This is a genomic window from Halovenus amylolytica (assembly GCA_004015825.1).
GTDB classification, from domain to species: domain Archaea; phylum Halobacteriota; class Halobacteria; order Halobacteriales; family Haloarculaceae; genus Halovenus; species Halovenus amylolytica.
Map to the genome: position 1 here is coordinate 1 of SAYS01000024.1, position 49,415 is coordinate 49,415.

Consider the following 49,415-nt stretch of genomic DNA (forward strand, 5'->3'; position numbering starts at 1 on the left):
GCTGGCGACGTGGAGCCAGCAGGGACGCAATCCCTACGACGAACTCAAGCGAGTTGTCCGAGACAACGAGATGGTTTCACGAGAGTTTGCTGTCCCGACCCTAGAATCCTCGGGGTAAACACGTACAAAATAAATTTGACGAGGAAGTTATTGGAGTGATACCCAACAGTATCGGCCATGACACTTTTTATTATGATCCGGATCACTCGACAACTCCAAATACTCAAACCGTTTTACTCCCGTTTCGAAACGCGACATGGAAAGGAAAAAATGAAGTAAAATATATAATTGAATATATATATAGAAAATATAATGTAAATATCCATCTGTATGGTCCTTCAGACGCCTGTCTTCCGGGGTATGTGAAATATTATGAAAGACCGACGGACAACGAATTACGGAGACTGTATTCGAATGCAGATATCTTTGTTTATCCAAGTTGGGTAGAGGGATTCGGTCTACCGCCTCTGGAAGCGATGGCAACAAAATGCGCAGTGGTAGCGACAAATACTGGTAGAATCAGAGATTTTCCTACAGACACAATTGCCTCTATAGTACCGCCTCGTGATACGTCAGCGTTAATTGACTCAACTTGTGAACTGATTGATAACCGTAAAAAGAAAAAAGAACTGCAACGCTCAGGATATGAGTATGTCCGAAAATATTCTTACAAAGAGGCGACACGTAAATTAGAAAAGATACTAATGGAAGTTTAGAATAAATATAATATAGCGGTCATAGAATCCATCTCATAGCTTCTCACAGCCCGGTTCCTTTCCTCGCTCGTAGTTAGTGAATCCAACGACGAGCCGGAACCCAGTGCAACGAACACTTCTGTTGGTGCGTGGACGCGGCCTCGAGCACGTCCGCGCCCGAGGCCGCAGTCCTTGGTTCGTTCGACTCCTGTCCGGTTGTTATACGTCTCGTCCAGGATGGACTGTTTCAGCTGAATGTCCTCGCTGTTTTCCTCGATTCAGTCTTCGACCCTGTACCCGATGTCTTTTGGGTCATCAGTATTTTGCGGATTGTATGGAGCGATTGGCACGACCCCTGCTTCCAGTAAGTGGTCGTCCCAATCAAGGATGTCGTAGGGGCTGTCTCCAAGCATCCAGATTGGTGTATCGACGGCGAGCGCGTCACACGTGACGCGCATCGCCGTCTTCTGCTTGTTTGGCCTGTGTGAACTCTGCTGCTATCGGGATCTTTGCGCCCGCTGAGACGACCGTGCAGCCAAAGCCGTAGTAGTGTTCTTCAGTTGTTGGATCGTAGTTCCACAACGCTGCGTCGTTGTACTGAATCGCTTCCATGTGCGTCGAATCGATAGAATATGTGGAGTCGACAGGCCGCGAGTGGCGGCTTGCTCGAAGAGTCTCTCAAAGATATCGTCGACGAAGTGTTCGAGGTCGGTGAGAAACCAGTCAGTCATGTCTGTGGATGGCGGTTTGTCGAGTCCGCAGTAGTACCAGACGAGGTTGTGTGGAGTTCCCGTGCAAACGGACGTGTGTCGTAGACATCCTCGTGGTAGCAGTGCGGAAAGCCCTGAAAGGGGTCTGGTGGCTGGTGAACTCGTGTTCGCCCCCGACGAGCGGGGACGAACACGTCGTACTCCAGTAAAAACTCAAAGGAGAGATGCTCAAACAGCGGTACGTTTCAGTAGCCGCGACATTCAAGAAGTCGTCTACCGACTACGTCTTGCAGGGCGTTGGTATTGCTGGACACAGTTTCCAACCCCTGCGACCTCCCTTGGTAGACTTTCTATGACACGCTGATAAAAATTAGCCTGCTGATTCAGCCACTCGTTTATAAAGGTCGATGTACTGGTCTGTGATCCGTTCCCAGCTAAACTGTTCTGCGCGTTGCTGGCTTCGCTCGCCCATCGTCTCTCGTTTCTCTGGATCCTCCAACAGATCCAGAAGGGCATCCGCGAGAGCATTCGAGTTCCCCGGCTCTACCAGTATGCCCGTCTGCTTGTCGTTGATCTGCTGTTTGACACCGCTGATACGGGAAGCGACCGGTGGCGTTCCGGCTGCCATCGCCTCAGAGACGACCATGCCGAATCCCTCCTCGAATGACGGGAGGACGAAAACACTCGCAGTCCGGTAGAGCGGGAGAAGATCAGTGTCGTTCAGATAACCCGTGAACGTGACGTTGGCCTCGATACCAGCCTCGTTGATGATGGTGCGAACGTGGTTCATATACTCTTCGTCGAGATCGGTTTCACCGGCGATGAGAAACTCGACGCTGTCATGGCCTGCAGCCACCACTTCGGCCGCTGCCTCGGCAAATTCCGCGACCCCCTTTCGCGGCATGACAGTCCCTGCAAAAAAGACGACTGGGCGATCCCCGAGGTCGTAGGTGTCTCTGACGCGCTCACAATCTCCCTCTGAAATCGCCTCGAATTTCTGGACATCGACACCATTCGGAATATGGATCATCTGTTCTTTTTGAACACCATTCTCGCTGAAGATCCGCTTGACAGTAGGATTCAGTACAGTCGTGTACGCGGTTCGTCGCGCGAGATAGATATCCGGTGAAAAAAACTCGAGAAACGACGGCGCCTCAAGGTCAGACTCCTCGTCGGTCGTCAACGCGTTCAGTCGGAGTTCACCGAGTTGTGCTGTGTAGATCATCTTTTCGCGAAGTCCGGGTGAGAGCGTGACGAGCACGTTTGCCGAGAATGGGAGATAGACGTGGATAGCGTCGTACTCTGTATTGCGTAACATGTGAAGCGTTTTGAGTGCGAAATTAGTCCGGTCGACGACGAGTTTCCCGACTCCGGCGAGTCCCGACACCATCTCGTAGGGCACCTCCTCCCAGGGTTCATCCGAGCCGGTCCCTAGTGACAACCGTCGGAAAATTACGCCCTCGTGTTCGCTGACAGGCGGGAGTCCCTCCCACTGTCGTTCTATCACTGTGACATCGTGGCCCCGGTCGGCGGTTCGTCGAGCGATGTTCCAGATGATACGCGGTAACGATCCCTGCCCGTGGTGGACCTTTTCGTGTCCATCGTAGACGTGTAGAATCTTCACAGAGTCATTGTAGCACTCTCTGAGTATTTGTTTATTAGTTCCCTATTTTATCTACGCTGCAACCGCGGCCGGTTTTCGGCTGACGAACAAACAAATCTGTCCAGACAGGGTATGGGTTTTAATTTCATTTAATTCGTAATGTTCAGTGATGGATAGTCGATTAGTAAGGGTGAGCGTCGTACTTCCCACCTACAACAGGGCAGACTTGCTCGGTCGATCGATTGGGAGTGTTCTCGAACAGACATACGAGGATTACGAGCTCATCGTCGTCGATGATGCGTCAACAGACGATACTGCCGAGACCATCAAACAGTTGAACGACGACCGGATCCAGTACATTAGACACGCCGTGAACAGCGGTGCTGCTGCCGCCCGCAACACAGGTATCAAAGCGGCAGAAGGCGATATTATTGCATTTCAGGACAGTGACGACAGGTGGGAGGAACGAAAGCTAGAAAAGCAGATCGATGCCTTCGAAAACAGTGCAGAGAACGTTGGCGTAGTATACACTGGCACACGCAAAGAGTCCCCCGACTCAGAGGAGTACATTCCTGGCCGGGGTGTCCAACCCAAGGAAGGGAACATTGAAGACTCTATTCTGCGGTATAATTTCGTAACCCCCCAGGCAGCGGCAGTCAAAAAGAGGTGTTTTGAAACAGTTGGAACCTTCGACGAGGAGTTGCCACCGCTGTCGGACTGGGAGATGTGGATCAGGATGTCCGAGTTCTACGAGTTCAAATTCGTAGACGAACAGCTTGTCACGGCGTATTTGCAGGAGGACAGTATCAGTACAAACAACGACGCGAACGTTCTTGCCAGGGAACGGATTATCGAGAAACACCGGGACCGATTCAACGGCGAAACCCTCGCACGGCAGTTGTTTTTTATTGGGCACGGTGCAATCAAAACGGGGGACATGGTGAAAGGCCGCAGATATCTACGTGAGGCCTTCGAAGCAGATTCACAGTTGCAATATCTCGGCGCCCTAGGTCTCTCGTTTTTCGGACCGCGGCTGTACCAGGCAGCATACAATCAGTACAAAGGAACACATGTGTAGACAAGCAGATGAGCTCCCGGAGGTCGGTATCGTTATCGTCAATTGGAACAACTACGATGACACCGCTAGATGTCTGGAGTCGCTCTCGGAGCTCTCCTACCCCTCCTATCAGGTGGTTGTCGTCGACAACGGGTCCACTGACGAGTCTGGGGAACGACTCAAGAAAGAATTCGAGTGGTGTGACGTCGTGTTCAACGATACGAACGAGGGTTTCGGCGGTGGCTGTAACACCGGTATCGGGTATGCACTAGCAAACGATGTTGAGTTTGTACTACTATTGAACAACGATGCTGTTGTCGCCCCTGATACGCTCGACGAACTTGTTACTGTGTCAACCGAGGCTAACGCCCGGGTTGTCGGCGCGTCAATTACCCACGGCTGTTCAGATGTTGTCAACTCCTCACCGAGCAAGTACCCGGATATGTTCTTCTATTCGGGATACAGAGAGAACCTCCCAGTCAGCTATTTTCCAAAAAAAAGTCCCGATCACCGATGGTGGCAAACGGACAGGGTTGAAGGCGGTGGTGTCCTTCTCGCGAGTGACCTGCTGCGGGAACGGAAGGAAACCGCCGGACACTACATTGACGATTCGCTGTTCATGTACTGTGAGGAGATCGAACTGGCGATGTGGTGTCGGGAACGTGACGAGACGGCTGTCATCGCCTCGGATGCCCATGTCAAACACGACACAGATGCTAGTTCCAGCCGTGCATTCCAGCTGTATTACCTAACTCGAAACCGCGTACTGGTCGGAGATGAACACCTGCGCGGCGCTGGCAGGCTGCTATTCGAGTCTCTGTACCCAGTGACGAGAGTCCTGCTCGCGGCGAGATTTCTATGGTGGGGCCAGCGGGACGTAGCGACAGCGATACTGCGTGGCCTGGTCGATGGCTACCGGGGAATAGAGGGGCAAACACGGTGATAGTTGACCATTCGCTCGGTATCTTCTTAACACTGCAAGAATAAATCAGTGCAATGACCCGTAACGTTGCGCTCATAATCCTCGACACGGTACGTCAGGACTATTTTTCGAAGCACGCAACACGTCTTAAATCGATGAGTGAAGTCTCGTTCGCACAGTGTCGCGCAGCCAGTTCTTGCAGCGTGCCGAGTCACGCTAGTATCCTGACGGGAGAACTCCCGCACGAACACGGCATCCACAGCACAGCCGTCGATTATTCCCAGCTCGATGAGACGAAAACGTTTTTCGGGGACATTCCAGGCTACAGAACCATCGGTGTGAGTACAAATACATTTGCAGGAGAGCCATTCGGGTTCGACAAACTGTTCGACGAGTTCGTCGATATCTCTTGGACACGACGGTTTCCCGAGGGACTGGACGCGCGCGAATTCGTAACGATGACCGACGCAGATGGGTTATCCTTCTACACCACGTTCCTGAAAACCGCGATATCACACGAACACACACTCGCAACTATCTCGAACGGGGCAATGGCCCAGCTCGACATGATGTTCTCGAAACTGCCCGTTCCAAAATTGCTCGACGATGGCGGTGAGTCTGCACTCAAGACAGCTCGGAAACGCGTCTCGGCTGGAACGGAACCGTTTTTCTTGTTCATGAATCTCATGGAAGCACATACACCACACCAGCCAGTCCGCAAATACAATGGATCGTTGTACGACGCACCCAACGACTGGAGTTCCAACAACGGGCTAAATCAGTGGGACATCAATAGAAACGGAATCGATGGACAGGAGGAAACTGTCGAACACTTCCGTGACCTGTATGCAGCAGCCATCGATTATCTGGATCGACAGGTAGCCGAGTTCATTGAACGAGTCCAAGCCGCGACAGACCGAGAGACCACGTTTATTATTACTGCGGATCACGGTGAAAACCTCGGCTATCCGGCGGACGGTGGGATGATTGGACACACGAGTAGTCTCTCAGAAGGACTCTTGCACGTTCCCTTGACCCTGGTGAATCCGCCGGAAGGATACGATAAGACGGAGACGGAGTACATGTCTCAGACGGAACTCGGTTCGCTTATCGCCGGGGTGGCCGCCGGTCGGACGCCAGACGTATTCAGCGATCGGATAGCCGCAGAGCGTATCACGACTACAAACTCCCCCGACGTGGCGGATGATGAACGGCGTTACTGGGAGCGCGCGCTCAGGTGTGTTTACGACGATACTCGGAAATGGATCTGGGACTCCCTTGGGACGGTTGACGAATACGATTTAGATCACGAACGACCAAATTGGCAACATCGGACGACAGCAGAGGAGGTTTCAAAACCTGCGTGGACTGGCGAGTTTTTCAGCGAAGACATCGAACAGTTCCAGCGACAGGACTCCTCCTCTGTCTGTGAAGACGTTGACGAGGCAACCAGATCACGACTCGAAGAACTTGGTTATATTTGAATACATCCCTCCTGTTTTTTCCCAGAAGTGTCGCCTTCGGAATCTAAGGTTCGGCCTCTGTTGTGAAATCCGACAATCAACAGTGTTCTTTCGCTGAAACCAGTAAAGATCAGAAGTATATTCGAGGTTCTGTTTGAGATCTGGTAATCAGAACAAAGGTATAAATTAACTCGTATTGAACGTTACCGTTGCGAGAGCAGTACATATGACAGAAACTCCTACTGGCAGAAATATCGTTATGCTCAGTGTCGACAGTTTGCGTGCGGACTACTGTTATGATGAGAGTCTGGCAACACCAGCGATTGACGCCCTGGCTGACTCCGGCTGCCGGTTCGAAAACGCAATCGCTCCAGGTCCGGCAACATACGAATCGATGCCTGCAATCTTTACTGGAATCCAACCGGGACCATCCGGTCCCAAAGGTGGAATCAACAAACGCGAACGGATCAAGAGGCATGTGCGAGCCCACCGACCACTGGCCGAGCGGTTACGTGAGCGAGGCTATACGACGATCGGGGTGACACCGAACCCATTCACTTCACGACAGTTCGGTTTCGACACTGGGTTCGACAAGTTTGTCGACTTCTTCGACTCTTCGGGATTTGGCGGCGGCTTGCGCAGTCGGATTGTCTCGCGGTGGGCCGACGGTGAGTTTGTCGGTGGCCTCCGGTTCGCAAGCAATATGCTCGGACTGGGTGATGTTTCAGTGAGCTGTTCTACTGTCGTGTCGCGAGCAATAGAGGAACTCGAAGATGCTTCCGAACCTTTCTTTCTCTGGATGATGTTTCTGGACCCCCACTGGCCGTACCGTCCACCGACTCGATACCATGATGGGACGGGAATAATCGGACGATACCGAGCGAACTGGCGTGCCAGCAATCTTTCTGATAGCACGCCGTCGGAGCGTGATGACGAAACATTGCGGACACTTTATAATGGGACGGTCAAGGGTTTCGACGACTGTCTGGAGAGGATCCGAAACGAACTGAGGCCTTTTGATCCAGCGTATGTTCTCCACTCTGACCACGGTGAAGCCTTCGGTGAACACGGACAGTATGGACACGGCGGTGCACTTTACGAAGAGAATATTCGTGTTCCGCTTCTCGTAGGAAACATCGGAAACAGGACGCGTGTCGAAAATCCGGTATCACTTCAAGTGATTCCCCGTCTGATCACGTCTCTGTGCAATGGTGAAATCGATCTATCGGCATTTACGACAGACCAGACGTATGCGATTTCTGAACGTGGGGATATCTGTGTCCGCGGTTCGGGATGGAAGTACTATCTCGGGAAGGATGAGAGAAGCCGACTCTATAACCTGCGAACAGATCCAGGTGAGCAGGATGGGATTGAAATCGGTATCGAAAGCTTGGAAAGCCAGTATAGAAACCATCTATGCGAAATTACCGATCTTGAACGAGCGGCACGTGAACAGGTTCCTATCAAACAGTTGTAAGCCCATTCTTTTATGATGCGTCCCCCTTCTCTCCGATAACCACTCTTCGAAACTAGGGCAAAACCGTAAGTAACATTCTGACAAAAAAGCTGACAATGGGCCTTACCGACTGGATACAGCGATCCTACGCACGCATAGACGAAGATGGACGCGCAGGGGCCACCGATAGTCTGGATGATCTTTACAGTGGGATGTGGCGGTATCTGGGCTGGCACGTTCCCCGGGGAACAAACATCTACGAGCGAGAGTGGGACACACTCGTAATCCTCGACGCCTGCCGGGTCGATCTGCTGCGTGAGGTTGCGGACGAATACTCGTTTTTAGGACCCGTCGGTTCCTTCGAGTCCGTCGGGAGTATGTCCGAAGAGTGGATGGAAAAGACGTTTACCGAAGAATATGCAGAAGAGACGCGGCAGACAGCCTATGTAACGTCGAATATATTCTCCGAACGAGTCCTGTCGACAGATCAGTTCTTAGAACTCGACGAAGTCTGGCGGTACGCCTGGGACAATACGCTCGGAATTGTCCCGCCTCGACCCGTGACAGATCGGGCGATAACTGTCGCACGGGACCAGCAGCCTGACCGGATGATCGTCCACTATATGCAGCCCCACCACCCATTCATATCAGATGATGTCTCCGAACATTTCGCAGCAGATCCGTTCGGACGGGAGAACGAAACAACGGTCGTCGATGCACTTCGCAGAGGAGAGATCTCCCGCGACGCGTTCTGGGATGCCTACCGGGAGAATCTTCGGCTCGTATTGAACGATGTCGCCGTACTGCTCGAAAATCACGACGCTGAGAAAGTTATCATAACTGCTGACCACGGCGATGCGCTGGGAGAGTGGGGAATTTACGATCATCCTGCCGGCTGCCTGCATCCTGTAGTAAAAAACGTCCCGTGGTCGGTTACAACTGCGACTGACGAAAATGAGTATGAGCCCCAACTAATCCAGAACAAGCACGAAGCGAACGTAGAGGAACGGTTGCGAGGACTGGGATATCTGTAGCCTCCGCGTATCCGAGTCTGATGAGCCGATACTGTCACATATACCATATTGCCCAACTTGAATTGACACAGTAACATTAGGCATGTTTAGGGCATTAACAGGAATGTGGAAAATATGAATAATCTGTGTATAGTATCAACAACGCTGTTATGACAATCGCGTCTGGTCCCAGCATGCGCTCCTACCGTTGACGACATCGCAACAACCCCATCCGAGGATGACAGGGGACTGTACACCTCCGGACCGACCTCAATGGGCCCGGACGAGGATCTGATAAATGACTAATAATTAAATATCTTGAGAAGCGATTCGCGGTATGGAATTCTACCGCCCGCAAGTGCCCTTCTGGAACATCGTGCTGGCTTTTCTTCTGTCTATCGGGATTGTTCTCTGCGAGATTCCATTATTTTATGGAGACATACAGTATTCGATAGCAGCATATGCCGTCCTGCTGGCGGTTCTTTCTCTGGCGCCACTGCAACTGGAAAGTGAGACACCGCTGTTTCAGGCCTTCGCGTTGATTCCGGTGTTCCGTCTCGTCAATTTTGCGATGCCGATTTTCGGAGAGCCAACGCTGGAGTGGTTCACGCTAATCTACGGCCCCTTCATTCCAGTATTTTTTTACTTCGGGTGGGAGTCGTTCAGTAGCGGTCCAGCGCCCGCACACCTAATCCCGCAATCCGAAGCCGTCAGCAACGATGGGGGGACGACCCGTCTCTGGCGAGTCGGTCAGGAGTTGCCATGGTGGATAGGCGGTAACAGAGGTGGGAAACTCAGGTGGGTGGTCCGGAAAGGCCGCCAGTTCTTCACGCCTCCGGAGGGGATGTCGACGCGTGAATCAGTTGCACACTGGGGTTCGCGCGCGTGTGTAATCGTGATAGTCCCAGTTGTCCTCGTGGCGTTACTCACTGCTCTGTTTCTTGCAACGGTGTACCTAGCAGAAGTCGAGTACAATCTCCTGACTCCGTCCCCGCTCGTTCCCAGGCTTGGCTTCTCACAGACAGTGCAGCTTGCAGTTGTCATGATCGTCTTTGTCGGATTCGTCGAGGAACTCCTGTTCAGGGTGATCCTCCAGAAAGTACTGGAGAGACGACTCGGAATCGTTTTGGGACTCCTGCTTGCGAGCGCGATATATGGGGGTGTGCATTTGGTTCACGGAGACACGACGATGATTCTGTTCGGTTGTGGCGTCGGGCTCTTTTTGGGTATTCTGTACGACCTGACTGATAGTTTCCTGCTCGTCTCTGTCGTACACGGGCTGGGAAACGTCTACCTCTATGGCATTATCCCACTGCGCGGAACCTCCACGAGTGAGCTGCTACAGACTATCACTGACCAGATCCAGCAGTACGTCTTCGTGTGGATCACTGATTTACAGCCTGTCCTCGAGTTTGTTTCCTTCTGAGTTACGGGCTATATAAATTGGAGCGTCTTGAGCGATTCGGTGATAATGATGCTCCCGAAGGTAAACAGCAGCGGGATGCTCGTTATGGCCAGCAGCAGTTGGATCTCTCGGAAATCGCGTTTGCTTGCTTTGACAACTGTCAGATAAGCCAGAAGGAACGCAAGGATTGTAGTGACGTATATCCCGGCTGTGTCACCACCCAGATACGAGATCGAATCCCCTGGAAACGTCTCGGAGTAGGCGATTGTCGCGAGTGTCATCAGTTTGCACATGGTAGTGACAAGAATATAAATATTGTCAGATATCTTGGTAGGCTTGCGCGGGACCGGTGCTAAATCTTCATTATCCTGTGCGAGTGTCCGTTAGAAATCGAAGGATGTCGGCCACAATAGGCATGCCGTCGTAGAGCCACAGCACGAACGCTGAGAAGAGGATTATGAGAAAGAGAACGGATCTAGAAAGCCAGAATTCCGGTGTCTGGATACCGAGTGAGTGCTCTACGAGCACCGGCCAGAAGAGAAACGCCGTATCCATAGTTGTCCTCCCTGTCAGTAGTGGCCCGTACAGATCGACCGGCACATGTGACAGGTAGCCGATGGCGAACGCAGTACCCAGTTCACCACGGTTCAGTCGGCGCGTGAGAAACAGAGCGAACAGAATTATCGGGAGCGCGACGAGAAGTGAGTGGGCGAATCCCCGTCCATAGTTGAGAAAACCGCTAAACACGAGTGGTTTATCGATCAGGTCCGGACAGATTGTCGCAAACAGCAACACGCTGACTGTATTCCAGTCCGGTGAACTGCCTCGCCAGTGGTGAATGATCGAATACAGCAGATATCCGAATGCCAGATGTTTCGAAACACCCCAGGCCATATGCGAAAGCGTATGCATGAACCGATTCACCGGTCTGAATTACGCTAATCAGTTCCTGCCCGTGTGATGCTAGCCCCCAAAATACACACCGATAGTCGTTCGTTCCTCGAATCTGTTAGTTGTATCATACATCTCATATCGGACATTTACTGATGCTGGACATCTACGTACAGTTGGAGATCGCGGTGGGGCTCCCCATCGGTTGACTCACCCTCGTACAGTTCGAACAGCAGGCGCTTCTGCCCGGCCGAGTCGAAGGTGACCGAGACAGGTTCCTCCCAGCGCCCATCTGGCGGGACACTGACAGTGTCGGAAACGAACGACGTTTCGTTCGTCCGAACGACGAGAGTGTAGGTATGGTGATTATTATCCAGATTGCCGATACCGACCTGCACTGTCGACTGTTCGCCGACAGTGACATTTTCAGGGTACCCGGAGGCGATTCCATCCTCCCCGAGAAGGTAGAACTCCGTCGTGTTGGGCGCTCCTGTCGGCAGGAGCGTGAACACAACGATGAACAGAACTGACAACACGATTGCACCAGCGAGGAGTTTCATCACTACCGACTCTGTGTCGGTGTCGGAATCGAGCAGTTCTACCGAACGGTTTCCCATCGGGAGCGTGTTCGGTCAGCTATCCATTATGTCTGTTGGTTGCTGAGAATCAGTAAAAAGATAATAACTTTACACGAACACATCCCACGAGTCCAGTAGTCAACAGTGGCACGAAATATTGTGCTGGTTACGCAGGATAGTCTCCGGGCAGATCACTGTTCGTTTATGGGATACGACCGCAAGACAACGCCCGGATTCGACGATCTGGCCAGGGACGGTATCGTGTTCGAAAACGCGATTGCAGCAGGCGTCCCGACAATTGCCTCGATGACCAGTGTGATGACCGGTGAATACTCACTTGCCAGTCCAGAGATCGGGTTCGACACTCAGCAGCGTGAGCAGGTCACATTACGGAGAACGATCGCCGAGGCCCTCTCTGAAGCGGGCTACAGTACAGGTGCCTGCTCACCAAACCCTCCTGCCTCGTCCTATTTTGGATTCGACGACGGGTTCGACTGGTTCGAAGATTTCCTCCATCAGGATCGGGGGATACTCGAACGGCTCTGGCACAGAGTGCTCGACCGGTCGATAAAAGACGGCGGCCCGGCGACGTATCTCCGACTGCTTCGGAACCTGGTGCAACGGGAAGAGGTCCTCCGTCCCTGGAACGACTACTACCAGAATATTTTGGAGTGGCGTGAACAGGTTGAAGAGCCCTATTTTTTGTGGATCCTGTTACTCGAACCGCATCATCCGTGGATGCCACCGAAAGAAGGTCAGCAGTGGAGTTCGCGAACAGATGTCTATCGCTCGTTCAGTCATTACTGGGAGATGCTATCGAGCGGGTGGGAGCCGGAGTACTCGGAGCGCGAGCACCAGCGGCTCATTGATCTGTACGACGATGCAATCCGACACGGAGACCGGTTCGTCGAACAGCTCCGGCGCGATTTAAGCGATGATGATCCAGTCTTTATCATCCACGCAGACCACGGCGAGGAGTTTGGGGAACACGGCCGGTATGGCCACCAGCCATATCTCTACGAGTCGCTGATACACGTCCCGCTTGTAATCGCTAACGCTGGCGAGTCTCGAACGGTCAGTCAGCCGGTCTCTCTCAGGTCGCTCGCGACGACAATTGCCGACCTCGCGAATGCACCGAACGAGTTCGCCGGATCGAATCTGCTCACCGAGGAAATCGACGACGACCCGTGGGCCATTTCGAAAGTATTCGCTGAGGGGAAACGGCGGATATCGGTACGCACCGAGCAAGGGAAGTATATTGGAGACCCGGAGCGTACCGAGCTGTACAACCTCCAGATTGATCCGGACGAACAGGTGAACGTACACGACGAACACCCTGATCAAGCGGCGGTCTTCGATGATATCGTAACCAACCATGTTCAGGCGGAAGCCGAACGACGGACGATCAGTGACCACCCGGAGGAGTTGCTAGAGTTGATATGAGACGGAACATCGTACTCGTAACAGTCGACAGTCTTCGAGCAGATCACTGTTCGTTCATGACCGCTGGAGAGACAACCACACCGACACTCGACAGGATGGCTGCAGATGGCGCACGCTTCGAGAGTGCAATCGCACCGGGCCCCTCGACGCCCGAGTCGATGCCAGCGGTTTTCACCGGCAGATACCCAGTCGAAACCATCGATCCATCCGATGTCGACGAGGCGCGCACCCGCATCCGGCGGCACATGACAACTCGGGAAACGATCCCCGAGCGACTATCACGTCGGGGATATGCGACAGCTGGGTTCACACCGAACCCGTATACCTCGCAGTACTTCGGGTTCGACGCTGGCTTCGACAACTTCGAGGACTTTACCAATTCGGGCATACGGACCGCGGGAGATGGGCTTCTCCAGCGGTTCTCCCCGAACAGCGATGCCGTACAGGCGACCCGGATGTTCGTGAATCTCATCCGGCAGGAGGAAGTGTTCAAACCTTGGGAGGCGTACGCGGAGAGCGTTTCCAGGTGGATCGAGAGCACGGAGCAGCCATATTTCGCTTGGATACACATGATGGACCCACATGTGCCGTACATGGCACCACGGAGTTACCGTCACCAGAGCTGGTGGCGGACACTGCGCGCGAACGTGGCATTCTGGCGGGGTGACAACGAATCGGCGCTTGACCAATCAGTACTCGAACGGTTGCGGCAGGCGTATGTAGATACTATCCGGTACACGGACGCTTTCTTTGAGCACATTGAGTCCGTCACCGATGACGACACCGCCATCGTAGTACACGCAGACCACGGAGAGGCCTTCGGCGAGCACGGTAGTTACGGGCACGAGCCGTACCTGTACGAGGAAAATATCCACGTCCCTCTGGTGGTCAGCGGCGTCCCATCGAGAGTGATCGAACGGCCAGTCTCGCTACGGTCTGTCCCCACGCTTGCGGTACAGTTGGCCGAAGAGCAGTTCGATCCCGCAGCCCTTGGAACCGAGTTCGCAGTGAGCCGCACAGCAAAGCGTGAGCGTGTCGCGCTCCGCGGTCGTCGCCTCAAGTACATCCACTCGGAGAGTGGCCCCGAGATGTACGATCTGCGCCACGGGGAACACGAACAGTGCGAAAACGAGGACCTGCGTGCGATCTGCGAGGGACGTCTGCAACAGGTCGACGCCAATATGGCCGAAGGCCGGGCAGTGCGGACCGCCGCAAACAATATAACAGAGGGTCGTTCATGAACGTCTGTTTCTGTACCCACCGGCTGCCGTACCCACCTCTGGCCGGCGGGAAACGGGAAACGTACAAACTGATCGAGGGGCTCGACGCGGCGGGCCATACTGTCGATCTGGTGAGCTACAGCGATGATCCATCTCTCGCCGCCGAGATGGCCGAGTCCGTCGACTGTACGATCCACACCGTTTCCGGGCTGCCAAACCGTACGCCGACAAATCTAGCCCGGAATCTAGTCTCACGAGATCCATTACCCGTAATGAAAGCAGACAGAGACAAGTTCCGTACGACTGTCAGCGAACAGTCCAAAGACGCCGACGTCGTCCACCTCCACGCCCTCCAGACGTCGTTTCTCGCAAGAGGAAATTCGGTTGAAGCACCGACCGTGATCCGGTTCAACAACGTCAAATACGACATCTACAGACAGTTTGCCAGATTCACCGATAACCCCGCGAAGGCGGCCTACGCCTACCTCCAGTACTACAAGACGAAATCGTACGAACGGTCGATCCCGACCGCGAGTAATCTCTCACTGACGATTACACCGGAGGACCGCGAACGGTTGCTCTCGGATGGGGCGACACCGAACATCGATGTGCTTCCAGCGGGCGTCGACCCCTCCGAGTTCGATCTGCTCGACCACGATCCAGAGTCGCCAGTCATCACCTTCTTCGGGAGTATGGATTACCACCCAAACGAGGATGGTGTACGCTGGTTCGCTCGGGAGGTTCTGCCCCTAATCCGTGAGCAACGGCCGGGAGTAACCTTCGACGTGGTCGGCAAGGATCCATCGAAAGAGATCCGGGACCTCGATAGCCAGGAGAGCGTAAACGTCACTGGCTTCGTGGAGGATCTCGGTGTACACGTCGCCAGGGCAGCCGTCGTCGTGTTACCGATCCGTGTCGGAACAGGCATTCGCATGAAGGCACTCCACGCGATGGCGATGGGCAAACCGCTCGTCTCGACGTCGCTCGGCGTTCAGGGGATCGACGGCAAAGATGGAACGCACTTCTCTATTGCCAACGATAGCCCGAACGCGTTTGCCACAGCCGTTGTTGATCTCCTCGACAGCCCCGACCAGCAGGCAAACTACCGGCAGAATGCGCGCGAACTGATCGAACGAGACCACGACTGGAACCGGATCGCTCAATCACTGGAGGGCTTTTACGAAACGGTGATCGCCGATGTCTGATCCGCGAGCAGGCGGCGAAAACATCGTGTTCGTTACCGTCGACAGTCTCCGTGCCGACCGGTGTGGCTTTATGGGATACGACGAGCCGACGACCCCAACGCTCGACTCGATGGCTACCGACGGGTTCGTAATCGAGAACGCAATCGCACCGGGGCCGGTCACCCCCGCATCGTTGCCCGCTATGTTCACGGGGACGTACCCGCTTGCTGTCGACGATGACAGTCCGGGCGGAACGCCGGAACTTGGCTCGGCGCGGAGTCAGATCCGCCAGCACATGCAGACGCGTGACTCGCTGCCGGCACTGCTTTCACGACAGGGCTATACTACCGCAGGCTTCACGCCGAATCCCTGGACATCGCGGTACTTCGGATTCGACACCGGGTTCGATCACTACCGTGACTACATGTCTGAAGACGTGTCGAGCAAACTGTTCAAGCAGATGCTCTCCGGCGATGGATCGACACTCTCTTCGGCTGTTCGTCTCGTCTTGAGCTGGCTGCAGCGGGAGAACGTGTTCAAACCCTGGGAAGCGTTCTACGACGATATCGTCGCGTGGGCAACCCAGGCCCCCGAGCCGTACTTCCTGTGGGTGTTCCTACTCGACGTTCACTTCCCCTACCTGCCAACAGATCAGTTCCGTTCACAGTCCCGGTTGCGAGAGTACGAGGCGAACCTCCGACTCTACACAGAGACACAGGAGAATTACAGTGACCGGATCCACGAACAGCTCTCTGCGGCCTACGACGATGCAGTCCGGTACACAGATCAGTTCTTCGCCAGACTGCAGGCTGATCTCAACGATCCACTGATCGTCGTCACTGGTGATCACGGGGAGGCCTTCGGTGAGCACGGGACCTACACACACCAGGACTGCCTCTACGAGGAGAATATTCGGGTCCCGCTCGTGGTCAGCGGTGGTCCCTCCGGACGGATCACCGAGCCTGTTTCCTTGCGGTCGATCCCGGAACTGATCACTGGGCTGGCGGTCGACGGGACTGTTCCCGACCTAGGGAAGCCGTTTGCCATCTCGCGGACGAAAAGCGGCGACTCCCACGCTGCTCGCGGCCGTCGGGCGAAATACATTCAGCGCGACAACAGCACGGAACTGTACGATCTACAGTACGACGAGCAAACAGCTCTCCAGAACGAACCGCTCGAGCGGGTGTGTCGGACGGTCCTCGACCAGGCGCTGGAACACAGTGCCGAACAGGGCCGTCTGACCACGGCTGCAAAGGAGGTCGACAGGTCGTGAGTGAAAACATCGTACTCGTGACGCTCGACAGTCTCCGGGCCGATCACTGCGGTCCGGATAGCGCGGGCCGTGATCGCGCACCCACACTACGGCGGATCGCCGAGGAGGGCGTCGAGTACGAGTACGCCGTTGCGCCTGGGCCACGGACACCGTCGTCGATGCCGGCCATCTTCACAGGTGAGCACCTTGCACCGGTCTGTACTGAACCGGGTGACTTCTGGGAACGCCGCAGGTCGGTCATCCGCAAACACATGCAGCGCCACGAGACACTGCCGGAACAACTCCAGGACCGTGGCTACCACACCATCGGTGTGACAGTAAACCCCTGGACGCAGGACACTGCGTTCGACAGGGGCTTCGACGAATTCATCGAGATCAACGGCGAGACATTGGAGGAGTATGGCCCACCGACGTTTCGGGCCGCTGACTTTCTGTTAAAGAACACAGCACTCGGCGAACGGCTGTCCTGGTTCAACAAACGCGAGTGGTTCATCCGCTGGACGGACTTCTACGAGACGATCAGTGACAGGATTGCTGGAGCGCCCGAGCCGTACTTTCTGTGGGTGTTTTTGCTCGACACACATCAGCCGTATATCGTCTCGGAGCGGGACCGCGAGGAGAGTTCTGCCGCAGGGATGTACTACGCTTCTTTCCGAGAACTGGCGAACAACGGTGATATTCCAGACTGGGTGGACTCCAGATTGCGGCGCGCTTACAACGATAGTGTTCGGTCTGTCGACCGGTTTTTAACAAAGCTACTCGATGACACGGCAGCTGACGAGCCAGTCACCATCGTTCACTCGGATCATGGCGAAGCGTTCGGCGAACACGGGACCTATGGGCACAAACAACAGTTGTATCAGGAAAACGTTCGCGTACCACTCGTCGTTCACAACGTCCCCACAGCAGACACTCTCTCGGAGCCACTGCCACTCAAACGGTTACCAGAACTCGTCGAAGCAGTGACGACACCCGCGACGTTCGATCCGACAGCGTTCACGACCGATGCTGTCGTCTGCGGGACGGACGATGGCTCGACGGACGCAGTTACCACGTGCAACTGGAAGCTGATCAGAACCGAGTCCGGCGACGAACTCTACAATCTGGGTCGTGATCCCGAAGAACGCAGGAACGTCCTGTCACAAAAGGGGCCACAGAGAGCGCGGCTCGAACAGATCCTCCGCCCCCACCGGAGCCACCGGGCCGAACAGATTCGGATCTCCGAAGCAGTCAGCACGGAGGGAAAACAGCTATGAAGCAATCATCAACCGGAGTCTCTCGTAGTAGCACCCAGATATCACGCATCGAGCCAGAGACGCAGTCTGGAAGTACTAACGCGGGGTGTCTGTGAATGCGCCTCTGTATCGGCCACGGTGGTGATCTGGGAGAACCGAGCGGCGGCACAGACCGCGTCTCGGCGCTCGCAGCTGGTCTGGCCGAGCGCGGCGCCGAGGTAACACTCGTTGCACCCACACCCACTGCTGGGGTACCGGACCGGCTCGCTCCCGTGGACTGCAGCTACGTCGATACGCCGCCGTCGTCGGCGCTCAGAGCAGCAGCAGTCGCTCGGAGGGCTGCACAGACTGCCCGGAGAGACGGTGCTGTCCTTCAGTTAGAGCACTCGACACTTGCCGGGGTTGGCACACTCTCGGGTATCAACAGATACGTCCTCGACATGCACGACCTGGGGTACTCACGGTTCGATCACGTCGATACAGCCGTCGCACCGCTGCTGAAAACCGCAGTAAAGCGCCTCGAAAAACGGGGACTGAGCCGAGCCGATCACATCGTCGTCGTCTCCGACGTGATGGCGAACCTGATCCAACAGCTGTGGGAGGTCCCGGAACGGAAAATTTCCGTAGTCCCGAACGGGTACTTTCCGGAAACCATCGAGCCCTTCGGGCAGGTCTCCACGGAGACCGGCCGCGTTGTCTTTCTTGGAACACTCCACCCGAAGGTTGACATCGAGACCATCGTTTCGGTCGCCAACTCGCCATCGGTCAGAGAGATGGTCGTCATCGGCGACGGCGCACAGCGTGACCGGGTCGAAAGCGCCGCGAACCGGTGTGACAGTCTCCGGACAACCGGGCGGCTGCCGGACGCGGAGGCCTTCGAACTGGTCGCCAGTGCCGAGGCTGTGATAAATCCACAGACCATCTCGACCATTCAACGGTCGTCGTCACCGGTTAAACTCTACTACTACGCAGCACTGGGCAAACCGATGGTAGTGACACCGGGACCATCGGTGGTCGAGGAACTCGTCCGACACGAAGCGGCGATTACAGCCCGCTCGCGGCGTCATTTCGTCGACCGCGTTCAGGCACTACTTGAGGACGCGCCGCTCGCAAGACGGGTGGGCAAGAACGCACGGCAGGTAGCAGAACAATATATATGGGCGAAGAGGCTTGATGCATTTAACGAGGTTCACAGAATGCTAACAGAGTCTCGAGAAAGTGCGACCGGAGAGCGATGACTGTCGATAGATATCTCGGTCTACTGCCCGACCTTTCGGCTTTCGAGACAGAGCAGACAGTCACCTGTGAGGCAACGGAACTGGCACTTGGTGCGCTCGCTCTCTACGGATGCTCGGTAGTCGCGATGGTACTCACACCGGTACTCCCGGCTATATTTACGGTGCCACTCATCGTGCTGTCCCTGTCGTTCGTTCCCGGGATTCTGTTGCTCCTGGCCCTGCAACAGGAGCGACTCACTGTCAGTGCCGAGCACGTCCTGTATGCGTTCGGGAGTAGTCTCGTCATTCTGATGTTCACCGGCGCAGTAGTAAACATTCTCCTTCCATACGTTGGAGTTATGAATCCACTGATGGCCATTCCGCTTGCGGCCGGCGTCACAGTGGCCGTCGCAGTACTTGGGGTGATCGCTCAGTTGCAGGGTCAGGGCAAAACAGTCACTGTCAGGATCCCAGCGTTCTGGTCCCCGGAACCGCTTTCCTTGCTTTTGCTTCCACTTCTCACCATCGTCGGAGTGATTTTGATCAACACCACTGGGATCAACGTACTCATACTACTCCTGCTTCTCGTCGTTGCTGCAACACCGATCATTGCGATTCGTCGGTTGCAGGACCGCTGGTATCCGCTCACCATCTGGATGGTTTCACTGGCAATTCTCTACCACAAGAGCCTCTGGCAGTATGCAGGATTCGGCGGTCGTCCACACGGGATTACAGCTTGGGAGGCTGGTCGCTGGTCGCCGGGTATTGCATCAATCGAACCGTACTCATCAGAACTCCTTCAGAACGGGGTGCTGTTCCCGATGTATGCACGCCTGTCTGACATTTTTATATTGACTCAGTACGAGGTCGTGAACCCATTTTTCGTCTCGTTTATTCCGCTTGCACTGTACGTAGCTTTTCGTCAATACGTTAGTACCGAGAAGGCTTTGCTCGGGGCAGCACTGTTTGCGTTCTGTCACCCATTCTACTTACAGTATCCCACAGCTGGACGGGCCGCAACGCCTGTCATCTTTCTGTCATTGTTCGGAGTTACCATTTCGAATCACGATCTCCCATCCGGCTCACGGGGAGTCCTCGCTGTGCTTTTTCTCGCGGGTATCGTCGTCACACACTATGGGACGTCATACTACGTCGTTGCGGCCTTTCTTGTCGCAATTGTTCTTCTCTATTCGCTGTGGGCTGTAGACGAGGTGGTAACGAGGTTCCGCCACGGCGAGGTGGTGCAGGATGGCGGGACGGCCGTTGAGAAGGGGAGTGACGTTCCACGCCAACTGACAATTTTCTCGGTAGCGACGGTATTTTTCTTCATGACCGCCGCCTTCGGGTGGTATCTCTACACCCGGGGAGGATGGAAGTTCGACCTTCTCCCGCACCACTTTTACGATAATCTCAAGACGCTCATGACCAGTTCGACAGAGACCGGCAGAACGGCTGCCCGTGTTGAAGGAAATCAACAGATATCAGTCGAGCTATCCTCGTATATTTACATCGTATTGACTATTCTGATGGCGGTTGGATTTGCAGTCGTCTATTACAAACGAGTCTTCACCAGGGAGCAGGGCTTCGACGACGGCTATCTGACGATCGCCACTGCACTGTTTGGAATATTCGGGACGACACTGATACTGCGAAACTGGGGCGGCGGACGACCGATGATGATCACATTCTCGTTTACGACTGTGTTTGCTGTGATCGGGGCACTGTGGCTTGCAGACGGTCTCGGCCGAATCTCGGGCTCTCTGGGGCGACGAATTTCGTGGCGACCGTCTATCCCCGGACATATGATCCCCGAAAACAAACCGACCGGAACCCAGGCGTTTGCGAGTTTACTCCTGGTGTTTTTCATTCTCAACTCGGGTATTGCAGCGACGGTAGTGTTTGGAGGGTTCGCTCCGAGTAATGTACCGGCACAATCCACCCTTGTCGCTGATCAATCGCCAGAAAGTCAGGTCACAGTTCATAGAGACACTGACATAATAACGCATATCTGGATGATAAATAATCTTGATGAGAGACATGCTGTCTATGGCGATACATTCGGTGCGAGACAGTTCGACTGGTACCGTCCAGATGTGGCCGCTCGCACGCCACAAATTGGCGGTGGATACACCCAGGCTACGAAACCAGAAGTATTTGACATTGCACAGCAACGGGATGGGACACAGCCAGGCTATCTGCTAATAATGGGCCACAATTTGGAACTCGATGCAGTATGGCAAGGGAAGTTCAGAGAGCCTGCACCACTCAGAGAAATCTCTGTGAACGAGCGGAATCGGATCTACACTAACGGCGAGAGTGATATTTATTTTTACACCCGAATGGAATAAACAGTTTCACACTGAACCCGATTGCAATCGGTATGCGGTACGGATTAGTAATCAGCTATCAGGAGTCATTGCCCCTAACTCACGCTCGAAGTAGCTAATTGTCCTGTCAAGGCCCGTATGAAGATCAACAGTTGGTTCCCAATCGAGCGTAGACTGGATCCGGTCGATGTTGGGTTGACGGTAGTCGGGATCCTCCGTCGGCCGGTCAATATGGACGATTTCGGAGGATGTGTCCACAGTGTCTAGAACTGTTTCTGCGAGGGTGTTGATCGTAATTTCGTGTGTGTGACCGATATTGAAAACAGTGTTCGCGACCCTCTCGGACTCTGCACCACCGATCCGCCGGATGCCTTCGACCAGATCGTCGACGTAACAAAAAGAGCGGGTCTGGGTCCCGTCGCCGTATACTGTGAGATCCTTGCCCTGGATCGCCTGTGAGAGGAAATTTGGGATTACTCTCCCGTCGTCGTTACGCATTCGTGGTCCGTAGGTGTTGAAAATTCGCAGGATACGTGCGTCGAATTCGTACCGCTGGGCGTATGCGACCGCGAGTGCCTCTGCGAACCGCTTGCTCTCGTCGTACGGCGCGCGCGGTCCCCTAACGTTGACGTTGCCCGAGTACTCCTCACTCTGTGGATGGACCTCGGGATCACCGTAGATTTCGCTCGTCGAAGCGATCACCAGTTGTGCATAGTGCTCGATTGCCAGGTCGTAGACGTTTCGTGTTCCCTGACTGTTCGTCTGTGCGATTTCGATAGCGTGGGATTTGAAGTCTGCCGGGCTGGCGCGGGAGGCGAAGTGGTATATCTGGTCTACATTCTTGAACTCCGGGAGCGGCTCACGAATATCGTGTTCCAATTCTGTGAATCCAGCCTCATCAGAGAGATGTTCGAGATTCTCTCGTCGCCCGCTGCCATAGTTGTCGATCGACGTCACCCGGAACCCGTCCTCCAGAAGTCGATCAACGAGGTGGCTTCCAACGAACCCAGCTCCGCCCGTCACGACAGCATGCTCGCCTCTTGTCATTATTAGAGGTTTTCAACGACGCTGTTGTCGCCGACGTTCAGTTGCTGGGAGTTGCCCACGACTTCCGTGTTGTCACCCACGATGCTCGATTTGATATTTATATTCGTGAGCTGTGAGTTGCGCCCGACGATGCTATCTTGGACGATGGAGTTGTTTATCCTCGCCCCGTCGTCGATACTCACGTGCGGGCCAATAACGCAGTTCGAGAGGTCAACATTCTCGCCAATGTCGACAGGCTCCACAATCGCACTCTGTTGACAGTCACAGTCGCTACTGATCGGTACTTTGTCGAGACAGACGCGGTTTGCCTCCAGTAGTGTGTCGGGACGGCCACAGTCGTACCATTCCTCTACCTCGAAGGTGCCGAGTTGACAGCCTTCGTCGATCATGATCTGGAGTGCATCAGTCAACTGGTACTCGTTGCCAGCGCCACGTATGCCATTCGAGACGAGGTGATCGAGCGCGTCGAACAGTGCGACAGAGTCGTGAACGATGTAGACGCCACTAATAGCTAGGTCGGAGGGTGGATCGTCGGGCTTCTCGACCAACGAGCTGATGATACCGTCAGAGTCGATGTCGACGACGCCGTAGTGTTGCGGTTCAGTGACTGGCTTGACTCCGATCAATCCGTCCAGTCGATCTGACTGGTCTTTTTCGAGAAAAGTACTGTACCCGTTTTCGAAGATCATATCACCGAGTGCGATAACGACTGGTTCGTCACTGATTTCTGGGTCGGCTTGATAGATGCTGTGACCCAATCCTTCTGGGGAGGCTTGCTCAACGAAACTGAAATCGAACTCTGTTCCGTACTCTGAATTCGCATACTCAACTACCTGACTTTTCATCGGGCCACCGATGACCAAAACGACCTCTTCGACTGGCGTTCGAGTGAAGCTTTCGAGAATATGACCGAGAATCGGACGGCCAGCGAGCCGAACCATCGGCTTCGGTTTCGTGTGGGTATGTGGATACAATCGAGTACCCTGCCCTGCTGTCGGTATAATCGCTTTCATAAATCATAAAACTGAGTCAACTCATTAAAATGTATTCCTAAATTACAGTTCAGGCGGTTTTTCGGGATTCTCGGTACCGTATCGGTGACTAGTACTAGCAAACATGATACCGCGTCAACGACCGTATCGCACACCGTGTTACCGGTGGACAGATCGGGCTGTTACTCGTCGAGGTAGCCGAGCGATTTCAGCCGATCCTTGACTTCCGCCTCGTCGACTGGTTCGAAGTCGTCGTCTTCGGTCTCCTGCTCGACACGGTACAGCACTTCCTCCATCACGTAGGTGATATACTCCGCAGGTGAGTCGAACTCTGTTCGTGGCAGCCGGTCTTCAACCCGGTCAACGATACGAGCTGGGAGTTCGGTCGACTTGGTAGCTTCTTTTGAGGTCATCAGTGTTCAACTGAAAATAGAACTATAATAAATGTTTTCACTCACGTGAACTTTGCACCGCGGTGTTCATGAAAAACGAAGAGAAGACAGTCTGAATTCCGACAATGATAGCTGTGAGCGCAATCAGGGCATCCATCGTGTACGCTGCAGGCAGGACTCCGCCCGTCAGTCGGAAATATACGAGGAATCCAGCGTATAGTCCGCCCAGACCGAACAGGAGACAGCCAACTGCAGCCCCACGTTCGAGTGTAACATGTTCGGTAAAGACCTTCGTAAACACGTCTTCAGGCTGACGGATCGGATCAGTTATGACAGTCGAGAAGACGCCCAACTGGAACACCTGGAACCCGACGACCACCAGGAGCGCGCCGGTAATGAACGTGAGGACACCTGGGTTCGTGCCGTCGATGCGGACCCCGGTGTAGGTAACCCCCATCACGAGCAGTCCACCTAGAACCAGCAAGAGCCCGGGGATCGAGAACAGGTACCCTGGCGCATTCTGGAGCATGAATCGGACGTGTCGCCAGCCGTCCCGGAAACTGTCAAGTGTCTCCTCGCCTTCCCGCTCGTGGTAGACGATCGGGACTTCGACGATATTGAGTCCGTTGACGCTTGCCTCCATGATCATCTCCGAGGCAAACTCCATCCCGTTCGTTTCGGGATCGATCGTCTCCAGAGCCCCCCTGGTGAAGATACGGAACCCACTGTGAGCGTCACTGACGCCCGCGTCGTAGAAGACGTTGAGGAATTTCGTCAGCAGTGGGTTGCCGACGTACTTGTGTAATGCCGGCATCGAACCCGGTCTGATCTCACCGTTGAGACGGCTTCCAAGCACCATATCGGCATCCGATTCGAGGAGATGGCTAAACAACCGTGGAATCGACTCGAAATCATAGGTAGTGTCTGCATCACCCATGACTATGTATTCGCCACGGGCGTGCCTGAACGCGTACCGGTACGCGTACCCGTAGCCCGATTCGTCCGGGGTGTAGACAATCGCACCCATCCGGCGGCCGATCTCCGGTGTCCAGTCCGTCGAGCTGTCACTGAGGATAATTTCAGCCGGAACGCCCAGCTCGGCAATGGCGGTTTTTGCCCGCTGGATACACTCCGCGATGCCCTCTTCCTCGTTCAGTGTCGGCATGACGATACTGAGCGTGGGAATTGTCTCGCTGTCACGCTCGACAAGCAATTTGTCCGCGTCGTCAACCTCCCCGTCCGAATTGGGGACTAACTCCTCGACATCCGGACCCTTCTCTCGTGGGCGCGACGTGTCTCGTTGTTCGGGGGTACTCATCAGGACCCTCCGATGTCAGACGTCGCCGTCCGATGGTCGTAGACAGTTCTTCGCTGGCAGTCAGCCGAACCGCTTCGTACTCTTATCATGCGTTTCGCGTGTTGATTGTATCGGGAGTTGTCCGGCCTTGCACATAGTGGTAGCCGGACGACTTCGTTTCTGACGACCACTACTCTGCTCGTGGCTGGTCTCTGTCAGTTTGCACGGTCGTCTGTCTTGGCGCAAACTGTTGTCACTCCAACTTATTCTTAACTACAAGTTATAGTTTTGGTTACCCCCCGTTCCAGACAGAACAGGCGTAGCAAAGTGTGTTCTCACTAACGAAGCGAGTTTTAAACTGTAGAGTGCGTTGTATTCGTAGCGTTTCGTAACATGTGTGTGTCAACGGCTAACGAAGCGGGATTACGTTTGCACGGAAACTAACTATGTATAGTAATATTGTTAGTACTGTCCGAATGACTCCGACAGAGATCTTTTATTAACTCTTTAATTTATATAGTGATATCGGAAATCAGAACGAAAATCTTGCAACAGGCAAGAAAAATCACAGGACGTACCCACTGTGTTACTGGATTGACTCCCACTTGACAGTTGTAGACTAGTATCTACTATTGACAAAACGTGAGTAAACATTTCATACTGTAGGTGTAGGAAGATAATATTTAAATTCACAACTACTATCTACTCCAGTTGTACGACCATCGAATCAAAGTTGAGATTATGAGTGAACCGACTGGGCACGGAAACCGGATGCAAGAGAGCGCAACGCCGAGAGCGATGGTACACAAGAAGATTCTTGACGCAGCGAAAAACCACCCTGACTCGTCTATTGAGGGCCTCGCAGATCGGATCGGCGGTGCAACCATCCAGCTCGTCGAGCGCGTCCTTGACGAGTACGGCGATCCCGCGGAGTCTGAGAGTTCCGAGATAACGGAACAGATCGTCTCGGATCACCAACTCGGGGAAAAATCAGCAGACGCTATGGATGAAACAATGAGTAACGAACAGACAAACGGAACAGAACCGAGCACAGAGCCGGCGACAAACAGTACGACACCGACAGGAGACGCCAGCCAGAGTATACAGAGGGCAACGGAAGCAGCCGACACAACGACGGAAACAGCCGTCAGAGAGTCGACAGGCGACCAAACCGAGGGCGGTACCGGGCAATCACAACCGCAGGGATCATCCACCATTCACAGTGACCAAACCGAAACCCTGCACCAGGACCCGGAGAATCTCACCGAAAAGCGACTCGAAGTGTTGCGTGCGATTCACAATCGACCGCACGCAACACAGGCCGAATTGGCGGACCAGCTAGAGGTTAGCCGCGCGACAATCAGCCAGCGGGTCAACGCAATCGAGGGCTTCGAGTGGGCGGACCGCCAGGAATACATCGATGCCATATTCGACGGAAACGGACCGATTTCCGACGGGATGGGAGTGTCCCAAGAAGAACTCGCGGCCCGGATCAATTCCCTCACCGATCGGATAGAACAGTTGGAAGAAACCATCGGAGAGTTATCTGAATCCCGTTCCACCGCATTTGATGATCCCGAACTCGCCGCTACAGTTGTCAGAGCCTGTCTCGACTCAGACACCGTGACGGAACAACAGGAACAAGAAATCATCGTCGAAATGATTGAAGCAGGCCGGTATTCGGCATAACTTAGTCGATTCGGTGGGCCTGTGAGCAAGCAACAAGCGGGAGTCTGTAAGATGAAGACGGCTCTGATCCACTCCCTGTGATTCTCCTTCAGGAAGGCTTGGCGCCTGAAATTAGATAATACAAACTACTGAAGGACCTGTTTACTCGAGATGTTGTAATTTTCATATTAGGAAAAATCCAAAATTTCCCGCCTTCCAGGCTTGAGTCGTACCAATTCTATTAAGTACACTAATTAATCATAACCAATATCTATAACTCGGTATTCATAATGGTTATACAGGTCTTAGATTTAGTATAGAAATTATACAGAATTTTAAACGTCTCCTATCGTATCATGCGGTTCTTACATTCGTAGTTGTCCGGATGTTCCGGGCGGCCAACATCGAAACGACCGAACCGGTAATATCGTGGCATCTACAGACATGATGGGGACACAGTTCGAATTCACCCTCAAACAGATTAGAGTAATAGGCGAGGGCTATCGATCCACTGAGCGTTAGGTCTGGCATCAACACCACTGCACAATCCTCTTCAGGACTTTGATGTTGGTGTTTAGCTCTGAGTTGGGAAATATCTACGTCAGAAGATTAATACTATCAAATAATTACTAATAACAATACTGCTATTATTTCAATATCGAGATCGCTAAACCGTGTTAGATTTCGGAGATACGGTGATACTCCTCCGAGAGTGCGGCGGCGTCTTCCGGGAGGAGCGCGACGAGAAGATAGCCTGCGGACTCCTTCAAGTGGTCGATGAGGGTTGCGATCCGGTCGGAATCGATCGCTTCCAGCGAATCTAGCAGGATGAACGGCATTTCTTCGTAAAGTTCGTGCGCGAGATAGCCCGCGAGCGCGAACACGAGCCCCGTCACCTCCCGTTCGGATTCGCTCAAATGATCGATCGTGTCCTCGTAGGCAGCTCCTGAAGCCGTTGGACGAACGACGTGGAGTTCGAAGGCGCGTTTGTCCACGTTTCGACGGCCCTCTTTCACTGTTCGCTCGACGCGTTCGAGCCAGATGCGATCGAGGTTATCGTAATCGAGTAGTTCCAGAACCGTCTCCATGTGTTCGTTGAACTCCTCGACGGCCGTCTCTTCGATCCGGTCGATCTTCGTCCGGAGATCCGTGATCTCGTCAGTGACTGCTTCTAATTGGGCGCAGATCTCGTCTTCCTGGTTGATCTGGTCTTCGATCTCGGTAATCTCCTCGGTGACGCGCTCGAGATCCCTCTCCATCCGACCGATCTCGTATTCGATCTGGTTGGCCTCCCGGTGTAACTCCAAGATACTGCTGTAGTCCTCTTCTTCGAGCTCGTCGACGGTATCCTCGATATCGGAAATTTCCTCTGTCAGGTTGTCACGGTTTTCCTGGAGTTCGTCGATCCTGGCTTCGGTGTCTTCGATATCTGTCTTGAGTGTAGTGCGCCGGCGCTCAAGTCGGTCCCGTTCCTGTTGGGACTGCTGGAGTTGATTCCGTTGGTCGGTAAGGTCTTCGAGTTTTGCATCGATATCACTCACCTCACTGACTGTCTCGGCACTGACCTGCTGGAGACGCTCGATCGTTGTTTCGATCTGTGCTTGATCGACTTCGCTTCCACAGGTCCAGCACGTGACTTCACTATTTGCAAGCAGTTCATCGGTGACAGCCCCCTCGTCAACATCGGTAATCCGAGCGAGGAGATCACCGTCGGTGTCAGCCAGCATCTCCTCGTTGAACTGAATGACGCTTTGGAGTTCGGCGATCTCGGTTTCGAGCGTCTGTTTGCGGGTGCGGAGCCGCTCGATTTGGGAGTCGATTTCGTCGAGGTCTCCGACAGGAGTCTCCGGAAGTTCGTCCAGATCAGCCTCGACCTCGCGCTGCTCGGTTTTGAGCGCGTCGAGACTTTCCCGTTCGGTTTCCAGTTCGTATCGGATGTCGTCGAGTTCGGAGCGCTTCTCTTGGAGTTGGTCGAGGGCCTCTTCGAGTTCGGCTTTTTCTTCGCGGGTTTCTTCGATGTCCGCATCGGCGGCTTCAAGATCCGCTTCTATCGTTTCGAGGTCGGCTTTCTTTTCTTCGATGTCCGCTTCAAGCTGGGTGCGCTGTTCTTCGAGCGTGGGGATCTCGCCTTTCAATTCGTCAATCTCGTCGAGTTCTGTTTTGAGTTCCGCGCGTTCGTCCATGAGGTGATCGATCCGTGCTTGGATGTCGTCGGTATCGACTGGCCGCATAATAATATCTCGCAGGTCGTCACCGCGCGCGACAGCCCGGCGGGCTTCGTTCGAGTCGAGTAGAAACGCGAACAGGTCCGCAAGTTCGGGGTCATCGAGATATGGCTCACCCTCGGTGACAATATGATCCGACCGACGTGAGAGTCGGCGCGTATACATTTCATCACCGAGAGCCAATTCGACGTTCGCTTCTTCAGCGTCACCTTTCATTCGGACGTTATCGCTACCGAGCGAAGCCATGACGGCTTCCAGCAGTGAGGTGCGATTGGTCGCGTTCCGTCCGACCAAAATCGTCACGCCTGGTGAGAAGTCGACAGATGTCTCGGTGATCCCACCGATATTCTCAACCTGAATTCTACCTTTTTTACGGGGACGTTCTTCCAAATTCACGGATTAGGAAAGTTGCTGAGGGCGTAAAAATTTTTTGTTGCCGCAAGGGTTTTTTTATTCACGGATTCAGTATACACTGTACAGTTCCATAACAACCGTACTGTTGTTATCAAATGTTAACGTCAGCACAGTCACATCCGTCTCGTTCGAGGAGTTCATCGACGGAATACTTGGTGCCGCAGTCTTCACAGAGGACGGTTATCTCGACAAAGGTCCGGAAGTCTCCGAGGACGATGTGGTCAGCGGACGCGAGTTCTTCGAGTTTGCTTTGGGTGACGGCACTGGTCCGTCCGCGGAGTCGTTCAAGATTTTTTATCTCGGTTTGGAGACGGTCGGCGTCGGCCGGAGAGTACTCGGCGTCGCGATACTCCGTGAGATACGTTCTAATGGCCTGGTACGTCACAAAGTCACCGAGAAGCTCATCGACATCGACTCCCTCACGCTCGAGGCGGCGACGCGTACGCGTCCGGTCAGCGTGACTTACCTCCTCGTCGGTCAACAATCGATAGACGTTCACGTGATCGTCGTCGAACTGTTGAACGCCGGCTTCTGCCATCGCCTGCGCGAGAAGTTGATGATTGAAAAACTCCGCCAGGTCGCGAAGGCTCTGGCGTTCCTCGGGTGGAGCCGTCCACGATTGTTCGAGTTCAGCACCGACTCCCTCCAGTCCATACTCCTCGATAAGTCGTTCCACTTTCGATCGACGCCCAGCCGTCTGATTTGGTTTGTCGGCGGAATCGGTCATGGTATGTACTCTGTATGAGGCATACAAGAGAGTTTATACTACCCCGTGAGTCGTGGCTGCCGGCGACGACCCGTCGGGAAATAGAAAAATGCTAGTTGTTCGGGATGGTCAAGTGGCGAGTTGTCGAGTGGAGCGAACAATGATTAGGTGAGGTTGACTCTGATCACGGTAGCCGTCCGAAGGACCGGGTTTGGAAGTTCCTCGGCTAACTTTTCCGCTCGTTTACAGTACTTTGGGCCAGAGACGCTCACTGGTCTATAAACATCTCCTTCACCCGAGACGCTCGGGACAGCTAGGCACCACATCCTTTCGCCATTCACATATCCAGAATCATCGCGAGTTGTGCCTCGCGCTTTATTGCAACCTCGCGTTCTCGTTCAAGCGCGTCGACCAGCCGGTGGGCCGTCTCGTCAAACGTCATCTCGTCGCCGTCTATCTCCGACAGCAGTTCCACACTCGTCGACTCGCACCGTTCGATCCAGTCGTCTCGGAGCTCCGACGCTCCGTGGACAGCACCCGTGATTCCACCGATCAGGCCCGCGATAGTATCGTCCTACCGTCCGAAGCTGGTACCTTCGACGATAGATCGGTTCGGATCGCCGTCGGTGAGATCCAAGATCGCCGTCACAACCGGGCCGATCTTGAGCGGACTAAAGCTGTGGTTTCTCCCTGCCAGGTACTCCTCTCGGTCCCACACGATAATAGACCGCCAGTTGAGCATGCTGTCATAGAATGATACGGTGAACTCGTCAATCGAGTCACTCTCTTCGACCTTGGCCATCGCCAGATCGATCGCACGGAAGACCGGACCCGAGACGCGTTTCCGCAGTATTCGGGCCGCGAGTGACCTCTCGTTCAGATTTCAGTGGTTGGCGGTGGACGAGAGGGCGAGTTCAAAGTCGACGATCTGGATATCTCAGAACATCCGTGGGTCCGCGAAGAATTCGAGCGGACGATGGCTGCACGAAAGAAACACGGGCCGCCATTGCCGCCGAACGTGGACGTCGAACTCCAGTGAGTTGGACGTGGGACCGAACGCCGCTGAAACGATTCGGATTCACGTGAGAACGATTGTGACAGGAATGTCGGAACTGGACAGAACGAACTGAGTTACGCTCTCGAACAGTGGCTCTGTTGAGTCACCAGACAGCGACGGGATAGATAGCTAATTCAAAGGAATTGAATCGGAAGATTCGGTTGTCCATGACACAAATCTCCCGCTTCACTGGATTGTTCCGATTGCTCAGGTTGTTACCGATGATGGAGACGAGGAACTTATTACGACCTGATCGGTGTTGTTTCGAAATATTCGTAATACTCATGCTCGTAATGTAATAGCATACCACGATATTGTGTTGTATACAACACCAATTCCGAGAATTTCGAATTTTATCATAACGATTGACACCTATCTAATCAAAATAGGCTCGGTACAAATCATCTCGGAATAATTTGACTTTTCGAAATAACCGGAACAATAATTATAATTGCTCTGCTACCCTGTGGCATGTCTTCAGGCCCACTCAAATCTCTCTCCCGTGCGAACCGGATCGTGGAGAGACTGGTCGAAATGCAGTCAGCAACTGTACGAGAACTGGCCGATGATTTTGACATGCCACTGAGCACGATGTATGAGTATGTCAATACACTTGAAACAATCAATTATATAACAAAAGGACCAGATGGCCACTATCGTGTGAGTTCGTTTTTTCTCAAAGTCGGTAATCAGGTTCGACGCAACTACGATATGTATACAGTTGCTGAGCCGGAGATCCGTCGATTAGCCGATGAAACGGGCGAATTTGCTGGTTTGATGATCAAAGAAAACAATCTTGGGGTACTTCTCTCGATGAAGAAGGGGGATAAGGTCAAACGCCTGCAGGTAAATCGGACGTATCCGGGGGTCAAATCACGGCTCAATACGACTGCCTATGGGAAAGCGATTCTCGCACAACTAGACGACGAAGAAATCCGGAGTGTGACTGATCAGTACGGTCTCCATCCACGAACAGAAAAGACAGTTACAGAACTTGGGCCGCTGCTGGAAGAGATGGAACTCATTCGCCAGCGGGGATATGCACTCGACGACGAGGAGTGCTTCGAGGGAATGCGTGGTATCGGTGTTCCGATTGTGAGTGAGACAGATAATCTCATAGGTGGGATTGCGCTGTATGGACCGCCAAACAGACTTGATGACGATTCCTTCTTCGGGGAATACCCTCCCGTAGTACAAGAGTATGGAGATATCATTCAGGGAAATCTCGAATACTGACTGGAGGAGCTGGTCGTCATTGCCTCTAGCTGGGATTGTCTAATTGAACCGCTGAAACGTCTTCCAGCTGGACCGCTGACGGATCGGTACTGTTTCCCGGAATGAGAGCCGCTTCGACAGCCTGGCGGACTTCTTCGGGACTCGCCGAACTACCCGCTTGACGGACACTACCTACCGCGTCTGGGTCGAAGGGGATCTGTAAGTGCGTATAGACCGGTTCGAGAACGTCGACGAGTTCCTCGTGATCACATGGAACGACGATGCCAGCTGTCAGTGCAGCATTCCGTCGAATGCGCTGTGCGACGCCGACGATTTTTCCCGTCGCTGATAGTGAGTGTGAGCCGGGACAGAAGGCGGCATTGGGCTCACCCCGGTCGGCATCGATACCAACTGCATCGAGTGCCTGCCAGAGTTGGTCGACAACCCGATCGTAGCGGTCTGTCAGTCCTTTCCGCTTATCACTCACTGTATCGACGTGTGCAAAACAAACGGTCGTGCCAGTGTATGCAACCGCTCTTCCACCAACACTGCGCTCGATAATTCCATATTCCAGCTCTCTGGCGGTTTCAGCTGCCTGCGAATAGCCATCAGCTCGGACATCACGAGGCCCAAAGGCAACGTGTCGATGTGGGTGCCACACCCTGATAGCCGGCTCTGTCGGTTCGGATAACAACGAGTCCGTTACTGCCCGGTCTTTCTCGATAGACGACGCACGACCACGAATCACTCGCATACCTCATGTCAAGAGCGCCCACTGAATAAACATTACAGCTTTATGCCATGGTTCGTCTCTGATCATGATCTTTCCTTCGAAAGAAAGTACTGCAGTATCGCGATTCGTTCGGCTACACGAGGTGGTATCTCTCCCTCTTTCGTCGGCCGACTCCGGGTTGTCGTGTAATTCCTACTCGTTTGGTTTGACGAGGATTTTGACGTGGTCGCTTTCGGGGTCGATGAGCCGTTCGAATCCGTCGTCGACGATTTCCTCCAGACCGATACGGTCTGTGATGAACGGTTCGGGATCGAGTCGGCCGTCGGCGAGCATATCTATTACCATACCGTACTCCTCGTCGGACCGCGGACCGCCGAGATACGCCAGCGTCCCGGTAACCGTCCGTTCACCCAAAACGAGGTTGTTGGGGTGCGTGCTCACTTCTTCCTCCCAGATGCTGACGATGGTCGTGCGACCACTCGGGGCCGTACTTTCGACCGCCGCGTTGAACGAGGCTTCGACGCCTGCGACCTCGAAGGATACGTCAACACCGCCATCAGTGTTCGAAGTGATGTGTTCAATAGCATCCGTACTCGTGGGATCGATGAGCTCGGTCGCACCACAGTCCGCCGCGCGTTCGCGTCTGGCGTCCCGGGGCTCCGAGACGAATATCGAACCCGCACCGGCCGCCCGGGCACATTGAATCACAGCTAGCCCGATGGGTCCAGCACCGAAGACCGCGACCGCATCGCCAGCACGGAGTCCGGAGCGTCGCACAGCGTGTAATGCAACGCTTAGCGGTTCGACCAGCGCCCCGTACTCGATCGGCACGTCGTCGCCGAGTGGTACTGCGTGTTCTGCATCTAGGACGACGCTTTCGGCGAATCCACCGCCGCCGCCCGACAGTCCAACGAAACCGATCGAATCACAGATATGGTAGTTCCCTTCCTTGCACTGGCGACACTCACCGCAGTAGAGAATCGGATTGATCGCGACAGCGTCACCGACTTCTAGCCCCGTCACCGATCCGCCGACTTCGGAGATCGTTCCGCTGAACTCGTGACCCATCCTGATCGGTGCGGTCTCCTGTGACACCGGATGTGGCTCGTCTCCAGGGACGAAAATCGGCCCCGCGGTGTACTCGTGGAGATCCGAGCCACAGATCCCGCAGGAATCGATATCGATCCGGACCTGTCCGTCTTCAACAGCGTTTCGTTCGACGTCTTCGACACGAATGTCTTTTCTGTCGTGGTAGGTTGCTGCTCGCATAGCATTCGACGATTGGCGGGAACCATAATAAATATACATGTAAAATACGACACCACCGAGTTGTACTACATAATAAATCGTTAATATTATACTACAATGCTTGGTAGTCCTTCACGGAGCATGACAGACTATACACTGGAAACCGAAGATGATCGGCTCGAAGCCCTACGTCGAATGCTAACGATACGGGAGTTCGACACGAAGGCCGGCCACTACTTCGCCGACGGCGAGATACCGGGATTCGTTCACCTGTACATCGGCGAGGAGGCCGTTGGTGTGGGGACGTGCGCTGCGCTCGACCCCGACGACTATATCGCAAGCACGCACAGGGGGCACGGCCACTGCATTGCGAAAGGACTGGACCCGGATCTGATGATGGCCGAGCTGTTCGGCAAAGCCGACGGCTACTGCAACGGCAAGGGCGGCTCGATGCACATTGCCGACATCGACTCCGGTATGCTCGGTGCGAACGGTATCGTCGGAGCAGGCCCGCCGCTGGCGACCGGTGCTGCGCTCTCTATCAGCCACCAGGACCGCGACCAGGTCGCACTGGCGTTCCTCGGTGACGGCGCAACTGCGCAGGGCCAGGTCCACGAAGCCATAAACCAGGCGTCGACGTGGGACCTCCCGGCTATCTTCCTCATCGAGAACAACCAATATGGGGAGGCAACACCCGTCGAGAAACAGCACAACGTGGACCAGCTCAGTGACACTGCGCAAGCGTACGATATCCCTGGTGTCACAGTCGACGGAATGGATATCACGGCCGTCTACGAGGCCGTCCAGGAGGGTCGAAAGCGTGCAGCAAACGGTGACGGACCGACGCTGATCGAAGCAGAGACCTACCGGTACCACGGCCACTACGAAGGTGACGAGCAGAACTACCGGACCGACGAAGAACTCCAGCAGTGGAAGGACCGGGACGCGATCGATGCGTTCAAAGCGCGTCTCATCGACCGTGACGAACTCTCTGAAGCGGAGTTCGAGGAGATGCAGGCCGAGGTTGAGGAGACCATCGCCGACGCGATCGAGTTCGCACACGATGCCGAACTTCCCCACCCGCAAGAAGCTTACGACGACATGTTCAGCGATACAGTCCCAGAAATCGAAAAGTTCGCAAACAGGGCGCGCACCGACGGAGGTGATTCACGATGACAGCCCAGGCAGAGCTCGACGGACAGGAAACCGAGACGATGACGGTCCGTGAGGCAATCCGACAGGGACTCCGTGAGGAGCTAGAGCGCGACGAGGACGTCTTGATCATGGGAGAAGACGTCGGTGCGTTCGGCGGTGTCCTCGAAGTGACCGGGAATCTCTACGAAGAGTTCGGCGAGGAACAGGTCCGGGATACACCCATCGCCGAGGCGGGGTACGTCGGAGCGGCAGTCGGAGCAGCCGCAACGGGCACCCGGCCTGTCGCAGAACTCATGTTCTCGGATTTCATGGGCGTCTCGATGGAACAGATAATGAACCAGATGGCGAAGATGCGGTACATGTTCGGTGGAAAAACCGAGATGCCGGTCACCATCCGGGCGACCGAGGGTGGCGGGATGGGTGCTGCCAGTCAGCACTCCGGGACGGTCCACACCTGGATCTCGCATTTCCCGGGATTGAAAGCTGTCGCACCGGGCACTGCCGCAGCTGCGAAAGGACTAACAAAGGCCGCCATCCGGTCGGACGACCCCGTGTTCGTCTTCGAGAACAAGATGATCTACGAACAAAAAGGCGAGGTCCCGACCGACGAGGACTACATCACCCCGATCGGTGAGGCCTCGGTCGAACGCGAGGGTGAGGATGTCACCGTCGTTGCGACACAGCGACTCGTCGGCGAGTCGCTCACTGTCGCTGATGGCCTGTCCGGTGACGTGAGTGTCGAGGTCATCGACGCTCAGTCACTCTACCCGCTCGACACCGAAACGATCGTCGAGAGTCTTCGGAAGACGGGACGAATGGTCGTCGCCGACGAGAGTCCGGTTTCCTACGGCACCCATGCCGAGATCATCGCCCGGGCACAGGAAGAGGCATTCTTCAGCCTCGACGCCCCAATCCAGCGTGTGGGTACACCTGACACGCACATGCCGTTCAGTACGCCACTCGAACAGGAGGTCCTGCCCGACGGGGAGGGAGTCCAGAACGCCATCGAGAAGATCGTCTAACTACTCGTGGCCCACATTGGACTTATTGTCAATCCGTCAGCTGGCCGTGACATTCGCCGGCTCACCGGCGGCGCGAGCGTCGTCGATAACTACGCGAAACGCAGTACGACCGTCTGCGTCCTCGACGGGCTCACCCTCGTCGACGAGACGGTGAGCGTCGAGATCATGCCGGACAAGACTGGCATCGCCGAACACGCGATCGGCGAAGCACCAAGTGAGCTGGACATCTCGAAGGTAGAGATGCCTATCAAGGAAACAGCCGCAGATACGCGGCGTGCAGCAGCCCACTTCCGTGAGACTGCTGATGCCGTGGTCGTTCTCGGCGGCGACGGAACGAGCCGCGACGCGGCGCTCGAACTCGGTGACGTCCCGCTCGTGTCCGTCTCAACGGGGACGAACAACGTCGTGCCGACACCCGTCGACGGAACTGTCGCCGGCGCGGCTGCCGCTGTAATTGCGACCGCTGTGGTCGACGCCGAGACGGTGACTACTCGTCACGGGAAAATCGAGGTCAGGGCCGACGATGTCAACGGCGAGAAACACCTCACGGGGCTGGCCACGATAGGGATCACCGATCGCCCGTTCGTCGGTACACGGGCACTCGTCGACCCGACAGAACTGCTCGGTGGTGTCGTCTCGCGGGCCCATCCCGCAGCGATTGGTCTCACCAGCGTCGCAGGCTGTATCGAACCCATCGCTCCCGACGCACCTGGCGGCGCTGCACTCCGCTTTGGCGACCCCGACGAGACACCCCGGTCCGTCCGTGCGATCCTCGCGCCGGGGATGACGACAACCATCGGGCTCGAATCACACGAGTCGCTCGACTGGGACGAGCCGGCAGTCTTCGAGTTACAGGACTGTGTTATCGGCGCTGACGGTGAGCGCGAGGTCGAACTCGCCGACGCGACTGTCACTATGACACCCACTGCGAACGGCCCGCGTCTCGTCGATGTCGATGGCGCGCTACAGGCAGCCTCGGAGAAAGGTGCCCTCATCAGCGACAGGCCGCTGGCCGACGCCGAATAATCCCGCCGTCCACTTTTTTAAAAGAGAGCGATTCGTGGCATTCACAAGTTCGTGTTTCTGTGTCGAGCGGTCGTCCCCGTGGACACGCTCAGGAGCAGGATCTCCGAAAGCAACAAGCTACTAAAAAAGCAACTCAGTCGGTTACTCTTTACCACGGTACGAGCCGAGAATCAGTTCTGACGCCTGTCCGGCACGCTCGAACAGTTGGTTCAGGAAGGCTTCAGCCTCGGAGCTGTCGATTGCACGCGTATCGTAAGTCAGGTTTGCGGTAACAAGTGGCTGCAAATCGACCCCGTCGTCGGTCGGTACTGCCCGCTGGCCGGACGGATCGATCTCCAGCCCTGCAACAGCTGGCTGGTTGACGAGAAGGCTCTCGGACTCGATATCGGCCGCATTTGCGAGTGTGAACGAGGGGGTCTTCTCGCCGTCGCCGTTGCGTTCTTCGCGGGCCTCGACGACTTCTGTCAGTGACTTTTCGTCGACATCTGGAATGACAGTTCGATCCTGCCCCTCATCAGATTCAGCCACGAGTGCGATATTCTGTGGCTCCTGGAGCTGGTGCGTCGATTCTGTATATGTTGCGTTCACGAGTGGCCGATCTGCGAGGGCTGCGGAAACAACGACGAGTGCCACGTCGATAATGGTGACACGCTGTTCGAACGCCGATCGAACAGCTTCCGTCGTATCGAGCAAGGCCGAACCGACCGCAGGGTCGGCGACGGCTGTGGCCCGCTGATACCGGAGCGAACCTGTCTGAGCCACTTCCGCTGTCTCCTCTGCCGACGAAGCTTCGGCTGCTGCCTCCACGTCCTCGGCCGTGATCGAATCCATCGGCCCGGTTCCGTCCACCGTCGTGAGATCCACGCCGAGTTCTTTCGACTGCTTTTTGGCTCTTGGCGAGGCTTTGACTGATTCTGTGCTTTCGCTGGAACTGCTGGCGGCTGCCTCCACGTCCTCGGCCGTGATCGAATCCATCGGCCCGGTTCCGTCCACCGTCGTGAGATCCACGCCGAGTTCCTCAGCCTGTTTCTTCGCCCGCGGGGACGCTTTGATATCAGTGCTCCCGCCACCCGACGAGACTGTCGATGCGGCTTCCTGGGTGTCGGCCGATCCAGCGTCAGCGCCCGAAGTCGACGCTTCGACTGCTGCGGGCTCTTCTTGGGCCTCCCCTTCGAGTTCGCCCTCGACCTCGGCTTCGAGATCGGAGATATCTGCATCGGCTGCTGCGAGTATCCCGATCGGTTTGCCGGGCGGAACGGCCTCGCCCTCCTCGATATAAATTTGACGAAGCGTACCGTCTTCCCGTGCATCAACCTCACCGATGCTCTTTTCAGACTCGACTTCTGCCATTTTATCTCCTTCCGACACTTCGTCCCCCGGTTCGAAGAACCATTCCAGAACGGTTCCCTGCTCCATCTCCAGCCCAAGCTTAGGCATCCTGATAATGATTGCCATGTATCACACCAATGTGAGGCGGGCTACTAAAGCGTATCTCTTGACCATCACTAATTTTCATTTACAAACAGATCTAAAACTCTGTGCAGACTCCGGTGGTCACGGAATCCCGATGCAGTGGCAAATTCAGGCCGACAGAGATTCGTTTCTGCCAGTGGTGTAGTGTAATCCGCCACGTCACACGGAGTTTAGCTAATTTTAGGCGCTAAGCCCCCAGTCTTAAGGAGCCGCCGAAGGCGGCGAGTAGGCAGGGGTAGTTCACATTCCCTATATGACGTTCTGGAGGATACCGCCATCGACGACGACGGACTGTCCCGTGATGTTTCGGTTCTCCGCAAGGAACACAGCGAGGCGCCCCATGTCCTCCGGTGTCTGGTCACGACCCATCGGAATGGTGCGGTCGATAGTGTCTTCGTAGGCTTCGCCGGTCTCTGGTGTCAGCACGTCCGACCACATCGGCGTTTCGACGATACCCGGACAGAGGGCATTGACTGTCACATCTGGGGCAAGTTCGAGGCTGAGCGATTTCGTAAGGCCGAGAACCGCGTGTTTCGACGAACAGTAGTGGGCGAGACCAGCGGCCCCAATACTCCCCGCAATAGATGCGGTGTTGACGATCGTGCCCCCGGAATCTCGCAAATGCGGGATCACAGCTCGGGACACGAGAAACATTCCCTTGACGTTCACGTCCATCACTGTGTCCCACTCCTCCTCGGCCATCTCCTCGACCGTCGTAACGGTAATGACACCTGCGTTGTTCGCGAGGACATCAATTTTGCCGAACTCTTCGACGACCTCGTCGACCATTGCTTCGACCTGGTCGGCTTTCGTGACGTCGCAATCGACGACGTGTGCGCGCTGGCCCTCGGCCTCGACGCGATCGACCACCTTCTGTGCTCGTGTCGTCCCGCCAATCTCTTCGGATGATTGCTGGTTGTACTCCGTGTCCAGCACGTCCACGTCCGCGATGACAACATCGCTGCCAGCAGCCGCAAACTCCTCGGCTATCCCACCTCCGATATCCCCACCGCCGCCAGTTACGATCGATACTGCACCCTCTAGTGATGTTTTTTTTACCATCGGCGACTGTATATGTGATATACAACATCATAAAACATGAGGGTTACAGAAAATAACGGGTCGTGGTTGGTGTTCCCGGAAAGAGTGGATCCTTCATCATGTATTGGAGCGCCCACCGGCTGGAAGGCTCCGCTCTCGACGATGGTCGTTTGGTACAAAATACGATCCTACACCTGATCGGCCAGTTCACTGCAGTTCGCTTCGGACTGCGGTCCCAATCTCTTCGATGGCTTCGTGCGCCCGGTCGAGCTCCGGATCGGCGAGCATCGTCAGGAACCCGTGGATCATATCGTCGTACTGCACATCCCGAGTCGAAACGCCAGCTTTGGACAGGCGGTCTGCAAGTTGTCGGCCTTCGTCGCGAAGTGGGTCGAATCCACTCGTCAGGACAAACGATGGTGGGAGCCCCTCCAGGTTCTGTGAGCGAAGTGGCGACGCGTACGGATGACGACCATCCAGTTCACTCCGAAGGTACCCGTTCCAGAACCGTTCCATGTCCTTTCGCGTGAGGAAATAGCCCTGAGCGTTCTCTTCGTAGGACTCCGTATCGAACGCGTATTCCGCGACCGGATAGGCGAGTACCTGATAATCGATCGCCGGCCCTCCTCGATCGCGTGCGAGAAGTCCGACACCCACGGCCAGAGCGCCCCCGGCACTGTCTCCAGCGATTGCTAGCGTACCGGGTTCGGCATCGATCGTCTCGGCGTTGTTCGCAACCCAACGAGTCGCAGCGTAACAGTCTTCGAGTCCAGCTGGGAACCGGTGCTCGGGAGCGAGCCGGTAATCGACTGCAATTACGACACAGTCGGATGCGTTCGCGAGTTCCCGGCACAGCGCATCGTGCGTTTCGAGATCTCCGAGCAGCCAGCCACCACCGTGGAAAAACACGAGCGGCGGAAACGGGCCGTCGCCACTCGGCGTATAGATACGAACCGGGATGTCTCTCTTTGGACCGGGCACGGTGCGTTCAGTCACAGTTGCGACTGAACTCGGTAGCTCGTCGGGCACGGATAGATCGCGATACGTTTTGCGGGCATCCTCCAACGATAGCCGGTAAAGTGGCGGTAGCCCCTGCTCGGAGAGGCCGTGGAGATACTCCTCGACCTGGGAATTAAGCGTCGATGACATTGCGTCAGTTACCAGTTTTGTATGGAACCGTATAATTGTATTTGTCAGTATAAATATGTATTGTGATTTCGAAGAGGGGTTCATTATTTATTCGTTCGTATAATACACCTCCAAGATGGCTGTGCAATCTCTCCCGTCAGAAACAGATGTATTAGTTATTGGTGCTGGCCCCGGCGGCTACGTGGCTGCGATCCGGGCGGCCCAGTCCGGTCTCGACGTCACACTCGTCGAAAAAGATGCCTACGGTGGTGCCTGTCTCAACGTCGGTTGTATCCCGTCGAAAGCGCTCATCACCGCGATCGATATCGCACACGACGCCGACCACGCCGGGCACATGGGTATCAACGCCGAGCTCGACGTGGACCTTGCCGGGATGATCGACTGGAAAGACGGCGTCGTGAATCAGCTCACTGGCGGCGTCGAGAAACTCTGCAAGGGGAACGGTGTGACACTGGTCGACGGTACCGCAGCGTTTACGAGCGACCGTGCGGTTCGAGTTACCCAGGACGGGACAGAACTCGGGTCGATCTCGTTCGATCACGCGATCGTTGCCACCGGGTCACGGCCCGCAGAACTCCCTGGCTTTGCATTCGACGGCGAACACATTCTCTCGTCGACACACGCACTCGAACTCAAATCGCTCCCCGATCAGTTGCTTCTCATCGGCGCCGGCTACATCGGCATGGAACTCTCGACGGTATTCGCCAAGCTCGGTGTCGATGTGACGGTGGTCGAGATGCTCGACCAGGTGTTGCCGGGCTACGAACGGGATATCGCTCGCGTCGTCAGACAGCGAGCCGGGGACCTCGGTATCGACTTCCGCTTCGGCGAGGGTGCCGATAGCTGGGAGGAAACTGCCCGGGGGGTCCGTCTGTTTACCGTGACCGAAGACGGTGATCGGTCTGAATATCCCGCTGACCGTATCGTCGTTGCCGTCGGTCGAGAACCTGTCACTGACACGCTCGGCCTGGGGAACACGAGTATCGAACCTGACGATCGTGGATTCGTTCCGACTGACGACCAGACACAGACTGACGCAGAGCGTATATTCGCTATCGGTGACGTTGCTGGTGAACCGATGCTCGCGCACAAAGCGAGTAAAGAGGGCGAGGTTGCAGCCGATGTCATTGCCGGCGACGATGCCACGCTGTCGTCTCGGGCGATCCCTGCTGCTGTGTTCACTGATCCCGAGATCGCAACGGTTGGAATGACCGAAGCTGAAATGAAAGAAGCGGGACAGGAACCCGTCGTCGGCCGGATGCCGATGCGAGCTTCGGGGCGTGCACTCACACTTGATGAGACCGATGGGTTCGTGCGCGTCGTTGCACACGGCAGCACGGAGACCATCCTCGGTGCGCAGCTGGTCTGTCCCGACGCTTCGGAACTGGTCGCCGAACTGGCGCTGGCAATTGAGCTGGAAGCTAGCCTCGAAGAGGTCGCATCGACGATCCACACACATCCAACTCTTACGGAGGCAGTTATGGAGGCGGTTGCGAACGCTCGCGGTGAAGCCATCCACACGCTCAACAGGTGAACGACCGAGAGAAGCCCACAGTATCGTCCATACTTTTTTGTCCTCCGCTCGTATCGATATAGCTATGAGTCGTTCTCGGAAGCCGGACTGGTTAAAGATGCGACCACCATCCGGCGAGCGATTTACCGATATCAAGTCGACACTCCGTGAGTACGATCTTCATACAGTCTGTGAAGAGGCAAACTGTCCCAATCTGGGCGACTGCTGGAGTGGTCGCGATGGCCCCGGCACTGCGACGTTCATGTTGATGGGCGACCGCTGTTCGCGAGGCTGTAATTTTTGTGACGTGAAAACTGGTGGGATGGAGGCTTTGGACCCGGACGAACCGGAGAACGTGGCTGATGCCGTCACTGAAATTGGGCTTGAGTACGTCGTTTTGACGAGTGTCGACCGGGACGATTTACCCGATCAGGGTGCAGGCCACTTCGCCCGCACGATTCGAGAAATAAAACAGCGCGATCCTGATACCCTCGTCGAGGTTCTCATCCCGGATTTTCAGGGCGAACCGGAACTCGTCCGTGAGATCATCGGTGCCGAGCCAGATGTCATCGCACATAACGTCGAAACGGTGGACCGCCTCCAGTGGCCCGTACGTGATCGACGCGCGTCGTACGAGCAATCGTTATCGGTCTTAGGGCAGGTACACCAGGAGTCCGATATCTACACGAAAACATCGCTCATGCTGGGTGTCGGTGAGTACGATCACGAGGTCTACCAAACGGTAGCAAATCTTCGATCTGTCGGCGTCGATATCGTCACGTTCGGACAGTATCTCCAGCCATCCACCCGGCATCTCGAGGTATCCGAGTATGTCCACCCAGACAAGTTTGATGTCTGGAAACAGGTTGCCGAAGAGGAATTCGACTTCCTCTACTCCGCGTCAGGACCACTGGTACGTTCATCGTTCAAAGCAGGTGAATTCTTCGTTAAATCCCTTCTCCGGGATGAGATATCTGTCACGGACGCCAGAGATGTTGCCGATCAGGCATAGTCGTTTTGAACCGCGGACTTGTACCTTCGACCGAACACCTCTCTGTACAAAAACTAGTTGCTTTTAGTTAAATTATGCCAGAGATCGCCTGCCCCACCGGAAATAACGACGGGATTTTTACATTCGCTCTTCTGTAGAGGATTGTTGGTGAGCCGTCGCACTCGCTGGAAGTCAGAGCAGGCAAGGGTGGTGCGTCAGCGCCACCCGACGAACAATGTTCCCAATCAAGACGTTCGTCTCGGAGCGTCGTGCCGCGACCCTGTTGCAACAGGTTCGCTGGCGTGACGGCGTCTGTTGCCCGCACTGCCGTTCCGAATCCGTGATTTGGTACGGCAGCTATCGAGTGTTCCAGCGATACCGCTGTAAGAATTACGACCGCACGTTCAATGATCAAACCGGCACCGTCTTCGAACAATCTTCGGTTGAACTCAGGAAATAGTTTCTCACCGTCTACACCTATATCCGTTTCAACACCAGTCTTCGGCAGTTAGACGTTGAAATCGATGTCTCCTACAAGACAGTCTACCGGCGAGTACAGCGCTTCCTGCGGGCGCTGGACGTGCCTCAGTTACAACTCGAAGGGCCGTCGAAATTGACGAACTGTACGTGAAAGCAGGCCGTAAAGCCCGCGAGCGCGACCAGCCGTCGCGCTCGCGTGGCCTGTCCACACGCGGAAGAGGTTCATATGAGCAGGACAAGCCCCTGTGTCCATTTTGGCTGACCGTGGCACTGGCGACCGCTATGTGCTGCCAGCGAAAGCCGCCAACGAATCGACGATTCGACTCCTGCTTGCTGACCGCAAACAGGAGTCGATCACCGTCTATACCGATGGCTTTCGAGCGTACGACCCGCTAGACGAAGACAACGCATTCGACCGCGAATACGTCGTCCACGGCGAGGGCGAATATGTAGATGAAGGTGTCCACGTGAACACCTGCGAGAGCCACGGCTCGCTGGCGCGATCCTGGCTCTCACCACATCGAGGTGTCTCCAAAGACAAACTCACACCATATCTCAGAGCGTTTCAGCTCCACCGCCGCGTCTTCCGAAAACCAGGGAAAGAGGCACTGAAAACGATCCTCGAAGCTGCGCAATGATTTACCAACAATCTACGTCACAAGAGCGTTACAAATTTATAGCCACCAGTATCAAGACGGAGGTATAGTAACCGTTAGAACTTTTTACTCATAATAGATTGTTAGCTACTGACTCATCTTCACGAAATCTCTGTCGAAGAGTTGCAAGATACTCTCGACAATATAGAGGGAAACAAGCCGACACAACGGCATCTAGCGGTGATCGCGTCAAGAACGGTGTCACGCAAACCGGCTAGCCAAGTAGTACGACATCCAGCGACGCACAATTTACAGTTGACTCAAGCGACTCGTCAGTTTCGAGTCGCTTGCGCAGGCTGTGACGGATTTTCATCTATCTGGAAGGAAAGAAAGAATATCAGAAAAACGGCAAAATAAATTTGAAGAAACTATCCACGAACTTCATCGAAAAGCTGGCATTGACGCGCCAGCGTGGACGCCGGTGCTCGTTCAGCTATATATTGAAGAAACGTACGATGTGGAGTACCCCACCCCGAGCTGTCGGCGGTTGCTAAAAGAAGCGGAATTGAACTTTCAAAAACCGCGCCGAACAGCCGCCGAAGCTAACGAAAACGAGCAACAGCAGTTCTGTGACGACCTCAAAAAAAGCGGCGAGAAATGGCCCCCCTTAGTGTGTCTCGATCAAACAAAGAAATCTTCGGAGGTCGAGCTGCGTGCCGCGCGGCACGCGGCCTTCCGTGGACTCCCTGGCCAGCGTGACTGGACGTGTTTGTTGGGTGCGATCACCGAGAGCGGTGACCGCTTTTCCTCCCGATTCGAAGAATACGTTACTGCCGAACACACAAATATATCATTTTAGTATTATATAAAGAATTTAAATATGATTTGGTCGTAGTGCTTGACGGAGCGCCATCCTTCCAGGCGTCGGCTGTCACGGACCTGGCGGCCCGTGACAACCTCGTCTTCGTGACACTCCTGTCGTATTCATCGGAATCGAACCCTGTTGAGAAATGTTGGCGACAACTGTGAACTACCCTGCCCTACCGTGCTCGGGGCTACCCGCCCCTCGCTTGTAGCGGACAGGGCTTCCTGTTTCTGTGTCGGAACTTGCAGGAACAGGCCCCCACAGCGGTTCCAGACTCCGCAGGCGGCTTCCCTTTACAGGTGGTTTGGAGTGACCAACTACTACCAGATAGACACTCGGCCACAGCAGACAGTGCGCGCTTCTTGTCGCGCTTGAACACTGGTGGGAACGTGGCGAGCATCGTTCTACCCCATTCAACCACATGAGTAGTAAATCTGTTTGTAAACGTGAATGTGAGACGATGACAGCGCTGTATCCCTTCCCTGATCGCGCCTTCGGCGCTCACTGAGCAAGGGGGCTTCGCGCCTGTAATTAGCTAAACCGCCCTCAGCAACCGATTCTTTGACTCACTCGACGAGTTACAAACAGCGATCGATTCAGCACTTGACCAGCTACCTCTTCCAGAGATGAGTAACTATTTCTAATTACTACTATAGTCGAGTCAGTCGAGCGTCTTTAACTCCTCCAGAGCAATTCCAAATGCAGCGAATTCATCGGCTTCGAAGACGTGATGGATCGGAACTACCAGGTCGCGCTTGGCCCCTTTCTCGAGTTATATCTGAACGTCCATAGACTTCCAATCATTAGTTGCATGATGTCAGCTATGTTGACTTCATGGCCTGCGATGAGGCGAGAGGCTCCCGTCACAGTCGCTGCGCGCAGTCCTGACAGTAGATGAAGTCGGTGCTGTTCTCGGCGCCGCAGTTCGAGCAGTTCCGAGTTCCGTTGCGGTCGTTCTCATCCTCGAGTGTCGCCTGTAATCCGTCTTCTTTCTCGTTACTTTCGGGATAGTGTTCTAACTCACCGGATTGCAACTGCTGCCGGCGTTCACGTCCCTCTCGGAAAATATCAACGAGAACCGGGATAGTGACGGCTAACCCGGCAAGCAACAGCACCGTAACGAGAAGAAAATAAAGTTCACCGGTCATCCATTGATGTTGCTACTATCCCGATAGATTTATGAACTGTGTCAGAAGACCGTATACATTGAGCGGATTGGGCGAGAAGCCCCCATCCTCAATGAGCAAACACAGTGAGCGAGTAGGGTGGGGATGAATCGCCCTGCGAGGGAAACATACACTTGATTTTCTCCCACTGCATAATCCAAGTACGGCGCATGGATTACGTACTCAAATACAGACTCCTTCCCACTGGTCATCAATGGGAGCAACTGGACTGGGTACGTGATACCGTGAGGCAAGTCTACAACCACGGATTGCACCGATTCAACCGTATTCCTAAATCGGACGGAACGGTCAGACAACGGGTGGTACAGGTCCGAGATGAACTACCAGCACTCAAAGACTGGTGGACCGATCTCACAGACGTTTATTCGACCGTGCTACAACAGGCGGTCGGACAAATCGAAACCAACATCGATAATCTTGGTAAACTCCGCAACGCCGGATACAACGTTGGATCGTTAAACTGGAAAGCGCCAGACGAGTACCACAGTTTCATGTATCGACAGCGGGGCTTCGAACTCGATGGGAAGAGTGGCCCCACTGGGCGTGGAATGCTTACACTCAAAAATGTCCACGGCGAAACCATCGACGTACCAATCCGGCTACACTGCGCCCTCCCAGACGACACTGACGTGAAACACGTCACGATCAGAAAAGACAAGACAGGTGCCTGTTATGCCTGCCTCAACGTTGAGCAAGACACACCCGACAAACCAAGTCCCAGGAGGGTGTCATAGAACAGTTCTCATACCAGAGAGCAGGGTGAACGCTGAGGTGGTATGAGCCCAGCGACCCTGCAAGAGAATTCTACGGTAGAGACGTTCTTCAATGTCGTGGAAACCGAGACACTAGCGCTGTTTGAGCATCTCTTCTTCGAGTTTCTCGAAGAGTTCGACGTGTTCGCCCCGGCGGAGACGGGGCGATCACGAGATCACGAACCACCCGAGATGATGCGTGGGTTTCTGCACTGCTACTACAAGAACATCTACGGTATTCGTCCGGTTGCGCGAGAACTGAACAACACAGTCGTCTGGCTCAGCTGTGGCTTCGATCGACCGCCGTCGAGAGACGCGGTCGATCGCTTTCTCACCGATCTCGAACACGTCGTTGACGATATTTTCAACCACCTCGTCGAGCAGGCCGCCTTGCGGGGCCTGCTCGACTTGGCCTACTCGATTGATTTAACAGACGTGAGAGCGATGCCCGCCGATCCAGACGCGTCGAAATGCTACGATCCAACAGCTGAAGAGTGCTACTACGGGTACGGCTGTGCGATCGTTTCGACCGGGTCAAAAATCCGATTGCGGCTGAGTTCACCGAGAGCAAGCAAGCGCCAGAAGAGACGGCGATGCGCGTCACGCGTGACGCGCTCGCCGTCGCCAAACCGATGTGGATGATCGGTGATAGCGCCTACGATACGCTCGACTGGCACGACCACCTGCTGGCCGCAGGGGTCGTGCCAGTCGCTCCGTACAACCCGCGAAACACCAACGATCCGAAAGGCATCGAGTACGGGGTCGAAGACCGTATCACCGAACATAGTGAGGACGTGCAGCTGAAGCAATCGACGCTGGACAAGACATATAATCGCCGCACAAGAGTCGAACGAACCAACAAATCAGTGAAGGACTGCGGCCTCGGGCATGCGTCCGCCCGAGGCCGCGTCCACGCACGAGCGCAGGAGTTTCTTGCGTTGTGCCTTCGCCTCGTCGTTGCTATCACCAACTACGAACGCGGAGATGATCCGGGAAGCACGATCATTACGGTGTGACAAGAGTTCTATGATATCCTCGAGTGTAATAAACATGTCCGAGTGAATAATTCTAATGCATTATCATAACATATTCCCCGGTTGCAACGGATTTGGAGAATAGAGCAATAAAAACAGTGGTTAGACGGCACACGGTGGGGGTAAATAGGTTAGTACTGAGGGATGAGGGCCGGCTTGGGTTTGGGCAGAATCAAGTATCCCTCACCCCGATCTTTGATTAATGTGAGATAATTAAATAATTTTCCTTGTGTTACCTTTTTAATCTCTACTGCACACAATTGTGAAATATTTCTTCAGGTAGAATAAGAAACGTGGTGGAGATCAGTTACTGTCTAGGAGCGTGTCATAGAAAGCCTCCCAAGGGAGGCCGCAGGATTTGGAAACTGTGTCCAGCAGCACCAAAACCCTGCAAGACGTAGCTTCGGTCGACGACTTCTTGAATGTCGCGGCTACGGAGACAGCA

Annotated in this window: 41 protein-coding genes and 4 pseudogenes; 26 read left to right on the forward strand and 19 right to left on the reverse strand. The window is 54.8% G+C overall.

Features of this window, described 5'->3' with window-relative positions:
- Positions 1-155 precede the first annotated feature (155 nt).
- Entirely contained in the window at positions 156-716 is a 561-nt protein-coding gene (locus EOW68_RS16325) for a glycosyltransferase (protein WP_431359006.1), read from the forward strand.
- Positions 717-749: 33 nt separating this feature from the next.
- Here EOW68_RS16325 and EOW68_RS16330 read toward each other — a convergent pair.
- Both EOW68_RS16330 and EOW68_RS16335 read right to left on the reverse strand, forming a co-directional pair.
- Positions 750-1,719, reverse strand: a pseudogene (locus tag EOW68_RS16330) (transposase).
- Positions 1,720-1,775: 56 nt separating this feature from the next.
- Positions 1,776-3,029 carry a glycosyltransferase family 4 protein gene (locus EOW68_RS16335; protein WP_128226236.1) on the reverse strand — a complete coding sequence of 418 codons (1,254 nt, stop codon included), beginning with the start codon at positions 3,027-3,029 and terminating at the stop codon, positions 1,776-1,778.
- Between the two features lie 169 nt (positions 3,030-3,198).
- On the opposite strand from EOW68_RS16335, the gene EOW68_RS16340 reads away from it, so the two are divergent.
- The 6 genes from EOW68_RS16340 to EOW68_RS16365 all read left to right on the forward strand — a co-directional run bounded on the left by EOW68_RS16340 (position 3,199) and on the right by EOW68_RS16365 (position 10,345).
- Complete coding sequence (locus EOW68_RS16340) at positions 3,199-4,086, forward strand: glycosyltransferase family 2 protein (RefSeq protein ID WP_431359007.1); 888 nt, start codon at positions 3,199-3,201, stop codon at positions 4,084-4,086.
- Complete coding sequence (locus EOW68_RS16345; RefSeq protein ID WP_128226238.1) at positions 4,079-5,008, forward strand: glycosyltransferase family 2 protein; 930 nt, start codon at positions 4,079-4,081, stop codon at positions 5,006-5,008. Before EOW68_RS16340 ends, EOW68_RS16345 begins: the two co-directional genes overlap by 8 nt.
- A 53-nt stretch (positions 5,009-5,061) precedes the next feature.
- Entirely contained in the window at positions 5,062-6,471 is a 1,410-nt protein-coding gene (locus tag EOW68_RS16350) for a sulfatase-like hydrolase/transferase (protein WP_128226239.1), read from the forward strand.
- A 205-nt stretch (positions 6,472-6,676) separates the two neighbouring features.
- Positions 6,677-7,927: a sulfatase gene (locus EOW68_RS16355; protein WP_128226240.1), complete on the forward strand. Its 1,251-nt coding sequence runs from the start codon at positions 6,677-6,679 to the stop codon at positions 7,925-7,927.
- A gap of 95 nt (positions 7,928-8,022) precedes the next feature.
- A complete protein-coding gene (locus tag EOW68_RS16360; protein ID WP_128226241.1) occupies positions 8,023-8,940 on the forward strand; it encodes an alkaline phosphatase family protein in 918 nt (305 codons plus the stop codon).
- Between the two features lie 316 nt (positions 8,941-9,256).
- Positions 9,257-10,345: a CPBP family intramembrane glutamic endopeptidase gene (locus EOW68_RS16365; RefSeq protein WP_128226242.1), complete on the forward strand. Its 1,089-nt coding sequence runs from the start codon at positions 9,257-9,259 to the stop codon at positions 10,343-10,345.
- Positions 10,346-10,353: 8 nt separating this feature from the next.
- Here the strand turns inward: EOW68_RS16365 and EOW68_RS16370 are convergent, their stop codons facing one another.
- From EOW68_RS16370 to EOW68_RS16380, 3 genes are all read right to left on the reverse strand, one after another.
- Positions 10,354-10,605: a hypothetical protein gene (locus EOW68_RS16370; protein WP_128226243.1), complete on the reverse strand. Its 252-nt coding sequence runs from the start codon at positions 10,603-10,605 to the stop codon at positions 10,354-10,356.
- An 82-nt stretch (positions 10,606-10,687) separates the two neighbouring features.
- Complete coding sequence (locus EOW68_RS16375; protein ID WP_128226244.1) at positions 10,688-11,236, reverse strand: metal-dependent hydrolase; 549 nt, start codon at positions 11,234-11,236, stop codon at positions 10,688-10,690.
- A gap of 128 nt (positions 11,237-11,364) precedes the next feature.
- Positions 11,365-11,832, reverse strand: a complete 468-nt coding sequence (locus EOW68_RS16380) for a DUF1616 domain-containing protein (protein WP_128226245.1) — start codon at positions 11,830-11,832, stop codon at positions 11,365-11,367.
- A gap of 105 nt (positions 11,833-11,937) precedes the next feature.
- Here EOW68_RS16380 and EOW68_RS16385 point away from each other — a divergent pair, with 105 nt between their 5' ends.
- The 7 genes from EOW68_RS16385 to EOW68_RS16415 all read left to right on the forward strand — a co-directional run bounded on the left by EOW68_RS16385 (position 11,938) and on the right by EOW68_RS16415 (position 21,713).
- Positions 11,938-13,236 carry a sulfatase family protein gene (locus tag EOW68_RS16385; RefSeq protein WP_128226246.1) on the forward strand — a complete coding sequence of 433 codons (1,299 nt, stop codon included), beginning with the start codon at positions 11,938-11,940 and terminating at the stop codon, positions 13,234-13,236.
- A complete protein-coding gene (locus EOW68_RS16390) occupies positions 13,233-14,477 on the forward strand; it encodes a sulfatase (RefSeq protein ID WP_128226247.1) in 1,245 nt (414 codons plus the stop codon). Before EOW68_RS16385 ends, EOW68_RS16390 begins: the two co-directional genes overlap by 4 nt.
- Positions 14,474-15,661 (forward strand): glycosyltransferase, encoded by a 1,188-nt coding sequence (locus tag EOW68_RS16395; RefSeq protein WP_128226248.1) that lies wholly within the window; start codon positions 14,474-14,476, stop codon positions 15,659-15,661. Before EOW68_RS16390 ends, EOW68_RS16395 begins: the two co-directional genes overlap by 4 nt.
- Entirely contained in the window at positions 15,654-16,913 is a 1,260-nt protein-coding gene (locus EOW68_RS16400) for a sulfatase (RefSeq protein ID WP_128226249.1), read from the forward strand. The genes EOW68_RS16395 and EOW68_RS16400 overlap by 8 nt, the downstream gene beginning before the upstream one ends.
- Positions 16,910-18,169, forward strand: coding sequence for a sulfatase-like hydrolase/transferase (locus tag EOW68_RS16405; protein ID WP_431359008.1), 1,260 nt, complete (start codon positions 16,910-16,912; stop codon positions 18,167-18,169). Before EOW68_RS16400 ends, EOW68_RS16405 begins: the two co-directional genes overlap by 4 nt.
- Before the next feature lie 95 nt (positions 18,170-18,264).
- Positions 18,265-19,386 (forward strand): glycosyltransferase, encoded by a 1,122-nt coding sequence (locus EOW68_RS16410; RefSeq protein WP_128226251.1) that lies wholly within the window; start codon positions 18,265-18,267, stop codon positions 19,384-19,386.
- The gene (locus EOW68_RS16415) at positions 19,383-21,713 is read left to right on the forward strand and encodes a DUF2206 domain-containing protein (protein ID WP_128226252.1); all 2,331 of its coding nucleotides are present in this window, start codon (positions 19,383-19,385) and stop codon (positions 21,711-21,713) included. The genes EOW68_RS16410 and EOW68_RS16415 overlap by 4 nt, the downstream gene beginning before the upstream one ends.
- A gap of 51 nt (positions 21,714-21,764) precedes the next feature.
- Here the strand turns inward: EOW68_RS16415 and EOW68_RS16420 are convergent, their stop codons facing one another.
- From EOW68_RS16420 to EOW68_RS16435, 4 genes are all read right to left on the reverse strand, one after another.
- The gene (locus EOW68_RS16420; RefSeq protein WP_128226253.1) at positions 21,765-22,739 is read right to left on the reverse strand and encodes an NAD-dependent epimerase/dehydratase family protein; all 975 of its coding nucleotides are present in this window, start codon (positions 22,737-22,739) and stop codon (positions 21,765-21,767) included.
- A gap of 2 nt (positions 22,740-22,741) precedes the next feature.
- The gene (locus EOW68_RS16425) at positions 22,742-23,752 is read right to left on the reverse strand and encodes a sugar phosphate nucleotidyltransferase (RefSeq protein WP_128226254.1); all 1,011 of its coding nucleotides are present in this window, start codon (positions 23,750-23,752) and stop codon (positions 22,742-22,744) included.
- 161 nt (positions 23,753-23,913) lie between these two features.
- The gene (locus tag EOW68_RS16430; protein ID WP_128226255.1) at positions 23,914-24,144 is read right to left on the reverse strand and encodes a hypothetical protein; all 231 of its coding nucleotides are present in this window, start codon (positions 24,142-24,144) and stop codon (positions 23,914-23,916) included.
- Between the two features lie 37 nt (positions 24,145-24,181).
- Positions 24,182-25,441, reverse strand: a complete 1,260-nt coding sequence (locus EOW68_RS16435; RefSeq protein WP_128226256.1) for a glycosyltransferase family 2 protein — start codon at positions 25,439-25,441, stop codon at positions 24,182-24,184.
- A 720-nt stretch (positions 25,442-26,161) separates the two neighbouring features.
- On the opposite strand from EOW68_RS16435, the gene EOW68_RS16440 reads away from it, so the two are divergent.
- Positions 26,162-27,109, forward strand: coding sequence for a winged helix-turn-helix transcriptional regulator (locus EOW68_RS16440; RefSeq protein WP_128226257.1), 948 nt, complete (start codon positions 26,162-26,164; stop codon positions 27,107-27,109).
- A 656-nt stretch (positions 27,110-27,765) separates the two neighbouring features.
- On the opposite strand, the gene EOW68_RS16445 is transcribed toward EOW68_RS16440, so the two are convergent.
- The 4 genes from EOW68_RS16445 to EOW68_RS16455 all read right to left on the reverse strand — a co-directional run bounded on the left by EOW68_RS16445 (position 27,766) and on the right by EOW68_RS16455 (position 31,235).
- Complete coding sequence (locus tag EOW68_RS16445) at positions 27,766-29,709, reverse strand: archaea-specific SMC-related protein (protein ID WP_128226258.1); 1,944 nt, start codon at positions 29,707-29,709, stop codon at positions 27,766-27,768.
- Between the two features lie 109 nt (positions 29,710-29,818).
- Entirely contained in the window at positions 29,819-30,454 is a 636-nt protein-coding gene (rdfA, locus tag EOW68_RS16450) for a rod-determining factor RdfA (RefSeq protein ID WP_128226259.1), read from the reverse strand.
- Between the two features lie 316 nt (positions 30,455-30,770).
- Positions 30,771-30,908, reverse strand: a complete 138-nt coding sequence (locus EOW68_RS18940; RefSeq protein ID WP_431359009.1) for a hypothetical protein — start codon at positions 30,906-30,908, stop codon at positions 30,771-30,773.
- Between the two features lie 99 nt (positions 30,909-31,007).
- The gene (locus EOW68_RS16455) at positions 31,008-31,235 is read right to left on the reverse strand and encodes a hypothetical protein (RefSeq protein WP_128226260.1); all 228 of its coding nucleotides are present in this window, start codon (positions 31,233-31,235) and stop codon (positions 31,008-31,010) included.
- Positions 31,236-31,319: 84 nt separating this feature from the next.
- Between EOW68_RS16455 and EOW68_RS18945 the strand changes: the two genes are divergently transcribed.
- Complete coding sequence (locus EOW68_RS18945) at positions 31,320-31,472, forward strand: hypothetical protein (RefSeq protein WP_431359010.1); 153 nt, start codon at positions 31,320-31,322, stop codon at positions 31,470-31,472.
- A 489-nt stretch (positions 31,473-31,961) separates the two neighbouring features.
- A complete protein-coding gene (locus EOW68_RS16460; RefSeq protein ID WP_128226261.1) occupies positions 31,962-32,726 on the forward strand; it encodes an IclR family transcriptional regulator in 765 nt (254 codons plus the stop codon).
- A gap of 25 nt (positions 32,727-32,751) precedes the next feature.
- Here EOW68_RS16460 and EOW68_RS16465 read toward each other — a convergent pair whose 3' ends face one another.
- Together EOW68_RS16465 and EOW68_RS16470 are read right to left on the reverse strand one after the other, a co-directional pair.
- Positions 32,752-33,459, reverse strand: coding sequence for a lipoate--protein ligase family protein (locus tag EOW68_RS16465; RefSeq protein WP_128226262.1), 708 nt, complete (start codon positions 33,457-33,459; stop codon positions 32,752-32,754).
- Positions 33,460-33,630: 171 nt separating this feature from the next.
- Complete coding sequence (locus EOW68_RS16470) at positions 33,631-34,707, reverse strand: 2,3-butanediol dehydrogenase (RefSeq protein WP_128226263.1); 1,077 nt, start codon at positions 34,705-34,707, stop codon at positions 33,631-33,633.
- A 120-nt stretch (positions 34,708-34,827) separates the two neighbouring features.
- On the opposite strand from EOW68_RS16470, the gene EOW68_RS16475 reads away from it, so the two are divergent.
- Genes EOW68_RS16475 through EOW68_RS16485 form a run of 3 tightly spaced genes read left to right on the forward strand, consistent with a single transcriptional unit; the run spans position 34,828 to position 37,889 of the window.
- Complete coding sequence (locus EOW68_RS16475; protein ID WP_128226264.1) at positions 34,828-35,862, forward strand: thiamine pyrophosphate-dependent dehydrogenase E1 component subunit alpha; 1,035 nt, start codon at positions 34,828-34,830, stop codon at positions 35,860-35,862.
- The gene (locus tag EOW68_RS16480; RefSeq protein WP_128226265.1) at positions 35,859-36,863 is read left to right on the forward strand and encodes an alpha-ketoacid dehydrogenase subunit beta; all 1,005 of its coding nucleotides are present in this window, start codon (positions 35,859-35,861) and stop codon (positions 36,861-36,863) included. The genes EOW68_RS16475 and EOW68_RS16480 overlap by 4 nt, the downstream gene beginning before the upstream one ends.
- Before the next feature lie 6 nt (positions 36,864-36,869).
- A complete protein-coding gene (locus EOW68_RS16485) occupies positions 36,870-37,889 on the forward strand; it encodes an NAD(+)/NADH kinase (protein ID WP_128226266.1) in 1,020 nt (339 codons plus the stop codon).
- Between the two features lie 141 nt (positions 37,890-38,030).
- On the opposite strand, the gene EOW68_RS16490 is transcribed toward EOW68_RS16485, so the two are convergent.
- The 3 genes from EOW68_RS16490 to EOW68_RS16500 form a co-directional block, all read right to left on the reverse strand.
- On the reverse strand, positions 38,031-39,344 hold the full coding sequence (locus EOW68_RS16490; protein ID WP_431359011.1) for an E3 binding domain-containing protein: 1,314 nt from the start codon (positions 39,342-39,344) through the stop codon (positions 38,031-38,033).
- A 267-nt stretch (positions 39,345-39,611) separates the two neighbouring features.
- Entirely contained in the window at positions 39,612-40,424 is an 813-nt protein-coding gene (locus tag EOW68_RS16495) for an SDR family NAD(P)-dependent oxidoreductase (protein ID WP_128226267.1), read from the reverse strand.
- 186 nt (positions 40,425-40,610) lie between these two features.
- Positions 40,611-41,552, reverse strand: coding sequence for an alpha/beta hydrolase (locus EOW68_RS16500; RefSeq protein ID WP_431359012.1), 942 nt, complete (start codon positions 41,550-41,552; stop codon positions 40,611-40,613).
- A 115-nt stretch (positions 41,553-41,667) separates the two neighbouring features.
- Between EOW68_RS16500 and lpdA the strand changes: the two genes are divergently transcribed.
- From lpdA to EOW68_RS18950, 4 genes and pseudogenes are all read left to right on the forward strand, one after another.
- A complete protein-coding gene (lpdA, locus tag EOW68_RS16505) occupies positions 41,668-43,086 on the forward strand; it encodes a dihydrolipoyl dehydrogenase (protein WP_128226268.1) in 1,419 nt (472 codons plus the stop codon).
- 64 nt (positions 43,087-43,150) lie between these two features.
- Positions 43,151-44,077 carry a lipoyl synthase gene (gene lipA / locus EOW68_RS16510; protein ID WP_128226269.1) on the forward strand — a complete coding sequence of 309 codons (927 nt, stop codon included), beginning with the start codon at positions 43,151-43,153 and terminating at the stop codon, positions 44,075-44,077.
- Between the two features lie 214 nt (positions 44,078-44,291).
- Positions 44,292-45,174: pseudogene (locus EOW68_RS16515) on the forward strand (IS1595 family transposase).
- 108 nt (positions 45,175-45,282) lie between these two features.
- A pseudogene (locus EOW68_RS18950) lies at positions 45,283-46,158 on the forward strand (IS630 family transposase); the annotation flags it as partial.
- Positions 46,159-46,860: 702 nt separating this feature from the next.
- On the opposite strand, the gene EOW68_RS16535 reads toward EOW68_RS18950, so the two are convergent.
- Positions 46,861-47,145 (reverse strand): DUF7577 domain-containing protein, encoded by a 285-nt coding sequence (locus EOW68_RS16535; RefSeq protein WP_128226271.1) that lies wholly within the window; start codon positions 47,143-47,145, stop codon positions 46,861-46,863.
- Positions 47,146-47,333: 188 nt separating this feature from the next.
- Here EOW68_RS16535 and EOW68_RS16540 point away from each other — a divergent pair, with 188 nt between their 5' ends.
- Positions 47,334-47,918 (forward strand): RNA-guided endonuclease InsQ/TnpB family protein, encoded by a 585-nt coding sequence (locus tag EOW68_RS16540; protein ID WP_128226272.1) that lies wholly within the window; start codon positions 47,334-47,336, stop codon positions 47,916-47,918.
- Positions 47,919-47,960: 42 nt separating this feature from the next.
- Positions 47,961-48,952, forward strand: a pseudogene (locus tag EOW68_RS16545) (transposase).
- Positions 48,953-49,415 lie beyond the last annotated feature (463 nt).

Bases quoted from the DNA above. Each gene is read 5' to 3' on its own strand.
- EOW68_RS16345 (WP_128226238.1), top strand. From the start codon at position 4,079: ATGTGTAGACAAGCAGATGAGCTCCCGGAGGTCGGTATCGTTATCGTC.
- EOW68_RS16350 (WP_128226239.1), top strand. From the start codon at position 5,062: ATGACCCGTAACGTTGCGCTCATAATCCTCGACACGGTACGTCAGGAC.
- EOW68_RS16355 (WP_128226240.1), top strand. From the start codon at position 6,677: ATGACAGAAACTCCTACTGGCAGAAATATCGTTATGCTCAGTGTCGAC.
- EOW68_RS16360 (WP_128226241.1), top strand. From the start codon at position 8,023: ATGGGCCTTACCGACTGGATACAGCGATCCTACGCACGCATAGACGAA.
- EOW68_RS16365 (WP_128226242.1), top strand. From the start codon at position 9,257: ATGGAATTCTACCGCCCGCAAGTGCCCTTCTGGAACATCGTGCTGGCT.
- EOW68_RS16370 (WP_128226243.1), bottom strand. From the start codon at position 10,605: ATGACACTCGCGACAATCGCCTACTCCGAGACGTTTCCAGGGGATTCG.
- EOW68_RS16375 (WP_128226244.1), bottom strand. From the start codon at position 11,236: ATGCATACGCTTTCGCATATGGCCTGGGGTGTTTCGAAACATCTGGCA.
- EOW68_RS16380 (WP_128226245.1), bottom strand. From the start codon at position 11,832: ATGGGAAACCGTTCGGTAGAACTGCTCGATTCCGACACCGACACAGAG.
- EOW68_RS16390 (WP_128226247.1), top strand. From the start codon at position 13,233: ATGAGACGGAACATCGTACTCGTAACAGTCGACAGTCTTCGAGCAGAT.
- EOW68_RS16395 (WP_128226248.1), top strand. From the start codon at position 14,474: ATGAACGTCTGTTTCTGTACCCACCGGCTGCCGTACCCACCTCTGGCC.
- EOW68_RS16400 (WP_128226249.1), top strand. From the start codon at position 15,654: ATGTCTGATCCGCGAGCAGGCGGCGAAAACATCGTGTTCGTTACCGTC.
- EOW68_RS16410 (WP_128226251.1), top strand. From the start codon at position 18,265: ATGCGCCTCTGTATCGGCCACGGTGGTGATCTGGGAGAACCGAGCGGC.
- EOW68_RS16415 (WP_128226252.1), top strand. From the start codon at position 19,383: ATGACTGTCGATAGATATCTCGGTCTACTGCCCGACCTTTCGGCTTTC.
- EOW68_RS16420 (WP_128226253.1), bottom strand. From the start codon at position 22,739: ATGACAAGAGGCGAGCATGCTGTCGTGACGGGCGGAGCTGGGTTCGTT.
- EOW68_RS16425 (WP_128226254.1), bottom strand. From the start codon at position 23,752: ATGAAAGCGATTATACCGACAGCAGGGCAGGGTACTCGATTGTATCCA.
- EOW68_RS16430 (WP_128226255.1), bottom strand. From the start codon at position 24,144: ATGACCTCAAAAGAAGCTACCAAGTCGACCGAACTCCCAGCTCGTATC.
- EOW68_RS16435 (WP_128226256.1), bottom strand. From the start codon at position 25,441: ATGAGTACCCCCGAACAACGAGACACGTCGCGCCCACGAGAGAAGGGT.
- EOW68_RS16440 (WP_128226257.1), top strand. From the start codon at position 26,162: ATGAGTGAACCGACTGGGCACGGAAACCGGATGCAAGAGAGCGCAACG.
- rdfA (WP_128226259.1), bottom strand. From the start codon at position 30,454: ATGACCGATTCCGCCGACAAACCAAATCAGACGGCTGGGCGTCGATCG.
- EOW68_RS16455 (WP_128226260.1), bottom strand. From the start codon at position 31,235: ATGGCCAAGGTCGAAGAGAGTGACTCGATTGACGAGTTCACCGTATCA.
- EOW68_RS16460 (WP_128226261.1), top strand. From the start codon at position 31,962: ATGTCTTCAGGCCCACTCAAATCTCTCTCCCGTGCGAACCGGATCGTG.
- EOW68_RS16465 (WP_128226262.1), bottom strand. From the start codon at position 33,459: ATGCGAGTGATTCGTGGTCGTGCGTCGTCTATCGAGAAAGACCGGGCA.
- EOW68_RS16470 (WP_128226263.1), bottom strand. From the start codon at position 34,707: ATGCGAGCAGCAACCTACCACGACAGAAAAGACATTCGTGTCGAAGAC.
- EOW68_RS16475 (WP_128226264.1), top strand. From the start codon at position 34,828: ATGACAGACTATACACTGGAAACCGAAGATGATCGGCTCGAAGCCCTA.
- EOW68_RS16480 (WP_128226265.1), top strand. From the start codon at position 35,859: ATGACAGCCCAGGCAGAGCTCGACGGACAGGAAACCGAGACGATGACG.
- EOW68_RS16490 (WP_431359011.1), bottom strand. From the start codon at position 39,344: ATGGCAATCATTATCAGGATGCCTAAGCTTGGGCTGGAGATGGAGCAG.
- EOW68_RS16495 (WP_128226267.1), bottom strand. From the start codon at position 40,424: ATGGTAAAAAAAACATCACTAGAGGGTGCAGTATCGATCGTAACTGGC.
- EOW68_RS16500 (WP_431359012.1), bottom strand. From the start codon at position 41,552: ATGTCATCGACGCTTAATTCCCAGGTCGAGGAGTATCTCCACGGCCTC.
- lpdA (WP_128226268.1), top strand. From the start codon at position 41,668: ATGGCTGTGCAATCTCTCCCGTCAGAAACAGATGTATTAGTTATTGGT.
- lipA (WP_128226269.1), top strand. From the start codon at position 43,151: ATGAGTCGTTCTCGGAAGCCGGACTGGTTAAAGATGCGACCACCATCC.
- EOW68_RS16535 (WP_128226271.1), bottom strand. From the start codon at position 47,145: ATGACCGGTGAACTTTATTTTCTTCTCGTTACGGTGCTGTTGCTTGCC.
- EOW68_RS16540 (WP_128226272.1), top strand. From the start codon at position 47,334: ATGGATTACGTACTCAAATACAGACTCCTTCCCACTGGTCATCAATGG.